The 52,200-nt window shown below is 49.1% G+C and carries 77 protein-coding genes and 2 tRNA genes (2 of these 79 running past the window's edge); 59 read left to right on the top strand and 20 right to left on the bottom strand.

Going from position 1 to position 52,200, the window contains the following annotated elements:
- Positions 1-27 carry the beginning of a uroporphyrinogen-III synthase gene (locus McpCs1_RS07170; protein WP_338096574.1) on the bottom strand. The gene continues 669 nt to the left of window position 1, outside the view, so only the first 27 of its 696 coding nucleotides appear in the window; it begins with the start codon at positions 25-27; its stop codon lies beyond the left edge, outside the window.
- 27 nt (positions 28-54) lie between these two features.
- On the opposite strand from McpCs1_RS07170, the gene McpCs1_RS07165 reads away from it, so the two are divergent.
- Complete coding sequence (locus McpCs1_RS07165) at positions 55-1,305, top strand: tripartite tricarboxylate transporter permease (RefSeq protein WP_338096573.1); 1,251 nt, start codon at positions 55-57, stop codon at positions 1,303-1,305.
- A gap of 5 nt (positions 1,306-1,310) precedes the next feature.
- Here McpCs1_RS07165 and McpCs1_RS07160 read toward each other — a convergent pair whose 3' ends face one another.
- Complete coding sequence (locus tag McpCs1_RS07160; RefSeq protein ID WP_338096572.1) at positions 1,311-2,306, bottom strand: tyrosine-type recombinase/integrase; 996 nt, start codon at positions 2,304-2,306, stop codon at positions 1,311-1,313.
- Between the two features lie 498 nt (positions 2,307-2,804).
- Here McpCs1_RS07160 and McpCs1_RS07155 point away from each other — a divergent pair, with 498 nt between their 5' ends.
- Positions 2,805-3,968: a carboxypeptidase regulatory-like domain-containing protein gene (locus McpCs1_RS07155; RefSeq protein ID WP_338096571.1), complete on the top strand. Its 1,164-nt coding sequence runs from the start codon at positions 2,805-2,807 to the stop codon at positions 3,966-3,968.
- Between the two features lie 24 nt (positions 3,969-3,992).
- Here the strand turns inward: McpCs1_RS07155 and McpCs1_RS07150 are convergent.
- A tRNA-Arg gene (locus tag McpCs1_RS07150) sits at positions 3,993-4,064 on the bottom strand.
- Between the two features lie 97 nt (positions 4,065-4,161).
- On the opposite strand from McpCs1_RS07150, the gene dcd reads away from it, so the two are divergent.
- Positions 4,162-4,593: a dCTP deaminase gene (gene dcd, locus McpCs1_RS07145; RefSeq protein ID WP_338096570.1), complete on the top strand. Its 432-nt coding sequence runs from the start codon at positions 4,162-4,164 to the stop codon at positions 4,591-4,593.
- Between the two features lie 6 nt (positions 4,594-4,599).
- Here dcd and McpCs1_RS07140 read toward each other — a convergent pair whose 3' ends face one another.
- Positions 4,600-6,915, bottom strand: a complete 2,316-nt coding sequence (locus McpCs1_RS07140) for a tubulin/FtsZ family protein (RefSeq protein ID WP_338096569.1) — start codon at positions 6,913-6,915, stop codon at positions 4,600-4,602.
- 250 nt (positions 6,916-7,165) lie between these two features.
- Here McpCs1_RS07140 and McpCs1_RS07135 point away from each other — a divergent pair, with 250 nt between their 5' ends.
- Positions 7,166-8,149 carry a 5,10-methylenetetrahydromethanopterin reductase gene (locus tag McpCs1_RS07135; RefSeq protein ID WP_338096567.1) on the top strand — a complete coding sequence of 328 codons (984 nt, stop codon included), beginning with the start codon at positions 7,166-7,168 and terminating at the stop codon, positions 8,147-8,149.
- A gap of 150 nt (positions 8,150-8,299) precedes the next feature.
- Here McpCs1_RS07135 and iorB read toward each other — a convergent pair whose 3' ends face one another.
- Entirely contained in the window at positions 8,300-8,881 is a 582-nt protein-coding gene (iorB, locus tag McpCs1_RS07130) for an indolepyruvate ferredoxin oxidoreductase subunit beta (protein ID WP_338096566.1), read from the bottom strand.
- Positions 8,878-10,665 (bottom strand): indolepyruvate ferredoxin oxidoreductase subunit alpha, encoded by a 1,788-nt coding sequence (gene iorA, locus McpCs1_RS07125; protein WP_338096565.1) that lies wholly within the window; start codon positions 10,663-10,665, stop codon positions 8,878-8,880. Before iorA ends, iorB begins: the two co-directional genes overlap by 4 nt.
- 125 nt (positions 10,666-10,790) lie before the next feature.
- Here iorA and McpCs1_RS07120 point away from each other — a divergent pair.
- Positions 10,791-10,864 (top strand) — tRNA-Ile (locus tag McpCs1_RS07120).
- Between the two features lie 34 nt (positions 10,865-10,898).
- Here McpCs1_RS07120 and McpCs1_RS07115 read toward each other — a convergent pair.
- A complete protein-coding gene (locus tag McpCs1_RS07115) occupies positions 10,899-11,438 on the bottom strand; it encodes a hypothetical protein (protein WP_338096564.1) in 540 nt (179 codons plus the stop codon).
- Positions 11,439-11,517: 79 nt separating this feature from the next.
- Between McpCs1_RS07115 and McpCs1_RS07110 the strand changes: the two genes are divergently transcribed.
- Positions 11,518-12,447, top strand: coding sequence for an AEC family transporter (locus McpCs1_RS07110; protein WP_338096563.1), 930 nt, complete (start codon positions 11,518-11,520; stop codon positions 12,445-12,447).
- Between the two features lie 314 nt (positions 12,448-12,761).
- Here McpCs1_RS07110 and McpCs1_RS07105 read toward each other — a convergent pair whose 3' ends face one another.
- The gene (locus McpCs1_RS07105; RefSeq protein WP_338096562.1) at positions 12,762-13,604 is read right to left on the bottom strand and encodes a F420-dependent methylenetetrahydromethanopterin dehydrogenase; all 843 of its coding nucleotides are present in this window, start codon (positions 13,602-13,604) and stop codon (positions 12,762-12,764) included.
- Positions 13,605-13,688: 84 nt separating this feature from the next.
- Positions 13,689-14,009: a hypothetical protein gene (locus tag McpCs1_RS07100; protein WP_338096561.1), complete on the bottom strand. Its 321-nt coding sequence runs from the start codon at positions 14,007-14,009 to the stop codon at positions 13,689-13,691.
- Between the two features lie 414 nt (positions 14,010-14,423).
- Between McpCs1_RS07100 and McpCs1_RS07095 the strand changes: the two genes are divergently transcribed.
- From McpCs1_RS07095 to McpCs1_RS07085, 3 genes are all read left to right on the top strand, one after another.
- Positions 14,424-14,708, top strand: a complete 285-nt coding sequence (locus McpCs1_RS07095) for a hypothetical protein (protein WP_338096560.1) — start codon at positions 14,424-14,426, stop codon at positions 14,706-14,708.
- Entirely contained in the window at positions 14,705-14,980 is a 276-nt protein-coding gene (locus tag McpCs1_RS07090) for a type II toxin-antitoxin system RelE family toxin (protein WP_338096559.1), read from the top strand. Before McpCs1_RS07095 ends, McpCs1_RS07090 begins: the two co-directional genes overlap by 4 nt.
- A 97-nt stretch (positions 14,981-15,077) precedes the next feature.
- Positions 15,078-15,881, top strand: coding sequence for a hypothetical protein (locus tag McpCs1_RS07085; protein WP_338096558.1), 804 nt, complete (start codon positions 15,078-15,080; stop codon positions 15,879-15,881).
- A 6-nt stretch (positions 15,882-15,887) separates the two neighbouring features.
- On the opposite strand, the gene McpCs1_RS07080 is transcribed toward McpCs1_RS07085, so the two are convergent.
- Positions 15,888-16,142, bottom strand: coding sequence for a hypothetical protein (locus tag McpCs1_RS07080; protein ID WP_338096557.1), 255 nt, complete (start codon positions 16,140-16,142; stop codon positions 15,888-15,890).
- A 133-nt stretch (positions 16,143-16,275) separates the two neighbouring features.
- On the opposite strand from McpCs1_RS07080, the gene McpCs1_RS07075 reads away from it, so the two are divergent.
- The 7 genes from McpCs1_RS07075 (at position 16,276) to McpCs1_RS07045 (ending at position 20,569) form a co-directional block, all read left to right on the top strand.
- Positions 16,276-16,635, top strand: a complete 360-nt coding sequence (locus tag McpCs1_RS07075; RefSeq protein WP_338096556.1) for a hypothetical protein — start codon at positions 16,276-16,278, stop codon at positions 16,633-16,635.
- A gap of 151 nt (positions 16,636-16,786) precedes the next feature.
- Positions 16,787-16,996 carry a hypothetical protein gene (locus tag McpCs1_RS07070; protein WP_338096555.1) on the top strand — a complete coding sequence of 70 codons (210 nt, stop codon included), beginning with the start codon at positions 16,787-16,789 and terminating at the stop codon, positions 16,994-16,996.
- Positions 16,989-17,192 carry a hypothetical protein gene (locus McpCs1_RS07065; protein WP_338096554.1) on the top strand — a complete coding sequence of 68 codons (204 nt, stop codon included), beginning with the start codon at positions 16,989-16,991 and terminating at the stop codon, positions 17,190-17,192. The genes McpCs1_RS07070 and McpCs1_RS07065 overlap by 8 nt, the downstream gene beginning before the upstream one ends.
- A 284-nt stretch (positions 17,193-17,476) precedes the next feature.
- Positions 17,477-18,049 carry a hypothetical protein gene (locus tag McpCs1_RS07060; RefSeq protein WP_338096553.1) on the top strand — a complete coding sequence of 191 codons (573 nt, stop codon included), beginning with the start codon at positions 17,477-17,479 and terminating at the stop codon, positions 18,047-18,049.
- Entirely contained in the window at positions 18,046-18,315 is a 270-nt protein-coding gene (locus tag McpCs1_RS07055; protein WP_338096552.1) for a hypothetical protein, read from the top strand. The genes McpCs1_RS07060 and McpCs1_RS07055 overlap by 4 nt, the downstream gene beginning before the upstream one ends.
- Positions 18,239-18,646: a hypothetical protein gene (locus McpCs1_RS07050; protein ID WP_338096551.1), complete on the top strand. Its 408-nt coding sequence runs from the start codon at positions 18,239-18,241 to the stop codon at positions 18,644-18,646. The genes McpCs1_RS07055 and McpCs1_RS07050 overlap by 77 nt, the downstream gene beginning before the upstream one ends.
- Before the next feature lie 186 nt (positions 18,647-18,832).
- Positions 18,833-20,569, top strand: coding sequence for a rolling circle replication-associated protein (locus tag McpCs1_RS07045; protein WP_338096550.1), 1,737 nt, complete (start codon positions 18,833-18,835; stop codon positions 20,567-20,569).
- A 201-nt stretch (positions 20,570-20,770) separates the two neighbouring features.
- Here McpCs1_RS07045 and McpCs1_RS07040 read toward each other — a convergent pair whose 3' ends face one another.
- A complete protein-coding gene (locus tag McpCs1_RS07040; RefSeq protein ID WP_338096549.1) occupies positions 20,771-21,034 on the bottom strand; it encodes a hypothetical protein in 264 nt (87 codons plus the stop codon).
- A gap of 111 nt (positions 21,035-21,145) precedes the next feature.
- Between McpCs1_RS07040 and McpCs1_RS07035 the strand changes: the two genes are divergently transcribed.
- The 15 genes from McpCs1_RS07035 to McpCs1_RS06965 all read left to right on the top strand — a co-directional run bounded on the left by McpCs1_RS07035 (position 21,146) and on the right by McpCs1_RS06965 (position 30,414).
- Complete coding sequence (locus McpCs1_RS07035; protein WP_338096548.1) at positions 21,146-21,640, top strand: hypothetical protein; 495 nt, start codon at positions 21,146-21,148, stop codon at positions 21,638-21,640.
- 2 nt (positions 21,641-21,642) lie between these two features.
- Positions 21,643-21,816, top strand: a complete 174-nt coding sequence (locus tag McpCs1_RS07030) for a hypothetical protein (RefSeq protein ID WP_338096547.1) — start codon at positions 21,643-21,645, stop codon at positions 21,814-21,816.
- Positions 21,813-22,343, top strand: coding sequence for a hypothetical protein (locus McpCs1_RS07025; protein WP_338096546.1), 531 nt, complete (start codon positions 21,813-21,815; stop codon positions 22,341-22,343). The genes McpCs1_RS07030 and McpCs1_RS07025 overlap by 4 nt, the downstream gene beginning before the upstream one ends.
- Complete coding sequence (locus McpCs1_RS07020; protein WP_338096545.1) at positions 22,340-23,029, top strand: helicase HerA domain-containing protein; 690 nt, start codon at positions 22,340-22,342, stop codon at positions 23,027-23,029. The genes McpCs1_RS07025 and McpCs1_RS07020 overlap by 4 nt, the downstream gene beginning before the upstream one ends.
- 88 nt (positions 23,030-23,117) lie before the next feature.
- Positions 23,118-23,243 (top strand): hypothetical protein, encoded by a 126-nt coding sequence (locus McpCs1_RS07015; protein WP_338096544.1) that lies wholly within the window; start codon positions 23,118-23,120, stop codon positions 23,241-23,243.
- A gap of 5 nt (positions 23,244-23,248) precedes the next feature.
- A complete protein-coding gene (locus tag McpCs1_RS07010; RefSeq protein WP_338096543.1) occupies positions 23,249-24,241 on the top strand; it encodes a hypothetical protein in 993 nt (330 codons plus the stop codon).
- A 14-nt stretch (positions 24,242-24,255) separates the two neighbouring features.
- The gene (locus McpCs1_RS07005; protein ID WP_338096542.1) at positions 24,256-25,935 is read left to right on the top strand and encodes a hypothetical protein; all 1,680 of its coding nucleotides are present in this window, start codon (positions 24,256-24,258) and stop codon (positions 25,933-25,935) included.
- Positions 25,932-26,261 carry a hypothetical protein gene (locus tag McpCs1_RS07000; protein WP_338096541.1) on the top strand — a complete coding sequence of 110 codons (330 nt, stop codon included), beginning with the start codon at positions 25,932-25,934 and terminating at the stop codon, positions 26,259-26,261. Before McpCs1_RS07005 ends, McpCs1_RS07000 begins: the two co-directional genes overlap by 4 nt.
- A 1-nt stretch (position 26,262) precedes the next feature.
- Positions 26,263-26,436, top strand: a complete 174-nt coding sequence (locus McpCs1_RS06995; protein ID WP_338096540.1) for a hypothetical protein — start codon at positions 26,263-26,265, stop codon at positions 26,434-26,436.
- Positions 26,437-26,440: 4 nt separating this feature from the next.
- The gene (locus McpCs1_RS06990; protein WP_338096538.1) at positions 26,441-26,596 is read left to right on the top strand and encodes a hypothetical protein; all 156 of its coding nucleotides are present in this window, start codon (positions 26,441-26,443) and stop codon (positions 26,594-26,596) included.
- Positions 26,596-26,973: a hypothetical protein gene (locus tag McpCs1_RS06985; RefSeq protein WP_338096537.1), complete on the top strand. Its 378-nt coding sequence runs from the start codon at positions 26,596-26,598 to the stop codon at positions 26,971-26,973. The genes McpCs1_RS06990 and McpCs1_RS06985 overlap by 1 nt, the downstream gene beginning before the upstream one ends.
- A 15-nt stretch (positions 26,974-26,988) precedes the next feature.
- On the top strand, positions 26,989-27,987 hold the full coding sequence (locus McpCs1_RS06980; RefSeq protein WP_338096536.1) for a hypothetical protein: 999 nt from the start codon (positions 26,989-26,991) through the stop codon (positions 27,985-27,987).
- A 12-nt stretch (positions 27,988-27,999) separates the two neighbouring features.
- Positions 28,000-29,634, top strand: a complete 1,635-nt coding sequence (locus McpCs1_RS06975) for a GLUG motif-containing protein (RefSeq protein WP_338096535.1) — start codon at positions 28,000-28,002, stop codon at positions 29,632-29,634.
- Positions 29,631-30,119 (top strand): hypothetical protein, encoded by a 489-nt coding sequence (locus McpCs1_RS06970; protein WP_338096534.1) that lies wholly within the window; start codon positions 29,631-29,633, stop codon positions 30,117-30,119. The genes McpCs1_RS06975 and McpCs1_RS06970 overlap by 4 nt, the downstream gene beginning before the upstream one ends.
- Before the next feature lie 133 nt (positions 30,120-30,252).
- Positions 30,253-30,414 carry a hypothetical protein gene (locus tag McpCs1_RS06965; protein ID WP_338096533.1) on the top strand — a complete coding sequence of 54 codons (162 nt, stop codon included), beginning with the start codon at positions 30,253-30,255 and terminating at the stop codon, positions 30,412-30,414.
- 10 nt (positions 30,415-30,424) lie between these two features.
- Here the strand turns inward: McpCs1_RS06965 and McpCs1_RS06960 are convergent, their stop codons facing one another.
- On the bottom strand, positions 30,425-31,588 hold the full coding sequence (locus McpCs1_RS06960) for a tyrosine-type recombinase/integrase (protein ID WP_338096532.1): 1,164 nt from the start codon (positions 31,586-31,588) through the stop codon (positions 30,425-30,427).
- 138 nt (positions 31,589-31,726) lie between these two features.
- On the opposite strand from McpCs1_RS06960, the gene McpCs1_RS06955 reads away from it, so the two are divergent.
- The 28 genes from McpCs1_RS06955 (at position 31,727) to cmk (ending at position 47,770) form a co-directional block, all read left to right on the top strand.
- Complete coding sequence (locus tag McpCs1_RS06955; protein WP_338094405.1) at positions 31,727-32,131, top strand: Tfx family DNA-binding protein; 405 nt, start codon at positions 31,727-31,729, stop codon at positions 32,129-32,131.
- Positions 32,132-32,741: 610 nt separating this feature from the next.
- Positions 32,742-33,743, top strand: a complete 1,002-nt coding sequence (locus McpCs1_RS06950) for a 50S ribosomal protein L3 (RefSeq protein WP_338096531.1) — start codon at positions 32,742-32,744, stop codon at positions 33,741-33,743.
- Between the two features lie 8 nt (positions 33,744-33,751).
- Positions 33,752-34,498, top strand: coding sequence for a 50S ribosomal protein L4 (gene rpl4p, locus McpCs1_RS06945; protein ID WP_338096530.1), 747 nt, complete (start codon positions 33,752-33,754; stop codon positions 34,496-34,498).
- A gap of 2 nt (positions 34,499-34,500) precedes the next feature.
- Positions 34,501-34,749: a 50S ribosomal protein L23 gene (locus McpCs1_RS06940; RefSeq protein ID WP_338096529.1), complete on the top strand. Its 249-nt coding sequence runs from the start codon at positions 34,501-34,503 to the stop codon at positions 34,747-34,749.
- Between the two features lie 11 nt (positions 34,750-34,760).
- Positions 34,761-35,471: a 50S ribosomal protein L2 gene (locus McpCs1_RS06935; RefSeq protein WP_338096528.1), complete on the top strand. Its 711-nt coding sequence runs from the start codon at positions 34,761-34,763 to the stop codon at positions 35,469-35,471.
- Between the two features lie 6 nt (positions 35,472-35,477).
- Positions 35,478-35,888 (top strand): 30S ribosomal protein S19, encoded by a 411-nt coding sequence (locus tag McpCs1_RS06930; protein WP_338096527.1) that lies wholly within the window; start codon positions 35,478-35,480, stop codon positions 35,886-35,888.
- A 5-nt stretch (positions 35,889-35,893) separates the two neighbouring features.
- Positions 35,894-36,367 (top strand): 50S ribosomal protein L22, encoded by a 474-nt coding sequence (locus McpCs1_RS06925; RefSeq protein WP_338096526.1) that lies wholly within the window; start codon positions 35,894-35,896, stop codon positions 36,365-36,367.
- A 2-nt stretch (positions 36,368-36,369) separates the two neighbouring features.
- Complete coding sequence (locus McpCs1_RS06920; protein ID WP_338096525.1) at positions 36,370-37,071, top strand: 30S ribosomal protein S3; 702 nt, start codon at positions 36,370-36,372, stop codon at positions 37,069-37,071.
- 3 nt (positions 37,072-37,074) lie between these two features.
- Positions 37,075-37,275: a 50S ribosomal protein L29 gene (gene rpmC, locus McpCs1_RS06915; protein ID WP_338094413.1), complete on the top strand. Its 201-nt coding sequence runs from the start codon at positions 37,075-37,077 to the stop codon at positions 37,273-37,275.
- An 8-nt stretch (positions 37,276-37,283) separates the two neighbouring features.
- The gene (locus McpCs1_RS09335; protein ID WP_420847073.1) at positions 37,284-37,556 is read left to right on the top strand and encodes a ribonuclease P protein component 1; all 273 of its coding nucleotides are present in this window, start codon (positions 37,284-37,286) and stop codon (positions 37,554-37,556) included.
- 9 nt (positions 37,557-37,565) lie between these two features.
- Positions 37,566-37,892: a 30S ribosomal protein S17 gene (locus McpCs1_RS06910; protein WP_338096524.1), complete on the top strand. Its 327-nt coding sequence runs from the start codon at positions 37,566-37,568 to the stop codon at positions 37,890-37,892.
- Positions 37,889-38,287 carry a 50S ribosomal protein L14 gene (locus tag McpCs1_RS06905; RefSeq protein WP_338094415.1) on the top strand — a complete coding sequence of 133 codons (399 nt, stop codon included), beginning with the start codon at positions 37,889-37,891 and terminating at the stop codon, positions 38,285-38,287. Before McpCs1_RS06910 ends, McpCs1_RS06905 begins: the two co-directional genes overlap by 4 nt.
- A 9-nt stretch (positions 38,288-38,296) precedes the next feature.
- The gene (gene rplX / locus McpCs1_RS06900) at positions 38,297-38,662 is read left to right on the top strand and encodes a 50S ribosomal protein L24 (RefSeq protein WP_338096523.1); all 366 of its coding nucleotides are present in this window, start codon (positions 38,297-38,299) and stop codon (positions 38,660-38,662) included.
- Positions 38,662-39,381, top strand: a complete 720-nt coding sequence (locus McpCs1_RS06895) for a 30S ribosomal protein S4e (RefSeq protein ID WP_338096522.1) — start codon at positions 38,662-38,664, stop codon at positions 39,379-39,381. Before rplX ends, McpCs1_RS06895 begins: the two co-directional genes overlap by 1 nt.
- Entirely contained in the window at positions 39,378-39,893 is a 516-nt protein-coding gene (locus McpCs1_RS06890) for a 50S ribosomal protein L5 (RefSeq protein ID WP_338096521.1), read from the top strand. The genes McpCs1_RS06895 and McpCs1_RS06890 overlap by 4 nt, the downstream gene beginning before the upstream one ends.
- 1 nt (position 39,894) lies before the next feature.
- Complete coding sequence (locus tag McpCs1_RS06885) at positions 39,895-40,065, top strand: 30S ribosomal protein S14 (RefSeq protein ID WP_338094419.1); 171 nt, start codon at positions 39,895-39,897, stop codon at positions 40,063-40,065.
- Positions 40,066-40,078: 13 nt separating this feature from the next.
- Entirely contained in the window at positions 40,079-40,471 is a 393-nt protein-coding gene (locus McpCs1_RS06880; RefSeq protein WP_338096520.1) for a 30S ribosomal protein S8, read from the top strand.
- Between the two features lie 13 nt (positions 40,472-40,484).
- Positions 40,485-41,009, top strand: a complete 525-nt coding sequence (gene rpl6p, locus McpCs1_RS06875; RefSeq protein ID WP_338096519.1) for a 50S ribosomal protein L6 — start codon at positions 40,485-40,487, stop codon at positions 41,007-41,009.
- A gap of 1 nt (position 41,010) precedes the next feature.
- Positions 41,011-41,433 (top strand): 50S ribosomal protein L32e, encoded by a 423-nt coding sequence (locus McpCs1_RS06870; RefSeq protein WP_338096518.1) that lies wholly within the window; start codon positions 41,011-41,013, stop codon positions 41,431-41,433.
- On the top strand, positions 41,426-41,878 hold the full coding sequence (locus McpCs1_RS06865; protein WP_338096517.1) for a 50S ribosomal protein L19e: 453 nt from the start codon (positions 41,426-41,428) through the stop codon (positions 41,876-41,878). Before McpCs1_RS06870 ends, McpCs1_RS06865 begins: the two co-directional genes overlap by 8 nt.
- A 3-nt stretch (positions 41,879-41,881) precedes the next feature.
- Entirely contained in the window at positions 41,882-42,406 is a 525-nt protein-coding gene (locus McpCs1_RS06860) for a 50S ribosomal protein L18 (RefSeq protein WP_338096516.1), read from the top strand.
- 1 nt (position 42,407) lies between these two features.
- Positions 42,408-43,025, top strand: coding sequence for a 30S ribosomal protein S5 (locus McpCs1_RS06855; RefSeq protein WP_338096515.1), 618 nt, complete (start codon positions 42,408-42,410; stop codon positions 43,023-43,025).
- Positions 43,025-43,486, top strand: coding sequence for a 50S ribosomal protein L30 (locus tag McpCs1_RS06850; protein WP_338096514.1), 462 nt, complete (start codon positions 43,025-43,027; stop codon positions 43,484-43,486). Before McpCs1_RS06855 ends, McpCs1_RS06850 begins: the two co-directional genes overlap by 1 nt.
- A 5-nt stretch (positions 43,487-43,491) precedes the next feature.
- Positions 43,492-43,914: an uL15m family ribosomal protein gene (locus McpCs1_RS06845; protein WP_338094427.1), complete on the top strand. Its 423-nt coding sequence runs from the start codon at positions 43,492-43,494 to the stop codon at positions 43,912-43,914.
- 24 nt (positions 43,915-43,938) lie between these two features.
- Entirely contained in the window at positions 43,939-45,381 is a 1,443-nt protein-coding gene (gene secY, locus McpCs1_RS06840) for a preprotein translocase subunit SecY (protein WP_338096513.1), read from the top strand.
- A 636-nt stretch (positions 45,382-46,017) separates the two neighbouring features.
- Entirely contained in the window at positions 46,018-46,590 is a 573-nt protein-coding gene (locus McpCs1_RS06835; protein ID WP_338096512.1) for an adenylate kinase, read from the top strand.
- 4 nt (positions 46,591-46,594) lie between these two features.
- Entirely contained in the window at positions 46,595-47,224 is a 630-nt protein-coding gene (locus McpCs1_RS06830; RefSeq protein ID WP_338096511.1) for a DUF106 domain-containing protein, read from the top strand.
- 3 nt (positions 47,225-47,227) lie between these two features.
- Positions 47,228-47,770, top strand: a complete 543-nt coding sequence (cmk, locus tag McpCs1_RS06825) for a (d)CMP kinase (RefSeq protein ID WP_338096510.1) — start codon at positions 47,228-47,230, stop codon at positions 47,768-47,770.
- Between the two features lie 17 nt (positions 47,771-47,787).
- On the opposite strand, the gene McpCs1_RS06820 is transcribed toward cmk, so the two are convergent.
- From McpCs1_RS06820 to McpCs1_RS06785, 8 genes are all read right to left on the bottom strand, one after another.
- Positions 47,788-48,150 carry a hypothetical protein gene (locus McpCs1_RS06820; RefSeq protein ID WP_338096509.1) on the bottom strand — a complete coding sequence of 121 codons (363 nt, stop codon included), beginning with the start codon at positions 48,148-48,150 and terminating at the stop codon, positions 47,788-47,790.
- A gap of 444 nt (positions 48,151-48,594) precedes the next feature.
- Positions 48,595-48,831 (bottom strand): heavy-metal-associated domain-containing protein, encoded by a 237-nt coding sequence (locus McpCs1_RS06815; protein WP_338096508.1) that lies wholly within the window; start codon positions 48,829-48,831, stop codon positions 48,595-48,597.
- A gap of 26 nt (positions 48,832-48,857) precedes the next feature.
- Positions 48,858-49,457 carry a HemK2/MTQ2 family protein methyltransferase gene (locus tag McpCs1_RS06810; protein ID WP_338096507.1) on the bottom strand — a complete coding sequence of 200 codons (600 nt, stop codon included), beginning with the start codon at positions 49,455-49,457 and terminating at the stop codon, positions 48,858-48,860.
- Positions 49,454-50,230 carry a 16S rRNA (adenine(1518)-N(6)/adenine(1519)-N(6))-dimethyltransferase RsmA gene (rsmA, locus tag McpCs1_RS06805; protein WP_338096506.1) on the bottom strand — a complete coding sequence of 259 codons (777 nt, stop codon included), beginning with the start codon at positions 50,228-50,230 and terminating at the stop codon, positions 49,454-49,456. Before rsmA ends, McpCs1_RS06810 begins: the two co-directional genes overlap by 4 nt.
- On the bottom strand, positions 50,227-50,805 hold the full coding sequence (locus McpCs1_RS06800) for a DUF655 domain-containing protein (RefSeq protein ID WP_338096505.1): 579 nt from the start codon (positions 50,803-50,805) through the stop codon (positions 50,227-50,229). Before McpCs1_RS06800 ends, rsmA begins: the two co-directional genes overlap by 4 nt.
- A 12-nt stretch (positions 50,806-50,817) precedes the next feature.
- Positions 50,818-51,189, bottom strand: a complete 372-nt coding sequence (locus McpCs1_RS06795) for an RNA polymerase Rpb4 family protein (RefSeq protein ID WP_338096504.1) — start codon at positions 51,187-51,189, stop codon at positions 50,818-50,820.
- A gap of 41 nt (positions 51,190-51,230) precedes the next feature.
- Positions 51,231-51,524 (bottom strand): 50S ribosomal protein L21e, encoded by a 294-nt coding sequence (locus McpCs1_RS06790; protein ID WP_338094438.1) that lies wholly within the window; start codon positions 51,522-51,524, stop codon positions 51,231-51,233.
- A 2-nt stretch (positions 51,525-51,526) separates the two neighbouring features.
- Positions 51,527-52,200, bottom strand: partial view of a tRNA pseudouridine(54/55) synthase Pus10 gene (locus McpCs1_RS06785; RefSeq protein WP_338096579.1) — the 3' portion only. It continues 559 nt past the right edge of the window; 674 of the gene's 1,233 nt are visible here — the last part of the coding sequence; its start codon lies off the right edge, out of view; it ends in the stop codon at positions 51,527-51,529.

Genomic DNA, 52,200 nt, shown 5'->3' with positions numbered 1-52,200 from the left:
GGCGAGACGGGTGATCGCAAGTAACATGCGCAAATATTGGACGGCAGAGTTAATATGCTGTCCCGTCAAGATTCAGATATGCTTGGGGTGATAGCCGGCTGTCTCGTTGGAGTTTTTCTGGGAACTGTTTCAGGTCTTGTTCCGGGCATTCATTCAAACACCATTGCAGGGTTTCTCGCAGGAGTGTCAGGTCCGCTTCTGATCCTGTTTGGTGTCGAGGGACTTGCCGCGGCAATTGTTGCCACCATGGTGACGCATACATTTCTCGACGCAGTGCCGTCCACCTTTCTCGGCGTCCCTGATCCTGACACTGTTCTTGCTGTTCTTCCTGCTCACCGGTTGTGCCTTGCCGGTCATGGCGAGGAGGCGATTCGAACCTCAGCGATTGGGAGCGCATCAGGATTCATTCTCTGCCTTCCGTTGTTCATCTTGTTTATGATACTTCTTCCGCCGCTGCAGGAGTACATTGACTGGGGAATTGGTCTGGTAATTTTGCTCGCGGCTGGTCTTTTGATTGTGTATAGCAGATCGCCCGGCTGGTCTCTTGCGGTGTTTGCGGTCTCAGGAGTTCTTGGTGTGTTCTCGTTAGGCTATGCCCATTTTTCGTTCGGGATGTTTGGTATCGGTGAGGTTCTGCTGCCGCTCCTCACCGGACTCTTTGGTGTTCCGGTACTTTTGTCGTCGATGAAATCCTCGCTGCCTCTCCCAACTCAAAATTTTTCCGGACTCCTGATCCCAAGAAATGATATACTCGCCAACGGTTTGCGAGGCGCTGTTGCAGGCGCTGTGGTCGGGTGGCTTCCGGGATTTTCCAGCGGTACGGCAAATGCTCTGCTCGCGGTCAGGCGCAGTAGTGATTTTGAATCTATGGACGCCCGGGGTTATCTGGTTGCGACAAGTGCGGCCAATACAGCGAACGCTGTTCTTGGTATTGCGGCACTGTATGCTATCGGACGCATGCGAAGCGGCGCCATGGCTGCTTTGGGTGCGATGGATCTTCCATCTCTTTCGCTGATGATCCTTATCGCTGCTGTTGCCGCCACTATCGCTTATCTTCTTACAATCTTTTTCTCACGTTTCGCACCGCTCGTGATGCGGTTGAACCAGCCGCTGCTTGCAAAAATAGTTCTGGTGTTTTTGATTGTGATGTCGTTTGCGTTCTGCGGACCATTCGGTCTGTTCATTTTACTGGCCGCTACGCTAATCGGAGTGATTCCGGGTCTCGTGAATGTTCCCAGAATCTTCTGCATGGGAGCCATTATGCTGCCGGTAATGCTGCTGACGCTGGATCTGATTCGGCTGTGACGACTTTATCTGAGAATACTGATCTCCTTCTCTGCTTTTTTGAACTGTTTGAGTACCTGTTTTTTGGTGTACCGCTGATAGGATGTGGACAAGTACCCTTCATGTCCTGCGAGCATTTCACCAACGTCCTTGTTCGCCGCAAGACCGAACCGTGAGATGAACCATTTGCGGGTCATGTGCCAGTGAAGCTGGCGGGCATTGGTTGCCGGATCACGGTTTCCGTAACCGAGCTCATCGGCAGTTTTTCTGAAATGATACTGAGCTGTTGCCGCAGAGAAAGGAAACACTCTTGGATCTTCGTCACGGCGTACGGCAATATAGTCCCTGAGAGCTTCGGATGCCTCAAGCGTGAGGTAGGTTGTCCGTGCGGTTTTGGTTTTGGTGTTCTCTGCCCGAATGTTAACGGCTGTTCGCTGTTGATTCTCGTCGAGATCAGTTTTGAGAAGTTTCAGTCCTTCTCCAAGCCGCATGCCGGATCCTGCCAGAGTCAGAAGAAGGGCTCCAATATGTTCGGGCAGCTCCATATACATCTCTCGGAATATTTTTCGTTTGATCTCCAGCTCTTTTGTTGCCGGTCGTGAAGGGGGAAGACTGACAAACAGCCGCTGGCGTTCTCGTCTGCTCAGAGGAAACCCTCCGTCTTCAAGCCATACACATGTCGCTTTGATGTTGAGGTTCGCGGTCATGGGCGCATAACATTTCGAAAAACGATTTACCGCAATTTTGAGATCATGGTGATAATTTCTTCCGTGTTTGAGATCAGTAAGATATGCTGATGCGTAAGGATCGATGTCTTCGGCTCTTTTGGATGGAAGGTCCGGATACACGCAGTTCAGATAAGCTGCGATCGCAAGGCGATAATTATCCATGGTTTTTTTGTTATCATACAGTTTCAAAAAATCACTGACTGGTGTTGCTGAGTCTGCATAAATTATCGGCGATTCCATTTCAATCTCGATGGTCTGATCGATTTCACTAATGTTACATGTGGTTGGTGTCATTGACGTGTTCACCTATCTCCAAAATCACTGAAATAGTCCTGAAGATTTTTCGTTCTTCTTTTCGATTGACAGAAGGTCTATCGTGATTTGCGGGACACTGAAAATATATGGTACTATGAAGGGATGTTGGTATGGTGATTTTGAAAAATCCGCGCATCTTAGATAATACAGCGTTAATTTTCAGTATTTTGTTTATTTTCGCAGCAACAATACCTAACCTCAACTGATTTTTGACATATCCGGGCACACCTGACTACTGTGCCAAACTTTGCTGGTGCACTGAATTCATCTGTTTATGATATCAAATCTGTGACTCCATCTGTCTTGCATCTGAATTCGTTTACGCACCAACATGTGTCTCATCAGATCCTCTCCCACAACAAAGCATACAAACCTCTTCTTACTACTAATACTATTATGAGTGAAAAGCGCCATCATCTCCAAACCCTGTTCGACCGAATAAGTAATACCGGTTCACCTCCAAAACTGAATACATCTATGTTCATAAAACATCTCGTTGTAATCTTCTTGCTTGCGGCCCTGCTTTTCTCTGGTGCAGCAGCGGCGGAAGCAACAAGTCTCACACTAAATGTTTATGATAACAGTGCGTCTCACGACCCGGTCAAGGACGCAAAAGTTGTCATAACCAAAGGAGGTCTTGATCAGACTCTTTACACTGACGTGAACGGTAAAGCGAAGTTTGCCGCAGTAGAGTATCAGTCCACCTACACGGTATCGATAAGCAAAGACGGCTATGACACGCAGAAGTTTTCTCTTACCATCAATGTGATGGACAAAGACTACACCGTCTATCTGCAGAAATCCAATCTGATTCAGGTAAAAGTTCTCAATCCTGACAAATCAACTCCGGTTGTCGGTGCCAAAATTTCAGTCGACGGCCTTACTATGGGTACAACCAACAGTGCAGGTGTTCTGCATGTATCCATGGAAAAAGGAGCGTATCACAATGTCCAGGTAACTGCCGACTCTTATGAGACCTACTCTTCGTCTCAGTACATTGACTCGGATCAGACGTCCCTTACGATCACGCTCTCGAAGTCCTACCTTTCTCCGCGTGTCCTTGTCTATGACACCGATAAAAGGCCGATTCCTGCTGCGTCAGTAATTATCGATGAGAAGACTACGGTCTATACTGATGAGTACGGCAGAGCATCACTCTCCAAACTTACTGCAGGAACCTATGATCTCAAAGTAACCAAGACCAACTATGTCCCGTACACCAAGAAGGTTACCTTCTCTGAAGATTCATCGGATGAAATTGTGGAGCTCACCTACGAATCCGTTCCGGTTACGGTTCTGGTAGTTGACGGCACAACACCGGTTGCCGGAGCTCTTGTTTCTCTGGACAATCTGGTAACCGGCGTTACGGATGCAACAGGAAAGTTCACAAAATCCATGTCTCCGGGACAGACCGTTCTCTTTGCAGCATCCAAGGACGGTTACACAGGACACAGTGTCTCTTACCAGATCACAACCACAGGCGACAACACTATCACGCTGCCGCTTACCCCCAACTTCCCGACGCCAATCGTTATCGGTGGTATCGTTGCAGTCATCGTCATTGTAATTCTTGTCTTCCTCTTCACGAGAACACGGAGGCCGAGAAGAAATAATGACTTCGGCCGCAGAGGATTCCTCTAACAATATTTTTTTTCAAAAAAATTACGGACCTGCTGGGGATCGAACCCAGTTCTCCGGGTTCGAAGCCCGGAAGGATATCCACTACCCTACAGATCCTTATCCTATATTCATCTCTCTTTATCTCTTTTTTACTCTATCGTATTTGTCCTGATACATCACAAATTACAATTGCCTCAGAAACCAACACACTCGTATGTTACTCTCCTCTTCCTGCATTCGTGCACGAATTGCTGACGGCACACTGGGCATCACTCCTTTTGCTGAAGATTCCCTTCAGCCGGCATCCTATGATCTGCGTGCTGCAGAGGATATCATTCTGGAAAAAGGCGAACTGTCTCTTGTTGCGACCATGGAGTTTGTCAGCCTTCCTGCTGATCTCGCAGCCACGCTTCGGGGCCGCTCTTCCTTTGGCAGAAAAGGAGTACTGCTTGGTGCAGGATATATTGATCCAGGATTTCGGGGAAATCTCACGCTCTGCATGGTAAACATGGGGCCTGAAGATATTCCGGTTACGAAAGGGACCCGCGTCGTGCAAATGCTTATTCATCCGATCCTTGGTGATGTGGAAACAGCCTACAATGGAAATTATCAGGACAGCTATGGAATTGTAAAATCGAAAATATGAATGGGTTTACACCCACTTATCCTTATCACTTTTTTTCGCAACCTGTTTGACTGCGGCATTTTTCGGGAGAGGAATTGAGGTCACCCGGATACCTTTGTTGACCTCACGGGGTTTCTGGGCATCACGAACCTTTGTCGAGTCTCCAATCTCCTTCGGTCGGTTCATCGGTCCGCTGCGAATCGTTCCGTCAATTTCTTTGGGTTCCTGTGCGCCTGCCATTCGTACTGGACCGTCCATCTCTTTTGGTCTCTGGCTTCCCGACATTCTTACAGGACCATCCATCTCCTTTGGCCTCTGACTTCCTGACATTCTTATGTGTCCGTCAGTCTCCTTCGGCCTCTGACCTCCCGACATCCGAATGTGTCCGTCGGTCTCCTTTGGTCTCTGGCCACCTGACATTCTGACGTGTCCGTCAGTTTCCTTCGGCCGCTGGTGTCCAACAGTCACCGACCCCTCAAGGACTCCGGCACTCATCGTCTCTTTTGGTCTTCCTGTTCCGCCGACACTTGCCATGCCGGTTCCAAACTTGTCCGAGTCCTTTGGCTTGTCTCTGCCGCCAACATCTGCCATGCCAGCGAGAACGGTGTCCTCCTTTCTCTCCCGTTTCGGCATCATGATAGTACTGCCGCTCATCTGCGGCTGCTTTTTGGGTCCGGCAATGGTTATTTTCGGCATCTCTCTGGGCTTGGCCGCTGGAAGAACCGATCTCTCCTGCGTCATCGACTCGTCAAAGATTGTTGCCTGCTGCTGTGGGGGTTGGATATACTGCTGCACATACTGTGGCGGATAGATGTACTGCTGTTGTGGCGGCGGCGGAGCAACAACTCTTCTGACCACATCCTCAAACACATCATCATTTCCCCCGGGCTGGTAACCGTACTGCTGATGGACTTCATCCTCAAAGACGTCCTCGCTGTAGTACTCCTCATCTTCAAAGACATCCTCAGATTCTATTCTGTTCATTGCCTCCTCATCCTCGAAAACATCATCCGACTCGTAGGCGAGGGGCTGTCCTGCCTCCTGAAGCATGTTTCCTGAGTAATCATCCTCCAGCTCAAACATGTCTTCTTCGTTCTCGTAGACTGGAGCAGCAGACGGCATGCCAAGACCAATCGGCATCACCATCTCTTCTTCAAAGAGCACTGCGTCCCCTGCTATCTGAATTGCGGGCTTCGTCTCCTCTTCCTCTCCTTCGTACTCCTTGCTTTGCTCTTCCTCGTATATATCTCGAATCTCGTCCAACTCTTTCACCCGTGGTACATTTTCCAGACCGGCGAGAACAATAATAACACCGACATACTGGGTTGACTTTACCGGATAATCTCCGGCACGCATCTCAAGACCTTTGATGCTGCGGTCGATCCATTTGCGCACCGTTTGAAATCCTTTCATCGACAGTTCATCTGACGGTCCTGCAATAAGTACCAGAGCTTTTTCCGAAGACGTCAGATCGCAGGGAACGGAAACCTCACGGTAGACTGCCTGTTTTGCCAGCTCAACAATACGTGATGTCCGTGCCTGATTTTCTTCCAGAAGATATTTTTCCACACGGACGCGTTTCATCATACTGTTGGTCCATGTTGTCGGAAGTTTCTCGGTTGCATACCCGATTGCAACAAGGTCCATATTTTTGAGAGTATTCAGCACCTCGCCTGCATCAAGCACAACCTCGGCAGCCTCAACACCGCGATGGTTGAACTCTCCTGCCCTGAGGAGGAGACCTACACGGCGTGCGAGCATCTCGTTCAGTACCGGATACATCTCATAGATGGTGGCCTTTCGTTTTGCCTCCATCTGATTTTTGATATTGTCCTCTTCTTCGATACGCTTGAACCATGTTTCATTGTCGAAGAGAATTGTTGCCTGCGAAACTTTTCGTATCTCGGCAAGTGTCTCTGACGCACGTGCCGAGACTTTCACTCCTTCGTTTCTTCCGGGAAGTGTGAGAATACAGAACACCGGATCTGCGAAGGCATCGTTGAGCTGTTCAACAACGGTTGGCACAAGTTCTGCCATTCTTCCGCCAAGGCCTGCACAGACAAAAACTGCATCAACATCATGCACGCCGTCTCGCTGGAAACAGCTTGCAAGGTTTCCCACTTCAAAATCAGTTCCCCGCGTATTGTTCTCTTTGATCGGGTCGGTTGGCGTGAGTACAAACCGGTCTTCCTGAGGGATACTTTGCATCTCGGCGATCGTCTTCTGATCTGCATCGAACACAAATGAACGGACACTTTGTACACCGCTTCGCTCGTCGTGCTGATTGAGCGTGTCAACGATCTGACAACCCGCTCCGCCGAGTCCGATAAGTAGTGCTCTCATTTGTGTTCTGCCTGCATTTCAAGAATGCATTCTGCTTCTATTATTCCTTTTGTAACCATATATTCTTTTATAATATACTGTGTTTTTCAAAAACTAAACGATAAATCGGAAAGCGCATACAAAAAACGATGATTTCAGCCGATTTTAGGATTCCATAACTAAATCCCGCGGATTTTGCCGGAATGTGTGTCTTCAAAACAGAATCTATTTATGCAGAGGGGATTAACTTAGAATTGAGGTGTAAAGAACTTTGACATATGGAATTGAGTTTGTTCCGGGAAACGTTAATGTTAAGCAGGTAGTTAACTACTGCAAACTTGCAGAGAACAAGGACATTGACTTTGCATGGATCACTAACCACTACAACAACCGCCACTGCTACCCGGTTCTGACCGCAGTTGCTCAGGCAACCACCACCCTGAAAATGGGTCCGGGTATCATGAACTCCTTCACGGACACTCCGGCAGGAATGGCATCCTTTGCCTGTACCCTGAATGAGATCTCCGACGGACGTGCAGTCCTCGGTATCGGCCCAGGCGACCTGTCCACTCTTCCGAAGCTCGCAATCGACCCAGCAAAGCCGGTTGCAAGACTCAGTGAGGCAATCGACCAGATCCGTGCACTCTGCAGCGGTGCAGAAGTCAAGAAGTCAGGCCTTGAGTTCTTCGACTACGATGGTGCAAAGCTGACCGGTGTCACTCTTCCGGGAAAGAAGGGTATCCCAGTCTATGTCGGTGCACAGGGACCGAAAGTCCTTGAGCTCGCAGGTCTGAAGGGAGACGGTGCACTGATCAACGCATCCAACCCGAAAGACTTCGCAGTTGCAATCCCAATCATTAAGGCAGCATGCGAGAAGGTCGGCAAGAAAGGATTCGATGTCGGAGCATACACTGCACTGTCCATCGACCAGGACCAGAAGAAGGCAGAGAAAGCAGCAAAGATCGTTGCAGCATTCATTGCAGCAGGATCTCCTGAGGCACTTCTCCAGCGCCACGGCCTTGACCTTGCAAACGTTGCAAAGATTAAGGACGCACTTTCACGCTTTGACTTTGGTGCAGTCGGCGGTCTCGTTACCGAGAAAGAAATCGCAGCATTTACTATCTGCGGTACGCCCGACGTCATCCGCCAGAAGTGTGAAGACCTGACCAAAGCAGGTGTCACTCAGATCATCTTCGGTTCCCCGCTTGGACCGGACATGACCAACTCTATCCGCCTGCTCGGCAAGATTATGTAAATCGGGTAAAACCGGTTTCAATATTTTTTTCGTTTTTGTTTTTGATTTTAGCTCCGCCCACGGAAAACACGAATCGCAGGCCGAAGGCATGCGAATCGTGGGCGGAGCTACGAAGTCATCCCAGTACAAAAAAAATTTTCAAAAAAAAGATCAGAGAGCCTCGCGGCCCAGAGCAAATGCCTGCTCATTGATCGCAATAGTTTTCTGCGGAACATTTCTCCGCACAGCCTCTTCAAGCGATGCAACAGAAAGCGGAAGCTCGTGTGATGCGGCACCCAGCAGGACAATGTTTGCCGCAAGCGGACTACCGGCCTTTGCCGCAATATCTGTTGCGTTCATCAGAACAACTTTGGCACTGCCTGACTTCAGCTCGGCAGCGACATCATCAAGCTGCGGCACCGGAAGCTTTGCCGAGAACACCGAAGTCGGCACAATCATCTCGCGGTTCACGATCATTGTTCCGCCATCCTTCAGGAAGTGTCGGTAGCGGACCGCCTCCAGCATGTCAAACGCGATGAGGAGATCAGCCGAGCCTGGAGCAATCAGAGAACCGAACTTTCCATCGATGCGAATGTGGGTCTCGACAGATCCTCCGCGCTGCGACATGCCATGCGTCTCGGCACCCCGAACATGACGTCCTTCAATCACGCAGGCATCGCCGAGAACGTTCGAGGCGAGAATAGTTCCCTGCCCGCCGATACCAACGATCAGCACATCGTAACTCTTCTTCATTGTCTCGCACCTCCGCGGTGAAGAGCGCCTGCAGGACAGATGTCGGCACACACGCCGCATCCGGTACATAATGCAGTCGTCACTGCCGCACCATTCTCATCGATCTCCAGAGCCGGACAGCCGTATCTGATGCATGCGCCGCATTTCGTACATCGGTCAGCGTCCACCACATATCTGCTGCGTTTTACGCCGTTGCGTTTGTTCATGATCACGCACGGCTGCTTGGCGATGATAACTTTCACGCCCGGTTTTTCCTTTGCGGCCTTCAGGGTCTCCAGAAGATCTGTCAGATCGTAAGGGTCAACTGACTCCACAAACGAAACTCCGCAGGCCCGTGCCAGCTCTTCGAGCGAGATCTTCGGTGACTCAACGCCGGTCGCGGTCACGCCTGTGTTCGGGTTTGGCTGGTGGCCGGTCATTGCCGTGATCCGGTTGTCGAGAATGATGACCGTCTGGTTTGTGTTATTATACACTGCATTGATCAAACCGTTCACGCCTGTGTGCAGGAAAGTGGAGTCACCGATTGTGGAAACCACGTCCGTCTCCGGACACGAGTGGGCAATACCTGACCCGACCGTGATGGATGCTCCCATACAGATCGTCGTGTCCACCGCGCCCATCTGAAGTCCGAGCGTGTAGCAGCCGATGTCGCTTGGGAACACGCCGTCTTTGAACACTTTCTTCATCGCATAAAACACCGAGCGGTGCAGACATCCAGGACAGAGAATCGGCGGGCGGACGGCGACAGCGGTCGGTTGTTTCTCAGGCGGGAACGGATCTTCTTTAAGGTAGCCAGCCTTTTGAAGAGCTTTTGCAACAAGTGCTGTTGAGAACTCTCCCTCATGCGGCAGATAACCGTCAAGTTTTCCGTGAACCGTTACGGTTCCTGCAACCTGTCGGACCGCTTCTTCAACTATTGGCATCAGCTCTTCCACGACGAGGACTTCGGTGTGTTTTGCAACATTCTCTGCCAGCCAGTCGACATCGATCGGGTATGCGCCGATCGTAATCAGCGAAATATCTTCGGGGAGAATCTCTTCAACATATGCCGCGGAAATTCCTCCGGCAATCACTGCACGTTCTCCGCGCACGACTGCTGAGTTGTAGCCTGCCTCAACAAGATATTTTGCAACCTCGGCCTGCTTTTTCGTGAGGATTGCATGAAGTGGGCGTGTGTGTGCCGGAATCACCACGTACTGTTTCGGGTCGCGGACAAACTCACCTTTGCGTGTTGACGGATTTTCTTTGCCGAGAGCTACGTCGCTCTTTGAGTGGCAGATTCTGGTTGTGGGTCGAAACAGCACTGGCAGGGCAAATTTCTCTGAAATGTTCCAGGCATCAGCCATCATATCATGAGCCTGCTGAACATCCTTTGGATCTAGACACGGGATCTGGGCAAACTTTGCATACATCCGAGAGTCCTGTTCGTTCTGCGAACTGTGGGCGAACGGATCGTCTGCCGACAGAACAACAAATCCGCCTTTCACGCCGGTATAGGCTGAGGTCATCAGAGGGTCAGCGGCAACGTTGAGGCCGACATGCTTCATGGTTACAATCGATCTGCATCCGCACCAGCTTGCACCGATCGCATTTTCAAAAGCAACTTTCTCGTTGACCGACCACTCAAGATAATACCAGGGATCCTTTACTCCGCGAAGAGTGTCAACCACTTCAGAGGATGGGGTTCCGGGGTATCCCGAGACAAAGTCCACTCCTGCTTCAAGGCATGCATGGGCAATTGCCGCGTTTCCGAGAAGATATTGTTTTTTTCTCTCTTCAGCCATGTATTCATCCTGCCAATATATTATTCCTTAAAGTTTGGCAGAACAAGCAGTTAAGCCTGTCTCCATTCGGATTTCGGAATCTATTTATATGGATAGGGCATATGTATTAGGGTAACACCCAATCGGGGCCCGTAGCATAGCTAGGTGGTGCGCCCGGCTGATAACCGGGAGGTCATGAGTTCGAATCTCATCGGGCCCACTGTTTTTTCTTTGCTTTCAAAAAATAAAAAAAATTATTTTTGGTTCTTTTTCTGGATGTATCCAAGCGTTATATCGAGTGCGGCAAGCACATCCTCTTCTGCAAGCAGGTATTCTTTCATCGCAGAGTAGAGCATGTAGATGATGTCGTAGCCGTAAAACTCCAGCGCATCCTCGGGTGTCAGCGGAGATGCATAGGTATCGATGACGAATCCGTCGTTTGAGAACATCAGTTCGTAGAGATTTCCGTTTTCCGAGAGCACACAGAACTGCTGAATGACTTTTTTCTTGGGATCGTCCGGCCTCAGCGCGACAGGTTCCTCACTCTTCCCGAGAATGATCATTTTTTCGTCATAGTACTTCTGATCATAGAGATCTCCTTTGCTGTCCTGCTTTGCTTTGAGCAGGTACTCGGATCCGACCTCTTTTGCTATCGGTGCGACAGACTCTGCCATGCGCAAAAGAAGGGCTGCATTTTGTTTGAGGATCTCTTCAGAGAGGCGCTCCTGCTCTGTTTTGGTTTCGCTGATCAACGTCTGAAGCCGTTCAAATCCCTGTTCGACGATTTCGTCCATATAATATAATTGATCAGTTCGATAGTTTAACTATCGGTTCGGTTTCATATGTACAAAAATATCTCGGGGAGGGTTTGTTGTGGATTATTTTATCGCCTTAAATCAGATATTAATCCTGTTTCTTCTGATCGGGGTTGGATTTTTCTGCAGGCGTGTCGGGATTTTAACGGAAACGTCAGTTTCCTCTCTCTCCAAATTTTTGCTGCATATCTGTATTCCGGCAATGATCATCTACTCGATGCAGATTCCGTTTACGAATGAGCTGCTCCAGAATGGCGAGCTTCTGATTGTTTCTGCGATCGGGTACTATGCGGTGTCACTCGTGATTGCCTGGTTTGCTCCGGTTCTTCTTCGTGCGAAACACGAGGAGTACGGCGTGTTCCGGTTTATGCTGGTGTTTTCCAACTCGATGTTCATGGGATTTCCGGTTCTGTCGATGATCTTTGGCCCGCAGGCAATTTTTTACGCGGCAATATTTAACATTCCGTTCACGATTCTTGCGTACTCGCTTGGCATCTGGCTTCTGACGGCCCATGGCGGTAGAGAAGGACGTCCGGTCTTTCAGCCGAAGCTGTTGTTGAATGCTGCTTTCATCTCGACATTCGTCGGCCTCGCCCTGTTTCTGACCTCGACCACAATCCCTGATCCGATCAATGGGTCGCTTGCGCTTCTCGACAGCGTGACGACTCCGTTATCTCTGGTGGTCACGGGAGGTTTTCTTGCGCAGCTGGATCTCTCAAAGATCTTTGGTAATGTCAGGCAGTACTTTGTCGCAGGCATCCGCCTGTTGATTCTTCCTGCACTGATGTTTGTGATTTTTTCGCAGTTCATCACCAACCCTTTGATTCTTGGCGTGATTGTGGTGACTGCGGGAATGCCTGCTGCGACAAACACGGTGATGCTCGCATCCGAGCATCGTGTCCATCCTGATATTGCTGCTCAGGGTGTGTTCATCACTACACTGATTAGTGTGCTTACGCTGCCGCTGCTCGCGATGTTTCTGTCGTGAGTTTTGAAACGTGGAGAAACGCGAATAACGCGAATAAAAAATCGCCAATGGCGATTTTTGGAAAATTCATAATATTATTTTTCAGACAACATTCTTGTCTCAAAAAAATACGAACATTTTTTTTTCGTGTGGTTCGTGTTTCAAAATATTTGTCACTGCATAAATTCTATTTGAAAAATCGCCATTGGCGATTTTTTATTCGCGCTATTCGCGTTTCAAAATATTATTTCGCAGAAAAAAAAATCATGACGAAATAGTTTCGCGGTATCGTGGACAACATCCACAAAAAAGAAAAAAAATATTTTTCAGAATATTTACTCTGGCTTGCTGATCAGTGCGACCTTGGAAACGATCTCACCGGTCTTCTTGTGCGGCTTGCGGATGATACCGTCGCCTGCCTTCTCGATCTCGCGTGCCTCATCACAGAGGGTTGCTGCAACGCGCATCATTTCGTGTGCGGAGGTGACGATTGGGACGTAGTCTGTCCACTCTTTGGTCATGAAACAACCCTTAATGTTAACGCCTGCAACGGACTGTGCAATCTCGTATGCTGCACGTGCCTTTGCCAGTGCATAGGGGTTGGTGAACTCGCCCTTTGTAGAGTTATCAGAGTTCAGAACAATCTTCGGGAGAACGAGCTCTGCGCCCTTCTTTCCTGCCTTAACCTGGTCGATGACTTTGTCGAGCTCCATCTGGAGCTTGCGGAATGCACCGGTCAGTGCAAGGACTTTGACAAGATTGCCGTTGTAGTCTGCCATCTCTACTGGGTCAAGGAACTCGCGGCGTGCACCGATCATGGCGTCTGCCTTGACGATGATGTATCCGAACTTGGATGCCTTGAGTGCATCGAACTGTTCCTTCTTGGCGGTAACATCGTCAGTGATGACGATTGTCGGGATGCCTGCTGCTGCAAGGTCCTCACGTGCACCGGTCGGTCCCTCAAGGAGTCCGTTCGGGGAGACAACGATTGCAAAGTCCGGCTGCCATGCTTTCAGGTTGGTGACAACACGGTCCACATCTTCCTTCTGCAGCTTCGTTCCAGAGGTTGCCATGAAGGTCATCATGTCTTCACGGTCTGCACGCTCATCTAAAAGAAGCTCTGCCATAACACCGGATGCGATGTTACCGAGCTTTGCAACTCCTACCTTAACTACCATATTTATTACACCTCTCATTTTCAATGAGAACATCAGATCATCGACGAGAACCAATATAAGGTTTGTGAATTGTTAATGTGGTTTTTAAAAATAACGTGTTACCTTGGTTTTTTGCGAAAAATGTCGATGAATTTCGGATAATTGGGGGTGCGATAACAGACGATGAATCTTAACAGCAAATATTTTTTTCTCATCTTTTTCGTTTGGGTAGTATCCTCCACCTCGAAATCCGTCCGAACCTTCGGACATCTGTGCGCGTGTCTCTCTCAGAAGATCTGATCTCTCTTTCTCTCCTGCAGAATTTTTTCTGCTGAGGCAGACCTCTTTAACCAAATATGTTCTTGGATGCACACGGGTTAAACCAAACGTCATTTTCTCTTCATTTTGAGCTTCTTTTCTCTTCATGATTTTTCACCTATTTTACCGCGAGGCACTTTCACACCGCGCGGTCTTCCTTTTTTATGTTCTTCTGTCGATTCTTCACTGAGGCGAAGCGTTGTGAATCCTCACTCATTTTCACAGCGTGCAGTCAACAACTCGGAGCACGAGCAATCACACAACGCAGCCGAAGATGCATTAGCCGGACGAGCCGATAGCGGCAGTACGACCCCGGCACGGGTTAGTGACAAGAGCACGCCAAACAGTAGAGACAAGCTGAAAGAAGAGATCAGGGAGATCATTTTGGAGATGATCCGATCCGGAGAACTCACGCCTCCCTAATCTTTTCGTCAGGTGTGTTCAGAGATAATCTACCTGAGAGATTTTGAACTTATCCTATGCAAAAAACCTATTATGTTATCCTCCCTATTATCTGATATCATGCAGGCGATGGAACCGGAACAAAAAAAATCCGTTATGGTGTCTGCCGATGTCCACCGGCGGATAGTTGCACTCCGAAAAGGGGATCAGACCTATGGGGATGTGGTTGCGGCATCAATTCGGGTACTGGAAGAGCGGGAGGAAATTTCTTCACTTCCCTGCGTTGATGACTTCTCAGAGGAGGAGATAGATCAGATGTTTCGTGAGGCGCAGGAACATCCGGAGGAGTTCTGTACTCTTGAGGAGTTCATGAAGAAACAGGAAGAAATCCGCAGAAAAAAATGACGTTTACTGTTATTCTCGCCCCACGCGTCCAAAAAGCGTTAGCCTCGTTGAAAGGAGAGGATTATCTCAGGTGCGTGGCAGCACTGAATATGTTGGGGACAAATCCCTATCCCGGATATGGCGGAGATAAGGAAAAGCTGCAAGGGAAAAAGAATCGGTATCGGCTTCACATAGGGCGATCATTTACCGCAATTTATGAAATTTACCCGGATGGACGTGCCGTTATCGTCGTACTCTTTGGGAATATCGGCGACATGCACAAAAAATATTGATCGATTTTATGATTTGAGGAAAAAACCTACTCCCTGCCCATTATTTTATCATCGTATGTGACCGAAGACATTTATGTTTTAACTTCCACCTCTTTGTATGTGTACAGACATTGACTACTTTGATGATACCTATTTCTATATCAAAGATACACCATTTCCAAATTTTGTTATCTACCCCTCTACGAGCAAAGGATTTATTCAAATTCGATTAAATGGGGATGACACTCTTTCATACTGTGTTTCAAAAGAGAAATATCTGAGTGGATGGTCAGCATATTATTATGGGAGACGCATCACGCGACATACGGACTCAGCACCGGGAACGATGCTGACGGAAGGGTCTGTTGAAACATCATTACGCGAGATTCTTTCTGAGGGATACATGGCATATCCTGAGAAAAAGTTCACTGCTATGGATCATGAACTGGCAGAAAAATGTGTGTCTGAAATTGTGGGTTATCTCAAACTATCCGGAATAGATGATCCCATCTGGATTTGTGAGTGTAAGCATGTTCCTCCTTATGGTCACTCGAATTCATTTGAACCGAGAATTCAGTCCAGAGAGAAAAAACGGCTTTTTTTTGAAATGGGTGGACGGTATTATATTGTCACATCGGAGAAAATTGCTGAGATGGGTACAATGGAGATGAATTCTTCGGGAAAAGCGTACGAATTCAAAAATGTGATTCAGCTTCCGGTATACGGATTGGTGTATGAAGGCGTTGTGTCTTACCCGCGTTTGAGAAGGTTCACGGAAGTTGATGAGGGAGCAGCAGAGAACTTCATGAAAATAATGAAAGAATGTTTCCCTATGCGTTCTCCCCATTATGTGGTCTGGATGCATGAAATAGAATTTCTCTCTCAGAAAAAACTTGAGGCACGAGTGCGAGGATACTGGTGAAATCTATTATTCTTTTTTCAGCAATCCCTCATCTCTGAGTAGCTCTCTCATAACTTCACGCATCTCTTGTTTCGATGTGATCGTTATCTCATTATTGTCCATATGCTGTAACGCGAAACGGAATGCTTTACGACACCATGAAGCAAGAGGTACACCTTCGGCCTCGGCGCGTTTTTCAATTTCTTGCCTTAATGCAGAATCTACTCTGATATTGAAATGTGCTTTTCCGTCTCCAATTTCATCATTTGAAGGTGTGATCATGGTTACTACGTGTTCACTCTGAACTATATTGGATTTATGTGAACAAAGTGGTTCTAAGAGAACCAATAAATATCTGTAAATACAATGGTTCTTTGTGAACCTGCGTGATGGGGACACAAGGAGATGAACATCGATGAAGGTCGAAGGAACCACTATTTACTATCTGGGGATGGCATGTGACCTCATGCATTTCTCCCGGTATCCTCGTGAAGAGATTTTCGATGCAATCTGTGACACCCTCCACATGAACGAACGGCCTACATTAGAGTTTGTCTGTTTTTGTTTGGAGATAACAGAAGTAATTGAACATGTTTTGTTTGCTCCTTATCGCGGAGGAGTTGAGCTGCGGAATGCCGTTTTCTTCCCAGAAGAAATGACACTCCAGTTTGATCCTGACACATCAGAATCCGTGACTATCCAGCTCCCAAAGTCTGTATCTAACGAGATACAAGCTGAGATTCACAATCATATGAGACCAAGGAGGAAAATATGAACTCTAAAAAAATCCGTGTGCAGGTAACACTCACAGAAACCCTTTCACTTAAGTTAGAAGCAATGCGGCAACGTGGCCTCTCTGATGGATCAATCGTTGAATCGGCACTGTCCGCATACTTTGAGAAAGAGGGAGTCACGGTATGACCTGTATGAATGCGAATACTGTGAATCAGAAATCCCTGAAAGACCTTAGAAACGGTCAAAAACCCGTAACTACCCCGAACAACGTGAGAATATCAACACGCATTCCTGAAAAGACTGCGGAACAGTTAGTCTCTGTTGCTGATGCTGAAGGAATCAGCCCCTCTGCAAAAGCACGTGATATTCTTGTAAAGTATTTTGGTGATAATCATGACTGAGAAAAAATATTGCAAAAACATTGGAGAGCTGAACCGCATGCCAACTGAACCGCGTCAGAAAAACAACGTACAAATTGGTACCTCAATTCCGGAAAGCGCAGCAATAATTCTTATGAACCGTGCGGATGAATCGGGAATTTCTGTTTCCGCCAAAGCAAGAGAATTGATCTTATCAGGATTAGGTGTTGTTGAATGACTGAGACGCCAAAAGACGAATTGAAACGAGAAATACTGCGAGTAATCAACAAAATGATTCTTACAGGTGAAATACCACCACCACCTGCCTCACCTTCATCCCATGTTGATCTCAAGTTTGGGGCTGACGCATGAATGTAAAAGGAAAATGTTGGATGTGTGCCTTGTGGAAACACAAGACAGACGAAATATGGGGTATTTGTAAAAACAAGAAAAGCCCGTTATGCAACGAAGAGACGCACCAAAGCGAAACTTGTGATGAATGGATCGGAGCATGAGATACCAATGACCACGAAAGCAACAAAACAAAACGCCTGCCCTTTTAATGTCGCCAAACAGAATCAGGGTGCAGGCAAAGAAGTATTGACCCCAGAGCCGGATAAAATCATCCCCTCTCTCGAAACTCTCTACATCGAAGGAATCAAAGACCTTCGCCGTGCTCTTTTACGCGTCCTGAGTACCGAAGACGCCGACACCGCAAAGGCCGCCGTCAGCTTCGCGTTAAATGTCGGCTGGAACGTAGTCAACCGCATCGAACTTATCAGAGCCGTAGAAGTCCGGCTTCCTGCACCTTCACCGCATCAGCGGGATAGATGCAACCTCCTCAGGTTGGTTTCCTCCTGCGGAGAAATGACTGGTGAGATCATCTACTCCCGCGTTATTGGCGCATTCGGTGACACTGTGATCCTGATCACTCAAAACCCGAAGAGCAATCATCCACCACTTATCCGGATCATGACCATTTCCGCAACCGGCAAAAGTCCTGTAGCTGAGTGGGACATCACGCGACCGCAGAACAGACGCAAAGCACCTGCCGCAATCATCGACGCAGAAGCAACGGCGGTGAACTTCGCATGAATGACAAGCCTCTCTCAAACCTTGCCCTCCGCATCTGTCAGGCACTCACCGCACGCTCCGAACTCACCGAAGACAGCATAACATCCCGCACGATAGAGGAAACCGACACCCGTATTGACATCATCACCTGTCTTGATGGTCTTGAATCCTGCGGCATCATCCAGTGCAAGCTTGATGAGGAAGAGGAGTATGTGTACTCCCTCTCACCGGTCTGGAAAGATCACCTCACCAAACAATGCAGCTGCGGCGGGTGTCATCATGAGTAAAATCATCCTTCCCTTCTCGCAGCAGATGCAGGCCGCCATCAAAGACGGGCGCAAATGCTGCACCTCACGCACTCATAAAAAAGGAGAAGCCGGCGACATCTTCAGCATTGACGGTCAGCTGTTCCGCATCACTCATATCATTGAGATGTACGCCGACAGTGTCGCCAAAGAACTCTATGGAGCCGAGGGCTTCAACTCCCCTGCCGGATTCATCGGTTGGTGGACGGCCAACAAAGGCAAGTTCGATCCGGTTCAGGTGTTGCAAGTTCACTTCTTCGCGGCGGTGCTACCGGTGCAGTCGGTAGGTTTCGTATCTGCGGCAAAGGTATGACCAAAAAACACCGGAAACTCAAGCGGCGAGTTAGTGATCTCGAACGCACCTTAGGACACGAACAGCGCCGCATAGACAAACTTGAAAGAATTCTGCGGACTCTCACTGAGTCAGACGACATAGGCTACGCCTGACCCCCCTCTCTCCACATAGACCATTCTAAACCATCCCTCTTTTTCCCGGACTATGAGCGAACACGGCACCATCACAAACAGCGGAGCGACCGCCAACCCCAACGGCATCCTTCCCATTTACGTTTATGCAGATACCGTTCACCGCAGGCAGCCCTTTGACATCGTCCCGCTTCTTTTCGAAGGTGCAAATACTATCCATATACGTAACGCCGCCGCAGCCGCTTACGGTATCGTTGAGAAAGGCTATGGAAAGCTCTATCATCACATTCTCAGGGTACTAAATAAGCTCGAAAAGTCCGGGGTTTGTCACAAGCAGAAAGGAATAATGTTTTTAGGAGGTTGGGACACACCGATTTATTTTTGGCGTTTAACCATTGCAGCAACCAACTTGATAAGGCAGGTGCAAATTTCAAACCCGCAGGAAAAGGCGCAAATAGGGTCTGAAACCAAAGCAAAACAGCCGGATAAATGGTACTGGGCACGCTTCCCCAAACGAACAAACCCTCTGCGGATCGACGCCTGCAAGCTCCTGAGAAACACCCGCTGCCGTGAACATCTCTGGATGTGGCAGCGGGAAAGCCGCTCATCACCGATCAGGCCGGAACTCCAACATATCATAGCCTGTGTCAAAAAACCCTATGACCGCTACATTCGGGAAATTAACAGTAAAGCAATTGTGCTCTGCCCCTACTCACAGCGGCAATCACCCGACAAAAGCAACCTCAAACTCCTTGAGTACAAAACCCGTTTCAACAGCAAAAGCAGACAGCTTGCCAACCTTGACACCTACGATAACGCATGGAATGAAAGCAAAAAATACTACAATCACGCCGTATTCCTCACTCTCACCACCGCGCCCGGCATGCATGAAAATGTCTGGATCGCAAACAGGCACTTCGCCGTAGCATGGAACCGGTACATGTCCCTTCTTACCAAACGAAACAAAGCAGCCGCAAAAACCGCCGGAACCTACGATCCCAAAAAATCTTATCGGCCAAAGTACATCTGCATATACGAATTCCAGAAAAACATGATGCTGCACTGTCACGCGATCCTCTTCGGCATTGATCGCATTGCCAACGACATACAGATATCTCGCGATTGGGAACAATGCGGACAGGGAAAAATCACCAAACAAATACCACTCATCAGGACGGTTGATGATAAATGGGAATGGGCACGCGGCAAACCTGCCGACGCCAAAGATGGAGAATCACCGGAAAAATACCTCAGAAAATATCTCAACAAAGCCGTTTATGATCATAAGGACTTTGAAATGTACTGGGCAATCAATAAAAAATTCATGTCGAAATCTCGAAATCTCGCTCCGTTTGGACATCCTGACGCGCCGGCACAAATACCGAAAAAAGAAAAACAGCACACCGAACCAATAGACTACATCAAAGACGATGACGGAATTGTAAAACCTGTCTACCGAGAACGAATCCCCGAACCTCCCAAAACACAACGTGATCCCGAATGGGCATACCTTGGCACCATCTCCGGCGGAGTATTCCCCCGCTGGCTTGAGACCATGTTTGATGCACGCAGCCGCCCTGCCTCGATCAGCTCCGGCGCTCCTTTGCCTGTAGCAAAGAACAAACATAAACCATACCACATTGGTTTTGTCCCTGCCTCCGCAATTATCACTGAAGAGAACCTCCCGCCGCAGCTCATCACCAACCTAATCCCCGCAGAACCCGACCGAACCGAATATGATAGGCAGCTGGCGGAAGAGACGCGGTTCATGGAAGAAAAACGCGCTCGTCTTAAACAGCGTAGCGGATGAAATCTTTATCATATCCCGTTACAAAATGTAACATCAATGATCCGCATCAACATCTCAAGGTGTCCGGAGCGGTGGATAAAAGAAGCACTGGACGAAGTATGCACCCCATACGAACTGCTCGACCTCATCGAAAAAAATAGAATTATAAGAAATTACTTGCATGAGACAAAGGCAATAGAGATTTATTACAGCTAAAAAACCTCACATCTCCTTTTTTTCAGAATTGAACGTCTCCCGTCCGGCCATAACATCCTTCGTAAAGTCTGCATACTGTGCTTTCTGGGCGAATTCCTCAAAAGCCTCATGCCGCTGCCGCTTCTGTTCCGCCCGCAGCTCATCACGCGCCTTCTTCTTCAGATAATCCAGAGTTGCCGGAATTATCAGAATCAGAATCGCAAGAACTGCCGCGCCAATCAGAACAAGAATGGCAAGACAAAGAATAAACGGTTCGCTTAACTCGATCACGGTTTTTTCACCTCCACAACCACATGAGCCGCAGGCACAGATAAACCTCAAAAACTTCGCATATAGCAGACTTTTTCAGATTTATATATCTCTCGTACAAAACAAACCAGCATGACCGCATACAGAAAATGCAACATCTGCGGAAACGTGTGGAGAACACGCGAAACCTCCCGCATCCCGCAGTGCAACCGCTGTCGCAGCAAAAGCAGCACCGCAACCACCGAAGAAGCCTACATCGAATACCGGAAAACCGCATCAGACCTGCCCGATGCACCAACCGAAGACAGTACACCACAAACCGATCAAGAACCCCGCACCGAAGAGCCGACACCAACCACCGACACCGAACTTCTCGATCCAGAAGTGGACATCTCCGCACTCATCGACGGAAAATCAAAAAACAGCGCAGACAACCCCAAACGTCACGTCAACATACCCAAAGAACTCCTCATCGCCGCAGCTGTTGGTGTTAGCGTCGCAATCATCGCAGGCGTCATCTACTTTCGTGCCCCCCGCGGTAACCGAGGGGCTAAAAGAAGCGTTCCTCAATCCGAAGAACAAACCGTAAAATCCGCCAAAAAAATCCATGTCTCAGGATTCAACTAACCATGTTTGACCGGCTCAAAACCATTCCTCAGGCACTCAGCGTCATTCTTGACATATCCAAAGCCCTTCACGACTACAACACAACCGGACTCTCCGGACGGCTCGAACTCGACGACCACACAGAAGTTATTTTCACCATCCGAAGAACGCCGACCACAAAACAGGCAAAACCATGACCGAAGAACCCGAAACCAAAAACATCACTGACCAAGTAGAGACCAAACCGACCAACGACAACCCCAAAACAAAGGAAAATACCAACACTCCGCAGCAAAACACCCATGACGGAGAAGATCATCCCTTTATGGCAGTCGTAGACATCGCAATCGACCAAAGCGTCACCTACTGCAGAGATCACGACATCCCCGAACCCAACCCCGCAGCATGGGAAAGCTTCTGCCGCCCCTGCATGAATCGTGCCCTCTGGCACTACTGCCCCGACTCCATAGAACCCGATCAGCCGATTCTAAACCTCATAATCGGTCTCTGCGGCCTCGGTCTCTGCTTCGCTCCGCCGATCCTCTACCTCGTGAAAGAAAAACTCGAAACAGACGACAGTACGCAGTCCGATGCACCAACCGAAGACAGTACACCACAAATCGAAGACGAACAAGAGGAAGAAAAAACCCTCACCTATGAACTTCCAGAAAATGATCTCCCTGCAAACAGACCAAAGCGCGTAGCCATTGGAGGAGAAGAGTGACAGAACCAACTCTCAACCTCACCAAACACATGGGAATCTTCGGATTCACCGGCAGCGGCAAAAGCATGAAAGCAGGCTGGATGTTTGAACAGCTGCGCAAACAAAAACGTCCCTTTATTCTCTTCGATACCAAAGTCAAAAACCACGTAGGCCTTTGTCAGATGAAAGGCGTAACCCTTCTGCAGATCGCTCCGGGCAAAACCTACAACTGGAAAAACGCCCTCAAAGCCTCCAAATACATCGTAGCAACACCGGTCAAAGAAACCAAAAGAAGCGACCTCATCGCGCAGTATGAAAAATTCGCCGAAGTAGTCTTTCAGACCGAAACAGCCCGAACCCTCGGCATTGAAGAGGCGCATCTCTGGAACCCCTCCGGAAACGTCGCAAACGAAATTCTCGAAAACATCATCCGCGAAGGTCGCGCCTACAACCAGAACCTCATCTGCATAGATCAAAGGATTCAGAGCTTCCCAAAAGACCTTTGGAGCCAATGCGCAACCTCTGTCATCTGCAAAATGGGAATCCCGCAGGACATAGAATACCTCACGCGCCTGATCCCCGACTTCGCAGAACAAAACCTCGCACTCCCTCAATACGGTGCGCTCATCTACGACCACACAACCGGACAAATAACCGGCACACTGCACCCCGATCAGATTCACCGCATCACCAAACATTACGGTTAATCCCCCTCAGCCGTGCAGCAAATCCCCTATCCCTCTTTTTTATCACTAAATACTCAACCGCCAAACAGGCAATCGGTGAATTAACCAAATGAACGTGAAAACAATTGGAAACGACATCGCACACCACCCTGCAGTAGCCATCGGCATTGCCTGTATCATCGGCGGCATTGCCATTGTAGGCGGCACTGCCGTAGTGAAAGCAATCCGGAAGTGAACATCATGGAAGGAGCAAAACGCACCCTTGACGAAGTACTCACCGCAAGTCACAAAAAAATTGACCTGCCGCTTCACAACGTCATCGACAAAATCGTCATGGATTATACCATCACGGTCACGGCAACCGCTGCCGAAACCATCAAGTACGCTGATCTCTTCAACGTCATCAAAGAAATTCGTCTTGTCAGTGACGGAAACATTGTACACTACAACATCAGCGGCCTTGACGGCATACTGATGAATATCTACGATCACGGAGAAGCAGGACTCATCCATCCGGACACTAACCTTGCCCTTGCAGCTGGAGTAAACAATGTGCCCTTTACCGTGCAGCTGGATCGCGGCGACGTCCTCGCAAACACGAAGCAGTCTCTTGATCTCACTCATGACCTCAAGACCAACCTCAACGCGAACCTCGTCATCACCGCGGTAAGAGCGGATGTTACCGTTTCTGAGAAAATCTTTGAAAGCAAAGCAGAATTTTTCGGAGTCTATGCCTACAATCCTGAGAAACGCGGCGAAAACGTCGATCTTGCGGCTGAACCAAACATCAGCGTTGTGACTAAAACTTTTGACGCATCCAACGAACCGCGGGATGTTTACGAACTCCCTGCAGGTGCCAACACCATCCGGAGAATTTTCTTCATCAGTTCTTCAATCGGTGACACTCCTGTACGTGCCGCGTCTGAGCCTACCAAACTTGGCGTTGATCTCAACATGAGCCGCCGCGTCAAAGCCTACAACATGAGATGGAAGACGCTTCAGAATCTCAATCAGGCAGATTATCACCTCAAAGCAGTTGCCGGTGTCGCTCTCATCGACTTCGGCGCAGAGTTCACCGGTGACGAGTTCGGCCTCCGCGGCTGGAACTTCCGCAAAGGTGATCAGACTATCAGCACATCCGCAGCTGCCGGAGGCGAACTGCGCATGATCATTGAACAGTACACCGTGAACACCGCAGTCTTCGACGCGGTCAGCGCCGTTCTTGAGGCCTGAACGGAGATAAGGCTATGTCCCTGTTCGCTGCGGTAAACTCCCTTTGGACGGGAATTAACGCAACAGCCACGCAGGCAGCCAAAACCATCTCCAATACTGCAACAACTCTATCTCGAAACATCAACTCAACCGCAACCAAAGCCGCAACAACGATTACTCAAACGGCAAACAACACCGTCAGGAATGTAAACTCAACCGCTGCGGCTGTGGTTGGCACCATTGCCAACACTGTCAACATCACTACCAGAAACGTAAATAACACGGTTGCCGCCATTAGCGGCACCGTAGCCAAAACAGCCGTCAACATCGGCACTGCCGGAACGCAGGCAGCCAAAAACATCTCTTCTGGGGCTGCATCCATTGCGGATAACACCGTAAAAACTTCCATAGCACTGCCAAAAGTGGTTATCAGTACTGCAAGTACATCAGCAGCAACCGCCACACAGGCAGCGACAACAATAGGAGCAGAAGCCGGGCAGCGGATCTCATCATTCGCCGCTCCGGTTTCAGTACCGATAGTTGCAAGTGTGGAATTCATCAAAACCGGTTTTGCCTCTGCTTCTGAATCTGTCGGAAACACAGTCGAAGGCATCGGTAAGAATCCTCCGGTTGTATCTGCTGTAAATCCGGTATCCGGAACTGTTGACACTGTAATTGATGCCCGCAATGATGCATACGAATCAGGCGACCTCGCCGCAACTGGCGCAGCTCTCGCAGGAGATATTCTTCTTCCGCTCGATCTCGCAAACGTTGTCAACAAGACGGCCACAGGCCGCGGCGAAGAACTGACCACGGAGGATTATGTTGGTGCGGCCATTGACACGGCAGCCATTGGACTCGGTGTTATCTCCGGAGGTTTGGGATATGGGCTTGTAAAAACAGCAAAAACAGGATTTAAAGGGGCTACAAAAATGAGCAAATTAAGTGGATTATCAAAGCTGCTCAAGAAAACGACTCCAAAAAAGGTAGTCGTAAAGAAAGCAGCACCTAAAACCACCACTGCAAAAACAGTGAAAACAACTACACCCGCAAGAACCGCAGCACCGAAGGCGGTGAAAACAACCACTCCAAAGACCGCAACACCAAAAGCTGCAGCTGCAAAAACACCGGTCAAGACCACCGCACCGGCAAAGGCAACCACTTCACCGAAGGTATCTTCAACCGCAAAACCGGCAGCAACCACTGTCCCTAAGAGGGGACTTATCGGCACACTCGCCGATGTTGGCAGTATCGGACTCACCGGCTTATTTGCATGGAGTATGCTTGGCGGCGGCGGAGCAGAGGAAGACGAGTACGTCTACGAGTCTGACGCTGCTCCAATGGAGGGAGGAGGACTCATCCCGGAAACAACACCCTATGAAGCTGAGGAGCCTTGGATTGAAACACCAGACGGTCAGTACTACGACAGTCCGATTCTTCCTGATGAGCTGCAGCCGCTCGAAGAGTTCGCCGAAGGTCTCGGCGGCTACCTTGAGGACGTTCCGGTAGTAGGTGACATCGCCGAAGCTGCACGCAGACGCGGTCTCTCCCTTCCCTTCCTTCTCGCCCTTGGTGCAGTCGCGTTCATTGGCGGTCGTTGGGTCTGGAAAAAGTACAATACAGGAAAGAAACCGACAAAAACACCGGTCAAGACCACCTCCGGAAAGAAACCAACAAAATCCGGAGGTAAAACCAAGAGAGGAAACGCGGCATGATGAAAATCCCAATGCCCAGAGCGCTGAAACAGACTTCTGCATCACTCATCAAGAGCGGCGCAACCTCGCAAACCGTCCGGACAAGTCAGTCCGGATCGGTCGGCGCAAAGGAGGCAGCGGTGAAAATCACCCGCTCCTTTGGAATGCCTGCGGCTGTTGGTGCCGGTGCTGGTATCGGCATTGCCGCAGCCGGTGCAGGAACCTCTTCGGCTCTGGGAAACATCGGAAAGACCGGTAGTAAAGGAGTGGCCGGCATTATCATGATCGCCGGCCTCGCCCTCATTGCCGTGTACGCCGTCCCGAAACTCATGCAGGCGGTGAAATAACATGATGTTTGAAATAACCGACGCACTTCTTTGTGCGATTCTTGGAATTCTTCTGGCAATCTATCATCAGCTGGGCGGTATCAAAATGCTGCAGAACTGCATGATCGGCAGCCTGAACGAAGTTCGCGGGAAGCTCGGTCTCGCCCCATTCCGCGGCGGAGATGTGGAGGGATAACACAATGGCATTCGTATCTTGTGATCAGCTGCTGAAAACAGCTGACGAACCAACAACCGAAGAAAAAACCAATGGAGGACTGTTAAAGTATGTCCTGTTATTTGGTGCAGGTATTACCGGAGGGTTCTTTGTCTGTTTTTTACTTAGGAGGAAAAAGTAATGGTATTCGGCTTATCAGATCTGGGGAAATTGCTCTGCACGAACTTTAAGACGCTGTTTTCCCTGCTTAATGGCGAAGCATTTTCCGATGACCTTCTTCTTCAGTTTCCACAGTCCACAACGGACAGATCACTTGCGGCAGGACAAGTATGGAAATACAGTTCTTCAGCCGGTAGGCGGTTAAAATGCCTCATGGTCACGGCTCCAAATGGGGTACTTGTCGAAATCATGAAAGACAACGATGTGATCGCGTGGTTCCTTGGTGAATCTGGCTGTCTTCCTCTGAAGAATGGCATTGCAATCAACGACTACACGATTCGCGTAACGAACACCAATACCGAGGCGGCGGAATGGAGCTGCCGGATGGTATTCTACTAAAAAAGAGGGAAAAAAATGACAACAGTTATTCAAGGATCATTTGACGCTCCGACTATCATCTCGAAGATAGTGGAGGGTTTAACAGCAACGGATGATTTTACACTCATCGACGAAAATGCAGTTGACAATTTCAATCAAACAGGATATTGTTTGCAGCACGTCCCCACAGGACAGTATGTAACATTCATTCACGGGAAAGCATTGTTTGCAGATTACGGTTCAAATATTAATAATCTACCAAGATATACTCTTGGAATCAGAGTTATTTTCTCTAAAGAATGGGATACAGCCACACACACATACTCAGGAACAACAATGAGAGGTTTTATCCCATTCTACGCCCGTGGGGATGACGTAGACCTTACCACTCTCTCAATGCTGGTTAGTCCAAATGTGTTTTCTACATCACTGTGGATCGACAAATACGGAATCATCATGACAGTCCAAAACACCTATTCGTATGGTGTTGGTGTTTTTGCAGCTCTTGAATTTTTCCCAAACACGTGGGTAGAGTATGATGATGCTGAAGAGTGTCCTGCTGTCCTTTATTGTAAACGAAGCGGAGATGCATGGAGCAGTAGAGCACCAATTGGCATGACTCACACAAATCGTCCTGCCGACGGTCATCCTGCTGAGGGATTCTTCTACATTCGTCCGTATCGTTTTGCTTGCCAGACTTACGCAAGTAATGGAAACACTCTTGCAGGTCTTAACCAACACGAAGGCGCATTCGTGGAAAGAGAAGCGTATCGCTCCGAAGCGAACAACAAAGTGTACTTCCAGTTCCCAAAATATGAGAACGATGTAGCTTCAGCGAGAAAGCCTTATGCGGAAACACGACGTTGGTTCAAAGTTTCTGTTACCGGAGGATTACAGATTGGAGATATTCTCTCATGGGTGGACTCTGGGGGCACGACGCACAAATTCATTGTTGCTGTCGTGGATGGAAGTGGAATGTATTGTGCAATTCCCTACGAATCTGCCTTCGATTATGCAGTATCCCCTAAGCAGTAAGAGGTGATTGAGATGACAGTGTACACCACTGTTCTTCACTCATTTCCTCCTATGGACATCTCTGAGATATATCGCGGTGCAACCTATTCAGCAGTAACAGACATTGCTGAAAATTCAGGAGAGGGACGGCAGAGAAGTGAGAGAGAAACAGCAAAAACAACACATCAAGCAAAGGCAGTAAAAACAGATTGGTCTGCTGGAAATCCTTTCTCTACGCTGACAACATTACCGCGCCCGATGGACATTTCTGACATATATCGCGGTGTAACCTATTCAGCAATTACGAACATTGCCGAATGTTTAGGAGAAGAGCGGGAGAGAAATCAGAAAGAGACAGCAAGTACAACTCTGCAGTGCACCGCCAACGTGAATGAAGAAACGATATATCTCATCTGGGAAGCAAGAGCTGCTGTGCAGCAATCTGCAACGGTTTCAGCCACACCTTACAGAGGTATGACCTATGATGCTACCCGATCATCATTCTGTGATGCAGGATGGATCCCAAAAAAATACCCACAACTTAGTGGTGACGGTTCCGAAAAAAATCCATATTTGATCCGAACTGCGGAGGAATTGCGGAAAATTCGGAACAATTTGTCTCAACATTTCATCCTGATGAAAGACATTGACTTAACGTCATGGGGGTATTGGGAGCCATTAGGTACAACTGCATCACCGTTTACAGGTTCATTCAATGGAAATGATCACAAAATTACAGGGTTGTTAGTAAGTTCATCAAACAGCGGTCTCTTTGGGATTAACTCAGGCACAGTAATGAATCTCACCGTTTCAGGCGAGATTTTCGGAGAAATGGCGGGACTGATTACTGGACAAAACAGAGGAACAATTGCCTATTGCACGGTTTTTGGTAGTGTATTTTGCCTTGATAACTGTTCTACCGGCAATGTCGGTGGTATTGCAGGAAGAAATAACGGCTCTGTCCTTTACTGTTCAGCATCAGGAACGGTAACGCTCTATGATAGTCGAAACGTGGCAGATGAGGGTTGTTCCGGAGTTCTGGTTGGATACAACGGTTCATCAGGTATTATCGCTTATTCCGCTTCACATGGCAATGTTTACGGAGTGCAGCACACTGGAGGTTTACTCGGCCACAATGACGGAATAGTCAGCGACTGCTATACAACCGCAAATGTACATGCAACTCGAACAAATACCGGTGGAATCTCAGGATGCAATCATATATCACGAAGTGTCATTCAAAATTGTTATGCCCGCGGAGATGTTGTTGGTAAATCGTCAGTTGGCGGTATTTCCGGCATGAATCATGACGGCGCAAAAATCATTTCCTGCGTTGGAATGAATGATTACATCAATGGTTCCTCATCAGTGGGGTTAATTGTCGGATACAATGCATCTACGGTGTACAACACATATGTCGGTGGAGAAGATGTAACCGACGAAGAGCTGCAATCTCCTGAGTTCTATGTTGATTATCTCGGATGGGACTTTGAAAACGTGTGGATATTTGATAAATCGAAATCGAAATATCCTATCCTTCGATGGGAACTCCCAAAAATGAAACAAACCATCGATCTTTGGGACTGGAACCTTCGCGGCGTGTATCCCGTTGCTGATCGCGGCCTGATGTGGGGTTACTGGGGAATGAAGTTAGGAAATCGTCCATGACAACAAAACCTATTATCTCACCCTTCCCATTATCTGATATCATGCAGGCGATGGATCAGAGACCACAAAAAACGAGTATCACCGTCTCGACGCGTACTAAAGAGCGTGTCTGCTCCAGAAAACGCGGCAATCAGACCTATGATGATGTTCTTGAGCAGATGCTGAATATTTCTGATATCGGAGATGAAGGAAAGGCATCTGGGGTTGTATTCTTGTATTCTGTACCAATTGGTGCAGATAACGAGATGAAAAAATTAAAATCACCTCTGCCTCTCCTGCTTCATGTAGATGAGAAAAACGGCTTCATTGATCTTGCAAATAACGAGTTTAAAATTCTTGTTTCCTGTAAGACCTTGGAGGAGGGATTAGAAGAAGCAGGATTGCAGTTCTCCGACAGTTTCGACGAGTATAACGATCCAAGTATCCCTATGACAACAGCCGCCAAAGAATTTGGCAAAAAACTCAGGAGTGCGGTGTGGTTGTAATATGGTCGTTCTGAAAGCTGATGTAGTCAAAAAGGTATTACAAAAGAAGGGTTTTGCTCCCGTATCCGGAAAACAAAAGCATCCTCGGTTTACGTTCTTTGATGAAGGAATCCGGAGCACCGTAACGACGCACATGAGTCATAATAATCAGGAAATCAATGATTTTCTGCAAAGTCAGATGGCAGAACAAACCTATCTCTCAAAAGCTGAATTTCTTGAGATGATATCCTGCACAATCGGACATGATGAGCTTGTCGCCCGTTATGTCACTCTCGGCCTTCTTCAGAAAGACTAACTCTCCTTTTTTACACATCACTGATATCAGGATCATCATGCGGCAGTCGGCGCGGTAAACCGCCTATCATTGTCATTGTGGATTGTCGTTCCTGTTCCTTCTGCATATTATCAATAAGTGATCTCATAATCATGAGTTCGGCCATGAGGTGAGAGTTGGTTTGTTGCAGATCAGTAATTTTCTCTGATGTCTCGATCTTCAGCTCTTCGTAGTCCGGCGGAATATTGATTAAAATGTGTGGCTCTATCTTTGCATACATCTGTTTCCGATCCTCTTCGGTTGGCTGCCAATACGCATCAGTAAGGTATCCGGTATGCCCCATTAAATATTCAACAAATACACTCGTGGCTGTGCTTTTGTGGGCTTTTGTCGAAAAATACGCTCTGAATGTGTGAAAGTGAATCTCGCTTCTTTTTCCCTTCTCATCAAAATTATACAGTCCTGCTCTCTTCAGTGTCTTTGTAAGAATTACACTTTCACCAACATAACTAAAGGGGATTATTTTCTTGGATTCTTTCTTTTTCTCGGCATCGGCACCGCTAACGCCTCTATTTATGTCTTCATCTCTGATTCTCAGATAGGCGAGATATTCGTCAACTGCTTCTGATGATATGTGTACTGTTCGTTCGATTTGATTTTTGGAACATTCTGACCGAATGCGTATTTTTGCCGGTTTTGCCTCCACATCAATATCTTCAAATTCCAATGATAGTATTTCGCCGATCCTCAGCCCTCCGGACACGGCAAACAAAATCTCAACTCTGGTACGAAGTGATGAAAATTTGAGTATTTGTGCTATGGTAATTCGATCCAGTTGAACCCGTTTACTCACTGCATGATATTTTGGCTCCGACCGCCGCCGCATCTTTATTTCTTGTTCTGTGAGCTTTATATCGTGTATTTCTTTCAGATACTGCTCTGCAATATGCATGTATAATTTTGATGTTGTCGGCGCGAGTTTTGCGGATCGTGCCAGTTTCGGAAATATGATCAGGTCTTTTATCGGTTCCTGATCTCCTGAGAGATAATTCTCCCATTCAGCGTCAAGATTTTTAACTTCTATCTTTTTCTGCGCGACAATTTCTAAATATCTCAATATTGCATATGTGTATGTCTCTTTTGTTCCCTCTGAAATGTAAAAATCCAGATATTTTGTCGGGGGCATTTTAGACATGATGATCTCCTCCTGTACCATTGACTGCGCGCATTATCAAGGGCTGACCGTGCGGTCTGAAAATGCCTTTTTTTGATCTATGGTTTGACCCGAATGTAACCAAATATGTTTATAGTTAACAATCTTAAATTAATAACCATGAAAGATACTCTCCTTACCGACCGTCAGAAGGAAGTTATCAGATACCGCAAACAGGGTATGACCCAGCAGCAGATCGCTGATCGTCTTGGGACATCAAAAGCAAATATCTGTACTATAGAAAAATCTGCAAATGAAAACATCCGTCGTGCAAAAGAGACCCTTGAATTTTTGTACACACTGGATGCTGCCGACCTCTGCATCCTTGCTGCCGGCACTGATCTTATGGAAGCCCCGCACCTGATCTTCCAGGCAGCAGCCCCCCTCAACATCAAAATCCGTTACGACAGCATCTCTCTCATCAACCGCATCAGCTCCTACATGCCGGAAAAAATCAAAGGCCGGCATGTGAGAGAAGACATCCGGGTATACCTCAACACTGACGGCGACCTCTACTTCGGATAATCTCTTTTTTTCAGTCTGCCCACTATCTTTATAACTCTTCTCTACCAATAATAGAGGAGCCTTCATAGGCTGATATCAGCATAGCTGCTGTGTATCGTGGATATCCAGTTGGTTTGAAAACACGCAGATTCTGCGAATGTTTTCATTATCGTGTAACCCTTTCGCGGAGTTCCCGCAAAGGATTAAGACCTCAATAGGTCTGATGAAACGCGCCGGGCGAACGTCATATGTACGAGCCCATTCTTTGTGAAAATCAAAGAGCGCGTGGACTGTCAGGTTCTCTTCCGTGAGACTTGGAAGCCGCAACTGTGCGGCGCGCACACTAAACCCGTGCGTTTTCGGGCATAAACCACAAGAACAGACAAGACGTTGTCGTTCATTGCGGATATCCTCAATTGGATCAATTGCTACCCGTCTTTCCGTCTTCTTAGCCCTCAGTGTATTGCACTGAGCGCGGAGGCCGACACTTAGAATGTACGTCCCATGGTCGAAGGCGAAAATATTTCGCAGGCCGATGGTGAAAGAACGGTTGTTTCTTAATTGACAACCACAGCAGACGTCTTCGTCCACTCTTGGACGCTAAGACACAGTATTAAGGACTGATTAACACATGAGAACTGTGAGACCGCGTGCAGGTTCACTCGCATACTATCCTCGCAAGAGGGCCAAGAGTATTGTACCTAAGTACCAATCCTGGCCGGAGTATAACGGGCAGCCCACGCTTCAGGGCTTCGCCGGCTACAAAGCAGGCATGACCCACGTCATCATGATTGACGATCACAAGAAGAGCCCGACCGAAGGCAAAGAGATTATGGTCCCGGTGACCGTAATTGAGATTCCGGCAATGAAAGTTGCAGCAATCCGCGTCTACGTCAAAGACACCTATGGCAAGCACCCGCTTACCGAAGTCTGGTCTGAAGATGTTGCGGCTCTTTCCGGCAGAATCACCAAGGCAAAGGCACACAATGCCGCAGCTGCAACTGAGAAGATCAACGCCGCAATGGCAGACGTCGTCGAAGTTATGGTTCTGATGTACACCCAACCGGACACTCTTACCGGCGTTCCAAAGAAGATTCCGGACTTAATGGAAATCCGTGTCGCAGGCGGCAGCTCCCAGGAGCGCTTTGACTACGCACTTTCCCTTCTTGGAACCAGCATTGACATGAACACCATTCTCTCCGACGGCCAGTTCGCTGACATCACCGGAATCACCAAAGGAAAGGGATTCCAGGGAGCAGTCAAGAGATTCGGTATCTGTCTCAGAAAGAGAGCTCACTCCAGAGCCAAGAAAACCAGACACATCGGTACTCTTGGTCCATGGCACCCTCACCACGTCCGCTGGCAGGTTCCAATGCCCGGTCAGATGGGTTTCCAGCAGCGCACTGAGTTCAACAAGAGAGTCATTAAGATCGGCGAGAACCCGGACGAGATCAACCCGGCAGGAGGATTCCTCCACTACGGCCTTGTTCGCAACAACTATGTTCTGATCAAAGGCTCCATCCCGGGCCCGGCAAAACGCCTGATTCGTATCCGCCCTGCAACCCGTATGGGCGAGCAGACTATCCAGACTCCGGTTGTTGAATTCGTGAGTCTCCAGAGCAAGCAGGGGTGACCTGACCGATGAAAGCAAATGTAAAAGCAATTAACGGTTCTGCTCTCCACGAAATCGAGCTTCCGGTTGTCTTCTCCGAAGAATTCCGTCCGGACCTCATCAAGAGAGCTGTCCTCGCCTACCAGAGCGAACACTACCAGCCGTACGGCGCAGACCCGTATGCAGGTATGAGAACCTCTGCAGAAGGCTGGGGTTCCAAGCGTGGTGAGTCCAAGATTCCGCGTATCAAAAACGGATCCCGCGGTGCAAAAGTTCCGCAGACCAAAGGCGGTCACCCGGCACACGCACCAAAAGCTGAGAAGATCATCCTTGAGAAGATCAACAAGAAAGAGAAGGCAAAGGCCATCCGCTCTGCAATTGCAGCAACCGTAAACACCGAACTTGTCACCATCCGTGGTCACAAATTCGAGGGTGACGCAGCAATTGTTGTTGAGGACGCATTTGAGTCACTCACCAAGACTGCCGAAGTCAAGAAAGCACTCATTGCTCTTGGCGTTGGCGCAGACCTTGACCGTGCAAGAGATTCCCGTGCAATCCGTGCAGGACGCGGAAAGACTCGTGGACGCAAGTACAAGCAGGCAAAGTCCGTCTTAATCGTCACGGTCGGTACTGAGTTCGCCGCAGGTGCAAACCTCGCCGGTGTCGATGTAATGCCGGTCACTTCTCTGAACATCAATGTTCTTGCCCCCGGAACCGATGCAGGCAGACTTACTGTCTGGACCGAAGCCGCTGTCAAGAAACTCGGGGAGGCATAATTATGACACTCGCACACCCGCTTGTAACAGAAAAGGCAATGGTTCTCCTGGAAAATTCCAACCAGCTTTCCTTCATCGTACGAAAGGAAGCAACCAAGGCATCCGTCAAGGCAGCAATGGAGAAGAGCTTCGGTAAGAAGGTCGCATCCATCAGCACCCTGATGACCACCAAGGGAGCCAAGAAGGCAATCATTACCTTCGAAGAGAAGAACGCTGCTGAAGAGATTCTCTCTCAGCTGGGTATTGTGTAAGGTGAGTCAACATGGGACACAGAATTAGTACACAGGCACGTGGAAAGGGAGGTTCAACCTACCGCGCCCCGTCGCACCAGTATAAAGCTGCGCTGAAACACTTCGGTTCCTTTACCGAAACTGTTACTGCAATCGTCATTGACATCGAACACGACCCGGCCCGCCACACTCCGATTGCAGTTGTGAAAATCAACGGCAAGAAAGAGTACGCACTCATCACCGAAGGTGTGGGTATCGGCAAAGAGCTTGCATGGGGACCTGAAGCAAAGATCGAGAACGGTAACACCCTTCCGCTTGCATCAATCCCGACCGGTATGGCTGTCTGCAACATCGAGGCACGCCCCGGAGACGGCGGCAAGTTCGTTCGCGCAAGTGGCGTTCAGGCAATCGTCATCGGAAAATCCGAAGGCAAAGTCGGCGTTCGAATGCCGTCCGGCAAACCAAAATGGTTCAATGAAGACTGTCTTGCAACCATCGGCCTTGTGGCAGGTGGAGGACGCGGTGACAAGCCGATCCTGAAAGCAGGTAAACAGTATCACAAGATGAAGACCTCGGCAACCCGCTGGCCACGCGTCCGTGGTGTCGCTATGAACGTTATCGACCACCCATTCGGTGGTGGAGGACATCAGCACCCGGGTAAGCCAAAGACTGTAGCACGCGGAACGTCGCCTGGTAAGAAGGTCGGCCACGTCGCAGCACGCAGAACCGGATGCCGGAGGTGAGCAGATATGGCAAAGAAAACTACTAAGAGAATGCCAAAGCGGCGAGAGGAGTATACCTATCACGGCCACAACATCGAGCAGCTCCAGTCCATGTCCATGGAAGAGCTCCTGCCGATTATGCCGAGTGCTGCCCGCCGTAAGGTCCTTCGCGGTTTCACCCGCGAGGAAGAAGACGTTCGCAACAAGATTGTATCAGGTGAAGGCGTAAGAACCCACGTCCGCTCTATGATCATTCTGCCCGAGATGGTTGGCAAGAGCGTTGCCATCTACTCTGGTAAAGAGTTCGTCAATGTTGAGATTCCGGTTGAGGGAGTATTCCACTACTTTGGTGAGTTCGCTCTTACCCGCAAGAAGGTCAGCCACGGAAGTGCCGGTATCGGTGCAACCCGGTCGAGTAAGTATGTCCCACTGAAGTGATTGTCATGGCAAGAACAGAATACAGTAACAAACTTACCGGCGACAACATCGCCCGTGCAAAGGCTAACGAGCTTGGATGCTCTCCGAAGCATGCAGTGGAAATTGCCCACCTTGTCCGCAACATGATGGCAGACGATGCAGTTGCATACTTAGAACAGGTTATTGATCTCAAGAGAGCAGTACCGTTCCACCGCTATGCAAGAAATGTCGGCCACCAGAAGAGCTTAAACGGCAAAACCTTTGGCACCGCAGCCGGAAGATATCCGGTCAAGGCAGCTGGAGAGTACGTCCGTTTAATCCGCTCCGCACAGAAGAACGCCGAGTACGCAGGTCTTGCTCCGGAAAAGATGGTCATCATCCATGCCGCAGCAAACAAAGGCCGGTGCATTAAGGCAATCTTCCCCCGTGCAATGGGCAGAGCAACTCCGAAACACAGAGACTCCGTAAACGTTGAGATCATCCTCCGCGAGGTGCAGTAAGTATGACTATTGAGAAGAAGTTTGTCGCAGACGGCGTTCGCAAGGTCCGTGTTGAGCAGTACCTCAACAAGGAACTCAAGCGTGCCGGATACGGTGGAATGGACATCGTCCGTACCCCAATTGGAACTCAGGTCACGATCTTTGCAGAGAAACCGGGTATCGTTATCGGTAAAGGCGGTAAACTGGTTCGCCAGATTACGTCTGACCTTAACACCGTGTATGGTATCGACTCTCCGCAGGTTGAAGTTCAGCAGGTTGCAAACCCGAACTTAAATGCACAGATCATGGCAGAGCGCCTTGCAAATGCACTGGAGCGCGGATGGTACTTCCGTAAGGCAGGTTCCTCCGTTATCCGCCGTGTTATGGACTCGGGAGCACTTGGCTGCGAAGTTATCGTCGCAGGTAAGCTCACCGGTGCCCGTGCACGTGTGCAGAAATTCGTAGAAGGATACATCAAACACTCCGGTGAACCGGCTGAGTCAGTCGTTGAGTCCGGATATGCAACCGCAATCAAGAAGCTCGGTATCATTGGTGTTCAGGTTAAGATTGTCCCACCGGGAGCAATCCTGCCGGATCACTTTGAGATCCGCCCGGACGCAAACCCTGCTCCGGCACAGATGGCCGAGGCTGATGTGTTTGAAGAGTTTGATGCAGAACTTGCAAATGAGCCGGAAAACGAAACTGAGTTCGCAAAGGAGGCCTAAGTTATGGCAATCTTCAGAGCAAAGGAAGTTGCCCAGTTCTCCGATGCTGAGCTTGTGGAAAACGAGCAGAAACTCAAGAACGAGTTAATCCAGCAGTACGGAAAAGTCAGCGCCGGTGGTGCACCGGAAAACCCCGGAAAGATCCGGGAAGTTCGCAGAACTATCGCACGTATTAAGACTGAACAGGCAAAGCGTCAGGCGTAAAACAGTCTATGATCACACCACAGTCGATCTGCAATCATGAACTGATTGGTTTGTATGCGGTTGTGGTGGGATCACGCAACAAAACACAGGAGGGAATGTCTGGTTTCATCGTCGATGAAACCAAAAATACATTTTCCCTTCAGACAGGGAATGGGATTAAGTGCTTGGAGAAACAATATATGTTACTCCGGGTAACCCTCCCGGATAGTGTTAATGTTGTAATAGACTGCTCATGCTTGTCTGTTTCTCCAACGCGGCGCGTTACAATGCGCGTAAGATGAGGGTTAAATATGGCAAAAAATATCGGCTTAAATGTTACAGCACCTGAAAAGGACTGTGACGATGTAAACTGCCCATTCCACGGCAGCTTACCGGTGCGCGGCCAGGTGATTACCGGTAAGGTCGTGAGTGAGCGCATGCAGGGGACCGTTGTCGTTGAACGGAACTACCTTCACTTTGTCAAGAAATATGACAGATATGAGAAGCGCAGTTCCAAAATTCACGCACACATGGCTCCATGCCTCGACGCCAGAATCGGCGACGAGGTTACCATTGCAGAGTGCAGACCATTGAACAAAACAACCTCCTATGTCGTTGTTGAGGTGACCCGGGCATGAAAGGATTAACATCCAAGATCCCGCGCGCACTTCAGACCGGCTCCAAGATGGTTTGTGCAGACAACACGGGCGCCCGTGTTGTACAGATTGTTTCCGTCTTCGGTTACCATGGTGTCAAAAACCGTCAGCCGAAGATGGGTATCGGCGACCTTGCGACAGTTACTGTCAAGAAGGGAACTCCCGATATGAAGAGAAAGCTTGTCAGAGCAGTTGTTGTCCGTCAGAAAAAGGAATTCCGCCGTCCGAACGGTCTGCGTGTTTCCTTTGAAGAGAACGCAATGATCCTCTTAAATGATAACGGTGACCCGCGTGGTACTGATATCAAAGGACCGGTCGCACGTGAAGTTGCAGAACGGTTCCCCAAAGTCGGATCGATGGCAACGATCATTATCTAAGGTGAAAACATGGCACGTATTGCAAGCATTCAGCCGAGAAAACAGAGAAAGTTCCGGTACAACGCACCTATCCACGTTCGTGGAGCGTTCTTACACGCAACTCTCGCTGATGATCTCCGTAAGAAATATGGCAAGCGCAGTTTCCGTGTTGTCACCGGCGATACCGTAAAGGTACTCCGCGGTGAGTTCGCAGGAACCGAAGCTGTTGTCGACGCAGTTGACACAAAGAGCAGCAAAGTTCTTGTTCACGGTGTTGCAGTGAAGAAGGCAAATGGCGAGGATGTTCCAAGACCCGTTGACCCTTCGAATGTGATGATCACCAAACTGAATCTCAAAGACGCAAAACGCGTCGCACGCCTTGAGGTGAAGGCATAATGACTCGTACAAAGCGTATGACAGCACCGGACGCATGGCAGATTGCCCGTAAGGAAAGCAAGTATGTGGTAAGTACCGCACACGGTCCGCACGACGGATCCGCTCTTCCGATCGGTGTCTGGATGCGCGATCAGATGAACTTCGCCCAGAACACCAAAGAAGTCAAGAAGATTCTTCACGACCGTCATGTTGTTCTGAACGGCAAGATCGTAACTGATGAACACATCGGTATCGACGTGTTCGACATCGTCAGCTTCCCGAAAGTTAACAAGCATTTCATTATTCTTGTTGATGCAAAGGGACGCCAGACTGCTCACGAGATCACCTCTGAAGCAGCACAGGTCCAACTGGTCAAAGTCGCAAACAAGACCACCATTACCGGCGGCAAGACCCAGATCAACCTGACGAGCGGTGCAAACTTCATCAGCGACAACAGCTGCAAAGGAAAAGACTCTCTTGTCATCACCATCACTGGCGACGACCGGTTTGTTGTCCAGCAGCACTTCCCATTCGCAGTAGGCAACATGGCAATGATCATCGGCGGTCAGCACACGACCAAGACCGGTAAGATTGTCGAGATCAAAATTCAGGAATCTTCCCTTCCCAACCGCGTTGTCCTTGAGACAGCAGACGGTGAGAAGTTCGAGACCATCGAAGACTACATCTACATGATCGGAACCACCGAGTCCTTCCTTTCAACCTGGGGTGTTGATGCATGAGTGAAATGCAGAAGCCCTTCGTTGCAAAGGTTGTCGTTCACATGGGTGTCGGCGAGGCAGGAGAACGTCTTGTCAACGCCGAGAACATCATGGCAGACCTTACCAAAGGATCCAAGCCAATCCGTTCCTATGCGAAAAACACACTTCCGGCTTTCGGTGTCCGCCGTGGCCAGCCGCTCGGCTGCAAAGTAACCCTTCGCGGCGAGAAGGCTGTGACCTTCCTTCAGACTGCATTAAAGTGCTATGTTGTGGAGAACGTTCTTCACGCACGCCAGTTTGATGCAACCGGCAACTTCGGTTTCGGTATTGAGGAACACACGGACTTTCCGGGTCAGGCATATGACCCGAAGATCGGTATCTACGGTATGGATATTATCGCAGTTATCGAGAAGAAAGGTACGAGAACCGCACGCAGAAAGATCCAGCAGAAGAAGCTCAACAGCAAACTGCATGTGACCCGTGAGGAGTCCATGGCATTTGTGACCGAGTCATTCGGCATCGAGGTGGAGTAATATGGCAGCAAAGGACAACGGCAAGGTCCAGCAGAAAAAGTTTGGTCGTGGTGCAAACCAGTGCCAGCTTTGCGGACGTAAGCAGGGACTTGTGCGCAGATACAACATTTACTTCTGCCGCCAGTGCTTCCGTGAGTGGGCACCCACGATGGGCTTTAAGAAGATGAACTAAGAGGTGACGGAGAATGACAAAACAGAATCCGATTGCAGACGCAATGAGCGCTATCAAGAATGCCGGTGACACTGGTAAGCTTGTAGTGGCTGTTGAACCGGCAAGCCGCCTCTTTGGTGACATGCTTAAAGTCATGCAGGAATACGGATATATTAACGGTTTCGAGAAGGTTGAGGACGGCAGAGGAGGTCAGTATGAGATTTCCCTTACCGGCGGCATCAACAAGTGCGGTGTTATCACCCCCCGTTTCTCAGTAAAAGTTGAGGACCTCGAGTCCTGGGAAATGAGATACCTGCCAGGAAAGGGTTTTGGAATTATTATTCTGACCACTTCCCAGGGTGTCATGTCCCACGAACAGGCGCGTAAGCTCGGCGTCGGCGGTGAGCTGTTAGGATATGTCTTCTAAGGAGAGGTAAATTATGCATGAAATGATTTTCCAGATCCCGACAGGTGTAACCATCACCAAAGAAGGTGACCTGATGACTGTGAAGGGAGCAAAAGGCACCCTTGCACGCATTATGCACCACCCGGCAATTGACATTGTCGCTGAAAACGGCAGTGTCAGAATTACCACCGAATCTCCCAGACGCCGTGTGTATGCACTCGTCGGCACCTACAACGCACTTCTGCATGTAATGGCAAAAGGCGTTGCCGAGGGCTACGAGTACCACATGAAAGTTGTCTACAACCACTTCCCGATTCAGGTGAAGGTTGCAGGCGAACGCGTTGAGATCGCCAACTTCCTTGGCGAGAAACAAGCCCGCTACGCAAAGATCGTAGAAGGCGTGAAGGTAAAAGTCCAGGGCGACGAAGTGATCTTAACCGGTATTGACCGTGAAAAGATCGGAAACACCGCAGCAAACATCGAGCAGGCCTGCAAGGTCCGCAACCGTGACCCGCGTGTCTTCCAGGACGGTATCTACATTACCAACAGAGGTAACTAACATGGCGAGCGAAATTAAGAAACTGATTCGTGCACGTGCTGCAAAGAGAGCCAGATTCTCCCGCCAGTGTCTCTGTGCAAAGGTTAAACTGGCTGACACCTGGCGCAGACCACGCGGTCTGCACAGCAAGCAGCGCAAAGATTACCGTGCAAAGGGTGCACACCCGGAAGCAGGATTTGGAGCACCGAAAGCAATTCGCGGATTCCACCCAAGCGGATACCGTGAAGTTCTCGTGTTCACCCCGGCCGAACTTGAAGAGATTGATGCAGCAACGACAGCTGTTCGTATCGGCGGATCCGTCGGCGGTCAGAAGCGTGCTGCTATGCAGACAAAGGCAGCAACCCTTGGTATCAAGGTCCTGAACCCGAAAGAGGCAATGACTGTTGTTGCACCGGTTGTCGAGGAGGCGAAGTCCAATGAGTGATCTTGCATCCCAGCGCCGTATTGCAGCATCTGTTCTCGGCTGCGGTGTGAACCGTGTCTGGATCAACCCGGAGAAACTCTCCGACGTTCAGAGCGCAATGTCCCGTGAAGATATCCGCAGACTGATCGAGGAAGGAGCAATCTCTTCCCATCAGAAGAAAGGTATCTCCCGCGGACGTGCACGGGCACGCATTGCAAAACGCGCATACGGGCACTGTAAAGGCCCGGGACGCCGCAATGGTGCAAAAGGTGCACGCACACCGTCCAAGACCCAGTGGATCAAAAAGATCCGTGCACAGCGCAAAGAGCTCCGTGCACAGCGTGAGGCAGGTTCCATTACCAGAACCGAGTACCGCAGACTTTACCGCCGCGCAGCCGGTGGTCAGTTCCGCAGTGTCGCTCACCTGAAGACTCAGGTCGAGCTCGTTACTTCCCGGAGGGACTAAACAATGGCAACAAATGGAAGATACTTTGTTCAGTTCCGCAGACGCCGTGAAGGCAGAACTGATTACTACCAGCGCCAGCGGCTGATCGTCTCCGGCAGAAACCGTATGGTTGTCCGCAAGACGAACCGCCACATCATCATTCAGCTTGTCGCTGCACAGATGGACGGCGACTACACGCTCGTTCACGTGAACAGCAAAGAACTCGCAAACTACGGATACAAGGGCTACCTTGGAAACACCCCGGCTGCATACCTGACCGGTATGCTGTTCGCAGTCCGTGCCCAGAAGGCAGGATACGATGGTGCAATTGCAGATATCGGTCTGCAGGTTGCATCCACCGGTGCACGTGTGTTTGCAGCAGTGAAAGGAGCAGTTGATGCAGGATTCGACGTACCCGTCGGAGAGAGCATCCTTCCGGATGAGGACCGCTGTAACGGCGCCCACATTGCGGAATACGATGACCGTTATGCAGATCTCGTCTCTCAGGTCGAGTCTGCAAAAGACGCAATCATGAAGGAGCTGGAGTAACATGGCTTACGAACAGGAAGAGTGGATCCCAATCACCGGTCTTGGCAGAAAAGTTATGGCCGGAGAGTTTGCAAGCTTTGATGATATTCTTGCAAGCGGATACCCGATTAAGGAAGCAGGCATTGTTGATGCAATGCTCCCTGACCTTGTTGACGAAGTCCTCTGCATTGACATGATGCAGCGTATGACTGACTCCGGTCGCCGTATTAAGTTCAGAGCGGTCGTTGTTGTCGGCAACAAGGATGGTTACATCGGTTTCGGCCAGGGCAGAGATGTTCAGGTCGGTACTGCGATTAAGAAAGCAATCGTGAATGCAAAGCTCAACGTTGTCAAGGTCCGCCGTGGATGCGGTTCCTGGGAATGCGGCTGCGGTCAGAAACACTCTGTCCCGATGGAAGTTACCGGTAAAGCAGGATCTGTTACGGTTACTCTCAAGCCCGCTCCGAAAGGAATCGGTCTGGTGACTGGTGACGTTGGTAAGAAGGTTCTGGCACTTGCCGGTATCCGTGATGTGTGGGTCAACACGAGTGGTAACACGAGAACGACCCTCAACTTCGCAAAGGCTACCTACAACGCACTTCGCGAAACGAATCTGATTCGTATCGGAGGTAGAAAGTAATGTACGCAGTTGTGCAGGTTCGCGGTGTCGTTAACACCCGCCGCGACATTAAGGAGACCTTAAAGATGCTGCGTCTTCACCACATCAACCACTGTGTCCTCGTGCCCGAGACTCCGGAGTACCTCGGTATGATCCGGAAGGCAAAGGACTTCATTGCGTTCGGTGAAGTTGACGCTGCAACCCTTGAGACGATCCTCTCTACCCGTGGAAGACTCACCGGAAACAAGCCGCTCACTGAAGAGTATGTGAAGGAAGCAACTTCCTATGGAAGCATTGCAGACCTTGCAGCAGCTCTCGTCGCAGGCCAGATCCGGATGAAGGATGTTCCCGAACTTAAGCCGGTGCTTCGTATGCACCCGCCAAGAAAGGGATACAAGACCACGAAGCGTACGTACAATCAGGGCGGTGCCCTTGGATACTACGGGAAGGAAATTAACGACCTTCTGATCAAGATGAGGTAAAAAGTATGCCAGTCAACAAGCGTTCAAAGTTCCGGGGAACCCGCACTTGCGGTGGAGGAACCCATAAGAACCGCCGTGGTGCAGGTAACCGCGGAGGTCGTGGACAGGCAGGATGGCGTGACCACAATTTCAGCCGGTTCTATCTGCTCGGGAAGACGGAAGGTAAACACGGATTTGTCTGCAAGACCTCCGTTACCTATGAAGTTCTCGATATTGGTGATATTGACCAAATGATTCCGGATCTTGTTGCCCGCGGTATTGCCACACAAAACGGAGATGTTATTATTCTTGACGCCGCACAGATTGGTGTTGAGAAGGTTCTCGGCGGAGGCCAGGTTACTCATAAACTTGAGATCACCGCAGAGAATTTCTCCGAGCGTGCTGTCGCAAAAGTTCAGGAAAAGGGCGGTCAGACACTGACCCCCTAAATTTAATTTTTTGGTGTATCACTCATGGGAGAACTGCTGGATCGAATGGAACCACTGCTGGCAAAGATGCCGGCGGTCAGGCCACCGGAGGGTCACGTTCATTTCAAAAATAAGTTGATGTGGACTGCCGCGGTGCTGCTGTTGTATTTTATACTGACGAACATTCCGGTTTTTGGTCTGAGTGCAACTTCTCTGGATGTTTTCCAATACTACCGTGCATTACTTGCCGGTGCATCCGGAACAATTCTGCACCTTGGTATCGGACCGATTGTGACCGCATCTATCGTACTGCAGCTGCTTCGTGGTGCCGACCTGATTAAGATCAATACCTCTGATGAGCGTGGCCAGGTTATTTACATGGGTCTGCAGAAGCTGCTGATCTTTGTGATGATCATTCTTGAAGCTCTGCCGAATGTGCTGGGCGGATGGATGACTCCTGACATGTCGGTTGCTGCTGTGTTTGGCGGCAATACGATGATCGTGATGCTCATGATTTTCCTGCAGATCTGTTTAGGCGGTCTGCTGGTTGTGTTCATGGACGAGGTCGTCTCGAAATGGGGTATTGGTTCTGGTGTTGGTATCTTCATCGTTGCAGGAGTTGCCCAGGGTCTCGTGAACGGTTTCCTTAATTGGGAGGCGACGACTGATCAGTTTGCGGTGGGTTTCTTCCCCAGACTGTTTGAGGTCATCGGCTCGGGTGCGAACTTTATTGAGTACTTCGGTCTTGAGGCGCTCGCACTTGTTACGACAATAGGGTTGTTCTTCCTTATTGTGTACGTTGAGGCAACCCGTATCGAGATTCCGCTTGCCCACGCAAATGTGCGTGGTGCTCGTGCCAGATTCCCGGTGAAACTTGTGTATGCAAGTGTTCTGCCGATGATCTTGGTCCGTGTTCTGCAGGCAAACATTCAGATGATTGGTATGTTCCTTTCCAGTGTTGGTATTACCTTCCTTGGAGAGTACAACGGTTCTACGCCGATCAATGGTCTGATGTGGTATCTTGCACCGATTAACCAGCCGCAGGACTGGATGTGGTGGCTCCCGCAGTTTACGGGTGCCGGCCATGCAGCATGGGAGGTTGGTATTCGTGTTGGTATTGATGCAATCGTTATGATTGCAGGTGGTGCCCTGTTTGCAATCTTCTGGGTTAAGACCGCTGGTCTTGATTCGAAACATGTTGCCCGCCAGATCCAGAACTCTGGTATGCAGATTCCGGGCTATCGCCGCAGCCCTGCGGTGCTGGAACGGTATCTGGACAGATACATTCCGCGTGTGACGGTGATTGGTGGTGTGTTTATCGGAATATTAAGTATTCTCGCAAACATGCTTGGTATCATCGGCTTCGTCGGAGGTACTGGTCTTCTGCTTACGGTCTCGATCGTTTATCGTCTGTATGAACAGATTGCAAACGAGCAGATCATGGAGATGTATCCGTTTATGCGGGGCTTCTTCGGCGGCAAAGAATAACATTCTTTTTTTTTGTTTTACGTTTTGTAAGTTGCAAGGGGCGTATCCTTCGCGTTGTTGGAATTTTTTTGTTTTGAGATTTTTTTCAGATCAAATGATGTTTCGGTCTGAAAATATTTTGTCGGGCAAATGTGTACTGGTGAGTGACGAGTGATATTTTTTTGAGAGAAACACGAACCACACGAAAAATCACGAAATAGTTAACTCACCAAATAATACAAAAAAACACGAAATAAGAACTTCGACACATCAATTGATTCTGAGTGACTTTGGCCGCAACATGTTCTCTTTATCCTCAGCCCTCACAAGACATGCGATGACTGAATTTTAATCGAAAAAGATATTTCGTGTTTTTTGTATTGTTTGGTGAGTTAACTATTTCGTGATTTTTCGTGTGGTTCGTGTTTCCAAAATGTTCATCTCTATGTGAGCTCTCTCGAAAACTTTTCAGAAAAAAATCCAATGAAATTTTTTCACAGCATCAGATGATATTTCTCCTCTGATGAGAATACGCTCAATGACGAACGACCTCCGTCAATAAACGAATTCAGACTCATAGACACAATGAAAAGTAGATTTATTATCCTGCCGCTCCAACCTTTAGACAATTCTCACAAAGGAAAAGTGATCTAAAATATGGCAGGAAAAAAGGTCATCATCACCGGCGTTCCCGGTGTTGGAAAAACCACAGTAATTAATACCTCAATGGAAAAAATCGTCGCAGAAGGCGTCCCGTACCAGAACATCAACTTCGGCAGCTTCATGTTTGAAGTCGCCTTAGCCGAGGGACTTGCACAGGACCGCGACCAGATGAGAAAACTTGACCGTACGGTTCAGAAACGCCTGCAGAAACTTGCAGCAGAAAAGATCGCCGCAATCGACGGCAACGTCATCGTTGACACGCATGCATCCGTCAAGACCCCGAACGGATACCTCGCAGGCCTGCCTGAGTGGGTAGTCTCCGCCATCATGCCTGATGTGATCGTTCTTGTCGAAACTGACAATGATCAGATTCTCGTCCGCCGCCTCTCCGACGAAAGCCGCGTCCGCGACGTCGAAGGTGCAAAATCCATCGCTGAACACCAGGAAATGAACCGTGCGTTTGCCGCATCCTATGCAATGCTTACCGGCTGCACGGTGAAGATCATCGTCAATGCCGACTTCCTCCTTGACAAAGCAGTCGAGGAACTTGCCGCAACCCTGAGGTAACCTCATGGAAATCGGTAAAAAGTACGGAATGTACATCGCCTTAGTCGTCGTGTTCGGCATGATGCTGCTCTACGGATGGCCTGAGGCACGTGCGTTCATTGCCGGTCTGGTCGATATCGTGATCGGTCCGTTCGCAGCTCTCGGCCTGCCGTTCTTTGCGCTGGTCTTAATTCTCGCAACCTTTACGGGTCTGTACTCCTCGCTCATTCAGAAGTACACCATCGACTACGAGAAGATGCGGGACAATCAGGAGAAATTCAAGGACTTCAACGCAATGTTCCGCGAAGCCCAGAAATCCGGCGACGAAAAAGCCATCAAAAAGATGCAGGCACGTCAGCAGGCAATGATGTCTGAACAGATGGAGATGAGCCAGCAGCAGTTCAAGCCAATGGCATACATTCTCGTACTGACGGTGCCGATCTTCTTCTGGCTGATCGAACACATTCCGCAGACCACTGATCTGATCATGGCCAATGCGAATCTGAGTAATGCGATCGTCCTGCCGTTCGCAGGTCTTGCCAGTTATTTTGATATTTATCTCTGGTTCTTCCCTCTCTGGATTCTCTGGTACATGCTGTGTTCGCTTACGGTCAGTCAGGTAATCCGCAAAGCTCTCAATATCGGAGGCTTGTAACCAATGCGGATCACGATCAGCGGGTCTCCGGGTTCGGGGACCACGTCTCTGGGTAAGGCGCTTGCCGAGAAATATAATCTCCGCTACTTGTCTGCCGGAGAGGTTTTCCGCAGTCTTGCGAAGGAGCATGGTATGGACCTTGCTTCCTTTGGAAAACTTGCTGAGGAAAATCCTGAGATTGATCTCAAGATTGATGCGAGACAAAAAGAGATTGGCGAGGCAAGTGATGATATCATTCTGGAAGGCCGTCTTGCCGGATGGATGGTTGAGAATGCTGATCTGAAACTTCTGCTGTATGCTTCTGCGGGCTGCCGCTCGGAACGCATTGCCGAGCGCGAGAATGTTTCGCCGAAAGAGGCTTACCAGCAGACGATTGCCCGCGAGGCAAGCGAGAAAGTGCGGTATATGGAGTATTATGAGATTGATATCTTTGATATTTCACCGTACGATCTGATAATTAACTCAGAAACTTTCCGTCAGGAGGAGGTCGTTGTTCTTGCTGAGGCAGCAATTGCGGTGACTTCGAAGAAGCTGAAGGAAGAGTAAAAAAATATTTTTTTGTATTAGTGGCACTGGCTGCCTGCTTCGTAGAGTGCGTAGAGTTCGTTGCCTGCGTTAGGACCCGCACGACGCAGTGCCTGTTCGATTAAGACTTCGGCACATTCTACCGGGATGCATCCGATTCCTTCTTTTCCTTCCCGAATCATGTCGACGAGTCTGATGAATTCGTCGTCACTGAGTCTGTTGAGTCGTGCGGCGAAGTCGTCTGCGTCTTTGGCGTAATGGTTGGCTACGGGAGGGAGTATGGACCGGTAGGTGTTTTCGGATCCTTTGCAGACGAGTGTGTCGCATTCAGGTGCAAGTTTGAGGAGCAGTGAGATGTCGTGTTCGGAAAGTGTCCTGGCCATTATGTACCATTGTGCCATTCCGGCGTAATTACTTGTCGATGGGGGATGGTTTTTTTTGTGGTATTTTTGAGGAGCCCACGGAAAAACGAGACGCATGCCTTCGGCCTGCTTACCGCTTCGCGGGACTACACGGAAATTTCACGGAAAAATATCACGGAGCAGACGTGAACATCACGGAAATTAAATAAATAAGTTTCAAAAATTATTTCGTGAGAGTTCGAAAATATTTTTTTTTGAATGAGAGTTCCTTGATGTTTTTTTTCTTTGAAATTTTTTTGGCGATTCGATTCACAAAATATTTTTGTAAAAAAAAAATTTCAAAAATTATTTTGTGAGAGTCCTAAAATATTTTTTTGAACGAGAGTTCCGTGCTGTTTTTTTTCCGTGAAATTTCCGTGTGTTCCTGCGAAGCAGTAAGCAGGCCGAAGGCATGCGTTCCGCTTTTCCGTGGGCGACCCGAGCTCACGAAATATTTTTCAGAGAGTCCGGCACAACATCGAATCCTGCGTCCAGAACGCACTCACGAATATCATCGAATGTTGTTGCATCCCCTTCGACCGAAAGCGAAACTTTGCCTGAGACATGATCTGCTTTCACATCAGTGACTCCCGGAAGTCCGGCAAGCATGGTGGTGAGATGGCCCGAGCATCCGCCGCAGTGCATGCCGGTAACATCGAACTCAACTTTTTTGGCTGTCATGACAAATAATTGGGGCCTTGGTCCACTTATGCCCTTCTACTCTGACACGCCCCGTCCGGGAAACAACAGAGATCGCGTGAGATGCGGAGCACATACAGCATCTCGCCATCCTCCATCTTTTCTGTGTCGGCAACTATACAGATCGTTGCATATTTTCTGCACAACTCCTGGATTTCTGCAAGTCCCGTTGCCGAAGAGATGAGCAAAAGTATTCGCCCGAACTTTGCAAGATGCAGAACTGCATCAGGCAGAAACTTTTCAATCACCTCTCGTCCGGTAACTCCCCCGTCCAGCGCAAACTCCAGCCAGTCGTTTAATTTTTCTTCAGGCATCGTCGGAAGATAGGGAGCATTGAACAAAATCAGATCAAATTCTCCCGAGAGAGGATCCAAAAGATTTCCCCTGACGACATTCACACCCTGTTCGCCCGCGTACTGAGCGGCATGGGGATTGATCTCTGTTGCGACCGTTTGTGGTGCAACATCCATCATCGCTTTTGCAACTGCTCCTGAACCTGTCCCCACTTCAAGAACACGATCCTCGGGCTTCACCTCACGCAGTGCGGCATGCATCAGAAGAAACGTGTCTTCAGCAGGAAAATAGATCTGGTTCGTATCAATGATCATCGTATCAAAAGAGCGAGGCGGTTGGAGAGATCAATAAAATCAACAATCGACAGCATCTCCGGCCGCTTGTCGAGCAACTCCTTGGGCAGCGCATCAATAAGCGAGAGGGCTGCATCATCATAGATGCTTTTCATTCCTTTCAGGCCGTTTCGGATCGTTTTTCTCCGGTGGGAGAACAACTCTCTTACAAGGACTGCATGCACCTCGCGGTCTGCGATCGGCATCGGAGGATCCCGCGGCGTAATCTTCACCACAATCGACCAGACCTCAGGCGGCGGCGAGAACGCTTCCGGCGGAAGTCTCAGGACCATCTCCACATCCGCAAACGTCTGGGTCATCACCGAAAGCCTTCCGTACTCGCCGTCACCCGGCGGAGCAATCATCCGCTCGCCGAACTCCAGCTGGTACATCAGCACAGCCGACTCGAACCCTGCCTCAAGCAGCCTGAAGGTTATCTTCGACGAGATCGAGTACGGCAGATTTGCAACCACTATCTCAAACTCAGGCAGCGGCACTTTGGATGCGTCGCCGCGGATGATCTCCAGCTGACCGGATGCCAGCTGATCAGAAAAACGTTGTTCAAGATTCGGGAGAAGAGTTCCGTCCAGCTCAACCGCACGAACCACTGCCCCGCGTGAAAGCAGAGCATCTGTTAGCACACCGCCGCCCGGTCCAATCTCGAGAACTTTTCTTCCCGATATCGGAACTGTTTCGGCGATCAATGCAACAGCCTCTGCATCAACCAAAAAATGTTGATCTTTGGGAGCCTTCATTTTGAAGTAAACAGATGATACTTCTCGTCAGGATTTTCCAGCTCCAGCATGATCCGTTCAAGAATGAACTTCTCAGGCTTCTGCAGCGTCTTGACGCGCGACCGGATATCATCAAAGCTCTCAAAGGGTTTTTTCTGCCGCTCGGTCAGCGTGTCGGTCAGCGTCTTTTTCCCAAAGCCGGGAAGAAGGTTCAGCATATGCAGCTTCAGACTGATCGGCACCGCTTCATTGTAAAACTTAATGAACCGCGGTTCATTTTCCGCAATGATCTCTGCAATTACCGGCTCAACCTCGCCTTTCGCGGTGTTGGACAGTTCAGCGTAGGATACCCTGCGCTTCACCCGCTCAACCACCTTTCGCTCGCCGTCTCCGATGTAGACTTTGTCGTGCAGATTGATTGCGAGATTGCGTTTGGGAATCAGCTCAAGCAGTTTAAACTGATCAGTACCGACTGCGAGGATGATCGGCTCGCGCTGGTTTAACGGGCGCTTATCGTCGGCATATCCCCACTGGAGAAAATCTAAAACGACAGCTTCGACTTCCTTCTTATCGGTTCTCTCGGTTTTTGGAGGCATGGTTTCCACCTCTCACGCATGCTGGCGGAGAATGTCAAGAATCTGATCCAAATCTTCCGGAAGAAGCGTGTACCGCTCCTTTGCATAGATTGCGCGGAGTTCATCACGGCTTTCTGGCATGATGTTGACAATCCGGCATGCAATCTCCGGTCTGATCTTCTCAAGTTTGCTCAACTCACCGACAAGAGCTTTTGCGGTTACCGCATCGCATTTTCCGAGACTGTCAGCATGATCGATACTCTTGCGCAGCTCATACGACATCGTGCGTGCAGACGTTTCCGTCTCGCTGTCTCCGCCTGACCGCTGATCACGAATTGAGATCAGGACCTCACGGAGTTCGGGCAGCGACATCATTTCTTCGCTGATAACTTTTTTCACTTTCATGCTTATGACTCCTGAATAGTTGTAAAATTAGTATTTGGGGGTTAATATTTCTGCGCCTTGAGGTGCTGGGGACGGGAGATGACCACTTTGGTTGCATTGCCGTCTTTGATCTCAAGGATCCACGCACGTCCGCGCTGACCGAGAATAGTACCGGTTCTGCCGTGGAAACGCGGGTGGGGCATACCCTTCTGCACGCTCGGCTCAAGCACGATGTGAACTTTCTGTCCTTCTTCGAAGTGCTGGATGACAGAAGTTACATTCGGCATTCCGCGCTCGCGGAGACCCTTCTGAAGCTTATACCGTGTCCGTTTCTTAATACCATTATGTTTTGCCATTGTTACTCATCTCCATTATTAATTCCGTCGACCTGCACCACGTCTAATGCGACAACCTTGGCGGGGACGGCGAGGATTTCAGCGAGACTCGGGGTTGTTCGACCTCCGTCTCCTGATACGAGTTCCTTGATATAGAGTCCTCCTTCTCCAACAACCTCAATGCGGTAGAGGGAATCTTCTATTCCGAGACACTCGATATCAACAACTGACCTCTCTCGCACAAGATCTGCTCTGCGGTGAGCTACGCGTTCGGGCGTGCGCTGATGAATCAAAGCTCCTTTCAGCTTTGATACCGCATTCTGAACCTTATCAAGAGAGATACTGTCGTCTATATCGACTAGAATCCTGTATGTTTTATGCCCTTTGTGTGATTTAAGCATTTCCACCATTTTTTTGTCAGACCAGCTTTCGAGTTTTACCTGAACGCGTGGGCCGGCGGATGCATTGATTGCGGATTCCAACTCCTGCAGATTTACTTTGCGATTCAGCGGATTTTGCATCTCCATGACAAACGGTCTGCCGGTTCCAATCATGACCGCATCAATGTCTTCGCGCCCTGATCCATGCAATACGCCTTTTTCTGCGGAGAACAGTTGTATCGGGACTTCTGCGATGAGTTCTTCGACAGAGGTCGGGTACTGTTTTCCGGTGAAATTGCATTTTTCACATCCTCTTC

It is taken from the genome of Methanorbis rubei (assembly GCF_032714495.1).
Lineage (GTDB): Archaea > Halobacteriota > Methanomicrobia > Methanomicrobiales > Methanocorpusculaceae > Methanocorpusculum > Methanocorpusculum rubei.
Note: the sequence above shows the minus strand (reverse complement) of the source record. Positions and strands in the feature narration are given on the sequence as shown.

Bases quoted from the DNA above. Each gene is read 5' to 3' on its own strand.
- McpCs1_RS07010 (WP_338096543.1), top strand. From the start codon at position 23,249: ATGGAAGGAGCAAAACGCACCCTTGACGAAGTACTCACCGCAAGTCAC.
- McpCs1_RS07030 (WP_338096547.1), top strand. From the start codon at position 21,643: ATGTTTGACCGGCTCAAAACCATTCCTCAGGCACTCAGCGTCATTCTT.
- McpCs1_RS06790 (WP_338094438.1), bottom strand. From the start codon at position 51,524: ATGGCAAAACATAATGGTATTAAGAAACGGACACGGTATAAGCTTCAG.
- McpCs1_RS06905 (WP_338094415.1), top strand. From the start codon at position 37,889: ATGAAAGGATTAACATCCAAGATCCCGCGCGCACTTCAGACCGGCTCC.
- McpCs1_RS06890 (WP_338096521.1), top strand. From the start codon at position 39,378: ATGAGTGAAATGCAGAAGCCCTTCGTTGCAAAGGTTGTCGTTCACATG.
- McpCs1_RS06855 (WP_338096515.1), top strand. From the start codon at position 42,408: ATGGCTTACGAACAGGAAGAGTGGATCCCAATCACCGGTCTTGGCAGA.
- McpCs1_RS07095 (WP_338096560.1), top strand. From the start codon at position 14,424: ATGCAGGCGATGGAACCGGAACAAAAAAAATCCGTTATGGTGTCTGCC.
- iorB (WP_338096566.1), bottom strand. From the start codon at position 8,881: ATGAAGAAGAGTTACGATGTGCTGATCGTTGGTATCGGCGGGCAGGGA.
- cmk (WP_338096510.1), top strand. From the start codon at position 47,228: ATGCGGATCACGATCAGCGGGTCTCCGGGTTCGGGGACCACGTCTCTG.
- rpl6p (WP_338096519.1), top strand. From the start codon at position 40,485: ATGCATGAAATGATTTTCCAGATCCCGACAGGTGTAACCATCACCAAA.
- McpCs1_RS06895 (WP_338096522.1), top strand. From the start codon at position 38,662: ATGACTCGTACAAAGCGTATGACAGCACCGGACGCATGGCAGATTGCC.
- McpCs1_RS06920 (WP_338096525.1), top strand. From the start codon at position 36,370: ATGACTATTGAGAAGAAGTTTGTCGCAGACGGCGTTCGCAAGGTCCGT.
- McpCs1_RS07080 (WP_338096557.1), bottom strand. From the start codon at position 16,142: ATGATCACACCTTCAAATGATGAAATTGGAGACGGAAAAGCACATTTC.
- rplX (WP_338096523.1), top strand. From the start codon at position 38,297: ATGGCACGTATTGCAAGCATTCAGCCGAGAAAACAGAGAAAGTTCCGG.
- McpCs1_RS07060 (WP_338096553.1), top strand. From the start codon at position 17,477: ATGACCACGAAAGCAACAAAACAAAACGCCTGCCCTTTTAATGTCGCC.
- McpCs1_RS07055 (WP_338096552.1), top strand. From the start codon at position 18,046: ATGAATGACAAGCCTCTCTCAAACCTTGCCCTCCGCATCTGTCAGGCA.
- McpCs1_RS07070 (WP_338096555.1), top strand. From the start codon at position 16,787: ATGAATGCGAATACTGTGAATCAGAAATCCCTGAAAGACCTTAGAAAC.
- secY (WP_338096513.1), top strand. From the start codon at position 43,939: ATGGGAGAACTGCTGGATCGAATGGAACCACTGCTGGCAAAGATGCCG.
- McpCs1_RS07090 (WP_338096559.1), top strand. From the start codon at position 14,705: ATGACGTTTACTGTTATTCTCGCCCCACGCGTCCAAAAAGCGTTAGCC.
- McpCs1_RS07075 (WP_338096556.1), top strand. From the start codon at position 16,276: ATGAAGGTCGAAGGAACCACTATTTACTATCTGGGGATGGCATGTGAC.
- McpCs1_RS06845 (WP_338094427.1), top strand. From the start codon at position 43,492: ATGCCAGTCAACAAGCGTTCAAAGTTCCGGGGAACCCGCACTTGCGGT.
- dcd (WP_338096570.1), top strand. From the start codon at position 4,162: ATGTTACTCTCCTCTTCCTGCATTCGTGCACGAATTGCTGACGGCACA.
- McpCs1_RS07115 (WP_338096564.1), bottom strand. From the start codon at position 11,438: ATGGACGAAATCGTCGAACAGGGATTTGAACGGCTTCAGACGTTGATC.
- rsmA (WP_338096506.1), bottom strand. From the start codon at position 50,230: ATGAAGGCTCCCAAAGATCAACATTTTTTGGTTGATGCAGAGGCTGTT.
- McpCs1_RS07045 (WP_338096550.1), top strand. From the start codon at position 18,833: ATGAGCGAACACGGCACCATCACAAACAGCGGAGCGACCGCCAACCCC.
- McpCs1_RS06950 (WP_338096531.1), top strand. From the start codon at position 32,742: ATGAGAACTGTGAGACCGCGTGCAGGTTCACTCGCATACTATCCTCGC.
- iorA (WP_338096565.1), bottom strand. From the start codon at position 10,665: ATGGCTGAAGAGAGAAAAAAACAATATCTTCTCGGAAACGCGGCAATT.
- McpCs1_RS06995 (WP_338096540.1), top strand. From the start codon at position 26,263: ATGATGTTTGAAATAACCGACGCACTTCTTTGTGCGATTCTTGGAATT.
- McpCs1_RS06960 (WP_338096532.1), bottom strand. From the start codon at position 31,588: ATGTCTAAAATGCCCCCGACAAAATATCTGGATTTTTACATTTCAGAG.
- McpCs1_RS06910 (WP_338096524.1), top strand. From the start codon at position 37,566: ATGGCAAAAAATATCGGCTTAAATGTTACAGCACCTGAAAAGGACTGT.
- McpCs1_RS06975 (WP_338096535.1), top strand. From the start codon at position 28,000: ATGACAGTGTACACCACTGTTCTTCACTCATTTCCTCCTATGGACATC.
- McpCs1_RS06880 (WP_338096520.1), top strand. From the start codon at position 40,079: ATGACAAAACAGAATCCGATTGCAGACGCAATGAGCGCTATCAAGAAT.
- McpCs1_RS06965 (WP_338096533.1), top strand. From the start codon at position 30,253: ATGAGTCATAATAATCAGGAAATCAATGATTTTCTGCAAAGTCAGATG.
- McpCs1_RS06835 (WP_338096512.1), top strand. From the start codon at position 46,018: ATGGCAGGAAAAAAGGTCATCATCACCGGCGTTCCCGGTGTTGGAAAA.
- rpl4p (WP_338096530.1), top strand. From the start codon at position 33,752: ATGAAAGCAAATGTAAAAGCAATTAACGGTTCTGCTCTCCACGAAATC.
- McpCs1_RS06990 (WP_338096538.1), top strand. From the start codon at position 26,441: ATGGCATTCGTATCTTGTGATCAGCTGCTGAAAACAGCTGACGAACCA.
- McpCs1_RS06930 (WP_338096527.1), top strand. From the start codon at position 35,478: ATGGCAAAGAAAACTACTAAGAGAATGCCAAAGCGGCGAGAGGAGTAT.
- McpCs1_RS06865 (WP_338096517.1), top strand. From the start codon at position 41,426: ATGAGTGATCTTGCATCCCAGCGCCGTATTGCAGCATCTGTTCTCGGC.
- McpCs1_RS06885 (WP_338094419.1), top strand. From the start codon at position 39,895: ATGGCAGCAAAGGACAACGGCAAGGTCCAGCAGAAAAAGTTTGGTCGT.
- McpCs1_RS06870 (WP_338096518.1), top strand. From the start codon at position 41,011: ATGGCGAGCGAAATTAAGAAACTGATTCGTGCACGTGCTGCAAAGAGA.
- McpCs1_RS06985 (WP_338096537.1), top strand. From the start codon at position 26,596: ATGGTATTCGGCTTATCAGATCTGGGGAAATTGCTCTGCACGAACTTT.
- McpCs1_RS07015 (WP_338096544.1), top strand. From the start codon at position 23,118: ATGAACGTGAAAACAATTGGAAACGACATCGCACACCACCCTGCAGTA.
- McpCs1_RS07035 (WP_338096548.1), top strand. From the start codon at position 21,146: ATGACCGCATACAGAAAATGCAACATCTGCGGAAACGTGTGGAGAACA.
- McpCs1_RS06940 (WP_338096529.1), top strand. From the start codon at position 34,501: ATGACACTCGCACACCCGCTTGTAACAGAAAAGGCAATGGTTCTCCTG.
- McpCs1_RS06850 (WP_338096514.1), top strand. From the start codon at position 43,025: ATGTACGCAGTTGTGCAGGTTCGCGGTGTCGTTAACACCCGCCGCGAC.
- McpCs1_RS06830 (WP_338096511.1), top strand. From the start codon at position 46,595: ATGGAAATCGGTAAAAAGTACGGAATGTACATCGCCTTAGTCGTCGTG.
- McpCs1_RS06815 (WP_338096508.1), bottom strand. From the start codon at position 48,831: ATGACAGCCAAAAAAGTTGAGTTCGATGTTACCGGCATGCACTGCGGC.
- McpCs1_RS06980 (WP_338096536.1), top strand. From the start codon at position 26,989: ATGACAACAGTTATTCAAGGATCATTTGACGCTCCGACTATCATCTCG.
- McpCs1_RS06820 (WP_338096509.1), bottom strand. From the start codon at position 48,150: ATGGCACAATGGTACATAATGGCCAGGACACTTTCCGAACACGACATC.
- McpCs1_RS07085 (WP_338096558.1), top strand. From the start codon at position 15,078: ATGTGTACAGACATTGACTACTTTGATGATACCTATTTCTATATCAAA.
- McpCs1_RS06810 (WP_338096507.1), bottom strand. From the start codon at position 49,457: ATGATCATTGATACGAACCAGATCTATTTTCCTGCTGAAGACACGTTT.
- McpCs1_RS07165 (WP_338096573.1), top strand. From the start codon at position 55: ATGCTGTCCCGTCAAGATTCAGATATGCTTGGGGTGATAGCCGGCTGT.
- McpCs1_RS07160 (WP_338096572.1), bottom strand. From the start codon at position 2,306: ATGACACCAACCACATGTAACATTAGTGAAATCGATCAGACCATCGAG.
- McpCs1_RS07065 (WP_338096554.1), top strand. From the start codon at position 16,989: ATGACTGAGAAAAAATATTGCAAAAACATTGGAGAGCTGAACCGCATG.
- McpCs1_RS06795 (WP_338096504.1), bottom strand. From the start codon at position 51,189: ATGAAAGTGAAAAAAGTTATCAGCGAAGAAATGATGTCGCTGCCCGAA.
- McpCs1_RS07005 (WP_338096542.1), top strand. From the start codon at position 24,256: ATGTCCCTGTTCGCTGCGGTAAACTCCCTTTGGACGGGAATTAACGCA.
- McpCs1_RS06860 (WP_338096516.1), top strand. From the start codon at position 41,882: ATGGCAACAAATGGAAGATACTTTGTTCAGTTCCGCAGACGCCGTGAA.
- McpCs1_RS07155 (WP_338096571.1), top strand. From the start codon at position 2,805: ATGTTCATAAAACATCTCGTTGTAATCTTCTTGCTTGCGGCCCTGCTT.
- McpCs1_RS07100 (WP_338096561.1), bottom strand. From the start codon at position 14,009: ATGAAGAGAAAAGAAGCTCAAAATGAAGAGAAAATGACGTTTGGTTTA.
- McpCs1_RS07140 (WP_338096569.1), bottom strand. From the start codon at position 6,915: ATGAGAGCACTACTTATCGGACTCGGCGGAGCGGGTTGTCAGATCGTT.
- McpCs1_RS06925 (WP_338096526.1), top strand. From the start codon at position 35,894: ATGGCAAGAACAGAATACAGTAACAAACTTACCGGCGACAACATCGCC.
- rpmC (WP_338094413.1), top strand. From the start codon at position 37,075: ATGGCAATCTTCAGAGCAAAGGAAGTTGCCCAGTTCTCCGATGCTGAG.
- McpCs1_RS06970 (WP_338096534.1), top strand. From the start codon at position 29,631: ATGACAACAAAACCTATTATCTCACCCTTCCCATTATCTGATATCATG.
- McpCs1_RS06800 (WP_338096505.1), bottom strand. From the start codon at position 50,805: ATGCCTCCAAAAACCGAGAGAACCGATAAGAAGGAAGTCGAAGCTGTC.
- McpCs1_RS06955 (WP_338094405.1), top strand. From the start codon at position 31,727: ATGAAAGATACTCTCCTTACCGACCGTCAGAAGGAAGTTATCAGATAC.
- McpCs1_RS07105 (WP_338096562.1), bottom strand. From the start codon at position 13,604: ATGGTAGTTAAGGTAGGAGTTGCAAAGCTCGGTAACATCGCATCCGGT.
- McpCs1_RS07050 (WP_338096551.1), top strand. From the start codon at position 18,239: ATGTGTACTCCCTCTCACCGGTCTGGAAAGATCACCTCACCAAACAAT.
- McpCs1_RS07025 (WP_338096546.1), top strand. From the start codon at position 21,813: ATGACCGAAGAACCCGAAACCAAAAACATCACTGACCAAGTAGAGACC.
- McpCs1_RS09335 (WP_420847073.1), top strand. From the start codon at position 37,284: ATGATCACACCACAGTCGATCTGCAATCATGAACTGATTGGTTTGTAT.
- McpCs1_RS06935 (WP_338096528.1), top strand. From the start codon at position 34,761: ATGGGACACAGAATTAGTACACAGGCACGTGGAAAGGGAGGTTCAACC.
- McpCs1_RS07000 (WP_338096541.1), top strand. From the start codon at position 25,932: ATGATGAAAATCCCAATGCCCAGAGCGCTGAAACAGACTTCTGCATCA.